This is a genomic window from Pseudomonas sp. P116 (assembly GCF_020149425.1).
Lineage (GTDB): Bacteria > Pseudomonadota > Gammaproteobacteria > Pseudomonadales > Pseudomonadaceae > Aquipseudomonas > Aquipseudomonas anatoliensis.
Map to the genome: position 1 here is coordinate 1 of NZ_JACVHB010000008.1, position 55,811 is coordinate 55,811.

General features: G+C 56.6%; 63 protein-coding genes and 1 tRNA gene (1 of these 64 running past the window's edge). 51 read left to right on the forward strand and 13 right to left on the reverse strand.

The features are described 5' to 3' along the window. The 44 genes from ICA15_RS23570 to bfr all read left to right on the forward strand — a co-directional run. Positions 1-521: EF-Tu/IF-2/RF-3 family GTPase (locus tag ICA15_RS23570; RefSeq protein ID WP_241865735.1), on the forward strand; the 521-nt coding region annotated here is incomplete at its 5' end. 53 nt (positions 522-574) lie between these two features. After that, positions 575-650 (forward strand) — tRNA-Trp (locus ICA15_RS23575). A 45-nt stretch (positions 651-695) separates the two neighbouring features. Next, positions 696-1,064 (forward strand): preprotein translocase subunit SecE, encoded by a 369-nt coding sequence (secE, locus tag ICA15_RS23580; protein WP_064589465.1) that lies wholly within the window; start codon positions 696-698, stop codon positions 1,062-1,064. A gap of 9 nt (positions 1,065-1,073) precedes the next feature. Next, a complete protein-coding gene (gene nusG / locus ICA15_RS23585; RefSeq protein ID WP_007916492.1) occupies positions 1,074-1,607 on the forward strand; it encodes a transcription termination/antitermination protein NusG in 534 nt (177 codons plus the stop codon). Positions 1,608-1,724: 117 nt separating this feature from the next. Beyond that, on the forward strand, positions 1,725-2,156 hold the full coding sequence (gene rplK, locus ICA15_RS23590) for a 50S ribosomal protein L11 (protein WP_042561349.1): 432 nt from the start codon (positions 1,725-1,727) through the stop codon (positions 2,154-2,156). Then, positions 2,156-2,851 (forward strand): 50S ribosomal protein L1, encoded by a 696-nt coding sequence (gene rplA / locus ICA15_RS23595; RefSeq protein WP_042561348.1) that lies wholly within the window; start codon positions 2,156-2,158, stop codon positions 2,849-2,851. The genes rplK and rplA overlap by 1 nt, the downstream gene beginning before the upstream one ends. A gap of 198 nt (positions 2,852-3,049) precedes the next feature. Further along, positions 3,050-3,550, forward strand: a complete 501-nt coding sequence (gene rplJ / locus ICA15_RS23600; RefSeq protein WP_007916479.1) for a 50S ribosomal protein L10 — start codon at positions 3,050-3,052, stop codon at positions 3,548-3,550. Between the two features lie 78 nt (positions 3,551-3,628). Then, positions 3,629-3,994: a 50S ribosomal protein L7/L12 gene (gene rplL, locus ICA15_RS23605; RefSeq protein ID WP_042561347.1), complete on the forward strand. Its 366-nt coding sequence runs from the start codon at positions 3,629-3,631 to the stop codon at positions 3,992-3,994. A 220-nt stretch (positions 3,995-4,214) separates the two neighbouring features. After that, positions 4,215-8,288 (forward strand): DNA-directed RNA polymerase subunit beta, encoded by a 4,074-nt coding sequence (rpoB, locus tag ICA15_RS23610; RefSeq protein WP_042561346.1) that lies wholly within the window; start codon positions 4,215-4,217, stop codon positions 8,286-8,288. 64 nt (positions 8,289-8,352) lie between these two features. Then, positions 8,353-12,552: a DNA-directed RNA polymerase subunit beta' gene (gene rpoC, locus ICA15_RS23615; RefSeq protein ID WP_150602054.1), complete on the forward strand. Its 4,200-nt coding sequence runs from the start codon at positions 8,353-8,355 to the stop codon at positions 12,550-12,552. 216 nt (positions 12,553-12,768) lie between these two features. Further along, positions 12,769-13,140, forward strand: coding sequence for a 30S ribosomal protein S12 (rpsL, locus tag ICA15_RS23620; RefSeq protein ID WP_003186084.1), 372 nt, complete (start codon positions 12,769-12,771; stop codon positions 13,138-13,140). Between the two features lie 107 nt (positions 13,141-13,247). Next, positions 13,248-13,721, forward strand: a complete 474-nt coding sequence (gene rpsG / locus ICA15_RS23625) for a 30S ribosomal protein S7 (protein WP_007916467.1) — start codon at positions 13,248-13,250, stop codon at positions 13,719-13,721. Positions 13,722-13,751: 30 nt separating this feature from the next. Then, the gene (fusA, locus tag ICA15_RS23630; protein ID WP_150602055.1) at positions 13,752-15,857 is read left to right on the forward strand and encodes an elongation factor G; all 2,106 of its coding nucleotides are present in this window, start codon (positions 13,752-13,754) and stop codon (positions 15,855-15,857) included. Between the two features lie 31 nt (positions 15,858-15,888). Beyond that, positions 15,889-17,082, forward strand: a complete 1,194-nt coding sequence (tuf, locus tag ICA15_RS23635) for an elongation factor Tu (protein WP_042561343.1) — start codon at positions 15,889-15,891, stop codon at positions 17,080-17,082. A gap of 154 nt (positions 17,083-17,236) precedes the next feature. Beyond that, complete coding sequence (gene rpsJ, locus ICA15_RS23640) at positions 17,237-17,548, forward strand: 30S ribosomal protein S10 (RefSeq protein ID WP_003186070.1); 312 nt, start codon at positions 17,237-17,239, stop codon at positions 17,546-17,548. A gap of 80 nt (positions 17,549-17,628) precedes the next feature. Continuing rightward, positions 17,629-18,264, forward strand: a complete 636-nt coding sequence (gene rplC / locus ICA15_RS23645) for a 50S ribosomal protein L3 (protein WP_007253310.1) — start codon at positions 17,629-17,631, stop codon at positions 18,262-18,264. Positions 18,265-18,276: 12 nt separating this feature from the next. Beyond that, complete coding sequence (gene rplD / locus ICA15_RS23650; protein WP_150602056.1) at positions 18,277-18,879, forward strand: 50S ribosomal protein L4; 603 nt, start codon at positions 18,277-18,279, stop codon at positions 18,877-18,879. Continuing rightward, positions 18,876-19,175 (forward strand): 50S ribosomal protein L23, encoded by a 300-nt coding sequence (rplW, locus tag ICA15_RS23655; protein ID WP_002555488.1) that lies wholly within the window; start codon positions 18,876-18,878, stop codon positions 19,173-19,175. The genes rplD and rplW overlap by 4 nt, the downstream gene beginning before the upstream one ends. A 14-nt stretch (positions 19,176-19,189) precedes the next feature. Then, positions 19,190-20,014: a 50S ribosomal protein L2 gene (rplB, locus tag ICA15_RS23660; RefSeq protein WP_042561342.1), complete on the forward strand. Its 825-nt coding sequence runs from the start codon at positions 19,190-19,192 to the stop codon at positions 20,012-20,014. 16 nt (positions 20,015-20,030) lie between these two features. Next, entirely contained in the window at positions 20,031-20,306 is a 276-nt protein-coding gene (gene rpsS / locus ICA15_RS23665; protein ID WP_003228731.1) for a 30S ribosomal protein S19, read from the forward strand. Between the two features lie 11 nt (positions 20,307-20,317). After that, complete coding sequence (rplV, locus tag ICA15_RS23670) at positions 20,318-20,650, forward strand: 50S ribosomal protein L22 (RefSeq protein ID WP_003103908.1); 333 nt, start codon at positions 20,318-20,320, stop codon at positions 20,648-20,650. Between the two features lie 13 nt (positions 20,651-20,663). Beyond that, on the forward strand, positions 20,664-21,350 hold the full coding sequence (rpsC, locus tag ICA15_RS23675; RefSeq protein WP_003176422.1) for a 30S ribosomal protein S3: 687 nt from the start codon (positions 20,664-20,666) through the stop codon (positions 21,348-21,350). A 12-nt stretch (positions 21,351-21,362) separates the two neighbouring features. Beyond that, a complete protein-coding gene (gene rplP / locus ICA15_RS23680) occupies positions 21,363-21,776 on the forward strand; it encodes a 50S ribosomal protein L16 (protein ID WP_003232424.1) in 414 nt (137 codons plus the stop codon). Beyond that, positions 21,776-21,967 carry a 50S ribosomal protein L29 gene (gene rpmC / locus ICA15_RS23685; protein ID WP_002555481.1) on the forward strand — a complete coding sequence of 64 codons (192 nt, stop codon included), beginning with the start codon at positions 21,776-21,778 and terminating at the stop codon, positions 21,965-21,967. The genes rplP and rpmC overlap by 1 nt, the downstream gene beginning before the upstream one ends. Before the next feature lie 2 nt (positions 21,968-21,969). Then, complete coding sequence (gene rpsQ / locus ICA15_RS23690) at positions 21,970-22,236, forward strand: 30S ribosomal protein S17 (protein ID WP_003194644.1); 267 nt, start codon at positions 21,970-21,972, stop codon at positions 22,234-22,236. Positions 22,237-22,259: 23 nt separating this feature from the next. Next, positions 22,260-22,628 (forward strand): 50S ribosomal protein L14, encoded by a 369-nt coding sequence (gene rplN / locus ICA15_RS23695; protein WP_002555479.1) that lies wholly within the window; start codon positions 22,260-22,262, stop codon positions 22,626-22,628. 11 nt (positions 22,629-22,639) lie between these two features. Continuing rightward, entirely contained in the window at positions 22,640-22,954 is a 315-nt protein-coding gene (gene rplX, locus ICA15_RS23700; protein ID WP_042561341.1) for a 50S ribosomal protein L24, read from the forward strand. Positions 22,955-22,974: 20 nt separating this feature from the next. Then, positions 22,975-23,514, forward strand: coding sequence for a 50S ribosomal protein L5 (gene rplE, locus ICA15_RS23705; RefSeq protein ID WP_003210069.1), 540 nt, complete (start codon positions 22,975-22,977; stop codon positions 23,512-23,514). Between the two features lie 13 nt (positions 23,515-23,527). Further along, the gene (gene rpsN / locus ICA15_RS23710; RefSeq protein ID WP_003228726.1) at positions 23,528-23,833 is read left to right on the forward strand and encodes a 30S ribosomal protein S14; all 306 of its coding nucleotides are present in this window, start codon (positions 23,528-23,530) and stop codon (positions 23,831-23,833) included. Positions 23,834-24,042: 209 nt separating this feature from the next. Next, on the forward strand, positions 24,043-24,435 hold the full coding sequence (rpsH, locus tag ICA15_RS23715) for a 30S ribosomal protein S8 (RefSeq protein WP_007966178.1): 393 nt from the start codon (positions 24,043-24,045) through the stop codon (positions 24,433-24,435). Between the two features lie 12 nt (positions 24,436-24,447). Further along, positions 24,448-24,981 carry a 50S ribosomal protein L6 gene (rplF, locus tag ICA15_RS23720; RefSeq protein ID WP_003176412.1) on the forward strand — a complete coding sequence of 178 codons (534 nt, stop codon included), beginning with the start codon at positions 24,448-24,450 and terminating at the stop codon, positions 24,979-24,981. Between the two features lie 10 nt (positions 24,982-24,991). Beyond that, positions 24,992-25,342 carry a 50S ribosomal protein L18 gene (rplR, locus tag ICA15_RS23725; protein WP_003186037.1) on the forward strand — a complete coding sequence of 117 codons (351 nt, stop codon included), beginning with the start codon at positions 24,992-24,994 and terminating at the stop codon, positions 25,340-25,342. Positions 25,343-25,345: 3 nt separating this feature from the next. After that, a complete protein-coding gene (gene rpsE, locus ICA15_RS23730) occupies positions 25,346-25,846 on the forward strand; it encodes a 30S ribosomal protein S5 (RefSeq protein WP_003176409.1) in 501 nt (166 codons plus the stop codon). A 2-nt stretch (positions 25,847-25,848) separates the two neighbouring features. Next, positions 25,849-26,025 (forward strand): 50S ribosomal protein L30, encoded by a 177-nt coding sequence (gene rpmD / locus ICA15_RS23735; protein ID WP_003176408.1) that lies wholly within the window; start codon positions 25,849-25,851, stop codon positions 26,023-26,025. A 3-nt stretch (positions 26,026-26,028) separates the two neighbouring features. Next, entirely contained in the window at positions 26,029-26,466 is a 438-nt protein-coding gene (gene rplO, locus ICA15_RS23740) for a 50S ribosomal protein L15 (protein WP_042561340.1), read from the forward strand. Next, positions 26,467-27,795: a preprotein translocase subunit SecY gene (gene secY / locus ICA15_RS23745; protein ID WP_150595170.1), complete on the forward strand. Its 1,329-nt coding sequence runs from the start codon at positions 26,467-26,469 to the stop codon at positions 27,793-27,795. A 27-nt stretch (positions 27,796-27,822) separates the two neighbouring features. Continuing rightward, entirely contained in the window at positions 27,823-27,939 is a 117-nt protein-coding gene (rpmJ, locus tag ICA15_RS23750; RefSeq protein WP_002555468.1) for a 50S ribosomal protein L36, read from the forward strand. A 129-nt stretch (positions 27,940-28,068) separates the two neighbouring features. Next, positions 28,069-28,425 (forward strand): 30S ribosomal protein S13, encoded by a 357-nt coding sequence (gene rpsM, locus ICA15_RS23755; RefSeq protein ID WP_150595171.1) that lies wholly within the window; start codon positions 28,069-28,071, stop codon positions 28,423-28,425. A gap of 30 nt (positions 28,426-28,455) precedes the next feature. Then, positions 28,456-28,845, forward strand: coding sequence for a 30S ribosomal protein S11 (gene rpsK, locus ICA15_RS23760; protein WP_002555466.1), 390 nt, complete (start codon positions 28,456-28,458; stop codon positions 28,843-28,845). An 18-nt stretch (positions 28,846-28,863) separates the two neighbouring features. After that, positions 28,864-29,484, forward strand: coding sequence for a 30S ribosomal protein S4 (gene rpsD / locus ICA15_RS23765; protein WP_003176404.1), 621 nt, complete (start codon positions 28,864-28,866; stop codon positions 29,482-29,484). Positions 29,485-29,506: 22 nt separating this feature from the next. Continuing rightward, positions 29,507-30,508: a DNA-directed RNA polymerase subunit alpha gene (locus ICA15_RS23770; protein ID WP_003186012.1), complete on the forward strand. Its 1,002-nt coding sequence runs from the start codon at positions 29,507-29,509 to the stop codon at positions 30,506-30,508. A gap of 42 nt (positions 30,509-30,550) precedes the next feature. Continuing rightward, on the forward strand, positions 30,551-30,937 hold the full coding sequence (rplQ, locus tag ICA15_RS23775; protein WP_042561338.1) for a 50S ribosomal protein L17: 387 nt from the start codon (positions 30,551-30,553) through the stop codon (positions 30,935-30,937). A gap of 240 nt (positions 30,938-31,177) precedes the next feature. After that, the gene (locus ICA15_RS23780; protein WP_210554811.1) at positions 31,178-32,632 is read left to right on the forward strand and encodes a catalase; all 1,455 of its coding nucleotides are present in this window, start codon (positions 31,178-31,180) and stop codon (positions 32,630-32,632) included. Between the two features lie 149 nt (positions 32,633-32,781). After that, positions 32,782-33,249: a bacterioferritin gene (gene bfr, locus ICA15_RS23785; protein ID WP_047303712.1), complete on the forward strand. Its 468-nt coding sequence runs from the start codon at positions 32,782-32,784 to the stop codon at positions 33,247-33,249. Between the two features lie 64 nt (positions 33,250-33,313). Here the strand turns inward: bfr and uvrA are convergent, their stop codons facing one another. Further along, positions 33,314-36,148 (reverse strand): excinuclease ABC subunit UvrA, encoded by a 2,835-nt coding sequence (gene uvrA, locus ICA15_RS23790; RefSeq protein ID WP_210554812.1) that lies wholly within the window; start codon positions 36,146-36,148, stop codon positions 33,314-33,316. A 191-nt stretch (positions 36,149-36,339) separates the two neighbouring features. Between uvrA and ICA15_RS23795 the strand changes: the two genes are divergently transcribed. From ICA15_RS23795 to ICA15_RS23805, 3 genes are all read left to right on the forward strand, one after another. Then, the gene (locus tag ICA15_RS23795) at positions 36,340-37,737 is read left to right on the forward strand and encodes an MFS transporter (RefSeq protein WP_042561334.1); all 1,398 of its coding nucleotides are present in this window, start codon (positions 36,340-36,342) and stop codon (positions 37,735-37,737) included. 9 nt (positions 37,738-37,746) lie between these two features. Then, a complete protein-coding gene (locus tag ICA15_RS23800) occupies positions 37,747-38,271 on the forward strand; it encodes a single-stranded DNA-binding protein (RefSeq protein ID WP_042561333.1) in 525 nt (174 codons plus the stop codon). A gap of 262 nt (positions 38,272-38,533) precedes the next feature. Beyond that, entirely contained in the window at positions 38,534-39,739 is a 1,206-nt protein-coding gene (locus ICA15_RS23805; RefSeq protein ID WP_210554813.1) for an acyltransferase family protein, read from the forward strand. 77 nt (positions 39,740-39,816) lie between these two features. On the opposite strand, the gene ICA15_RS23810 is transcribed toward ICA15_RS23805, so the two are convergent. The 7 genes from ICA15_RS23810 to ICA15_RS23840 all read right to left on the reverse strand — a co-directional run bounded on the left by ICA15_RS23810 (position 39,817) and on the right by ICA15_RS23840 (position 45,077). Continuing rightward, positions 39,817-40,974, reverse strand: coding sequence for a glutathionylspermidine synthase family protein (locus ICA15_RS23810; protein WP_210554814.1), 1,158 nt, complete (start codon positions 40,972-40,974; stop codon positions 39,817-39,819). A 2-nt stretch (positions 40,975-40,976) separates the two neighbouring features. Further along, positions 40,977-41,672, reverse strand: a complete 696-nt coding sequence (locus tag ICA15_RS23815) for a DUF1190 domain-containing protein (RefSeq protein WP_150602060.1) — start codon at positions 41,670-41,672, stop codon at positions 40,977-40,979. A 17-nt stretch (positions 41,673-41,689) separates the two neighbouring features. After that, complete coding sequence (locus tag ICA15_RS23820) at positions 41,690-42,115, reverse strand: DUF350 domain-containing protein (protein WP_150595176.1); 426 nt, start codon at positions 42,113-42,115, stop codon at positions 41,690-41,692. 15 nt (positions 42,116-42,130) lie between these two features. After that, entirely contained in the window at positions 42,131-42,781 is a 651-nt protein-coding gene (locus ICA15_RS23825; RefSeq protein WP_210554815.1) for a DUF2491 family protein, read from the reverse strand. 201 nt (positions 42,782-42,982) lie between these two features. Further along, complete coding sequence (locus ICA15_RS23830; protein ID WP_042561322.1) at positions 42,983-43,681, reverse strand: PspA/IM30 family protein; 699 nt, start codon at positions 43,679-43,681, stop codon at positions 42,983-42,985. A gap of 17 nt (positions 43,682-43,698) precedes the next feature. After that, complete coding sequence (locus tag ICA15_RS23835) at positions 43,699-44,280, reverse strand: YjfI family protein (protein ID WP_224450914.1); 582 nt, start codon at positions 44,278-44,280, stop codon at positions 43,699-43,701. Positions 44,281-44,522: 242 nt separating this feature from the next. Further along, on the reverse strand, positions 44,523-45,077 hold the full coding sequence (locus ICA15_RS23840) for a cysteine hydrolase family protein (RefSeq protein WP_150602063.1): 555 nt from the start codon (positions 45,075-45,077) through the stop codon (positions 44,523-44,525). Positions 45,078-45,178: 101 nt separating this feature from the next. Here ICA15_RS23840 and ICA15_RS23845 point away from each other — a divergent pair, with 101 nt between their 5' ends. The 3 genes from ICA15_RS23845 to ICA15_RS23855 all read left to right on the forward strand — a co-directional run bounded on the left by ICA15_RS23845 (position 45,179) and on the right by ICA15_RS23855 (position 48,315). Further along, positions 45,179-46,159 carry a GlxA family transcriptional regulator gene (locus ICA15_RS23845; protein ID WP_210554816.1) on the forward strand — a complete coding sequence of 327 codons (981 nt, stop codon included), beginning with the start codon at positions 45,179-45,181 and terminating at the stop codon, positions 46,157-46,159. Positions 46,160-46,460: 301 nt separating this feature from the next. After that, complete coding sequence (locus tag ICA15_RS23850; RefSeq protein WP_210554817.1) at positions 46,461-47,570, forward strand: DUF3182 family protein; 1,110 nt, start codon at positions 46,461-46,463, stop codon at positions 47,568-47,570. Then, positions 47,560-48,315 carry an alpha/beta hydrolase family protein gene (locus ICA15_RS23855; protein WP_150602066.1) on the forward strand — a complete coding sequence of 252 codons (756 nt, stop codon included), beginning with the start codon at positions 47,560-47,562 and terminating at the stop codon, positions 48,313-48,315. Before ICA15_RS23850 ends, ICA15_RS23855 begins: the two co-directional genes overlap by 11 nt. A gap of 93 nt (positions 48,316-48,408) precedes the next feature. Here the strand turns inward: ICA15_RS23855 and ICA15_RS23860 are convergent, their stop codons facing one another. Genes ICA15_RS23860 through ICA15_RS23875 form a run of 4 tightly spaced genes read right to left on the reverse strand, consistent with a single transcriptional unit; the run spans position 48,409 to position 52,386 of the window. Next, the gene (locus ICA15_RS23860) at positions 48,409-49,398 is read right to left on the reverse strand and encodes a lysylphosphatidylglycerol synthase domain-containing protein (RefSeq protein WP_150602067.1); all 990 of its coding nucleotides are present in this window, start codon (positions 49,396-49,398) and stop codon (positions 48,409-48,411) included. Next, positions 49,395-50,669, reverse strand: a complete 1,275-nt coding sequence (gene clsB, locus ICA15_RS23865; RefSeq protein WP_210554818.1) for a cardiolipin synthase ClsB — start codon at positions 50,667-50,669, stop codon at positions 49,395-49,397. The genes ICA15_RS23860 and clsB overlap by 4 nt, the downstream gene beginning before the upstream one ends. Further along, the gene (locus ICA15_RS23870) at positions 50,666-51,463 is read right to left on the reverse strand and encodes an endonuclease/exonuclease/phosphatase family protein (protein WP_150595185.1); all 798 of its coding nucleotides are present in this window, start codon (positions 51,461-51,463) and stop codon (positions 50,666-50,668) included. The genes clsB and ICA15_RS23870 overlap by 4 nt, the downstream gene beginning before the upstream one ends. Next, positions 51,460-52,386 (reverse strand): DUF72 domain-containing protein, encoded by a 927-nt coding sequence (locus ICA15_RS23875; RefSeq protein WP_210554819.1) that lies wholly within the window; start codon positions 52,384-52,386, stop codon positions 51,460-51,462. The genes ICA15_RS23870 and ICA15_RS23875 overlap by 4 nt, the downstream gene beginning before the upstream one ends. Positions 52,387-52,750: 364 nt before the next feature. On the opposite strand from ICA15_RS23875, the gene ICA15_RS23880 reads away from it, so the two are divergent. Continuing rightward, the gene (locus ICA15_RS23880; RefSeq protein ID WP_210554820.1) at positions 52,751-54,862 is read left to right on the forward strand and encodes a mechanosensitive ion channel family protein; all 2,112 of its coding nucleotides are present in this window, start codon (positions 52,751-52,753) and stop codon (positions 54,860-54,862) included. A gap of 140 nt (positions 54,863-55,002) precedes the next feature. Here the strand turns inward: ICA15_RS23880 and ICA15_RS23885 are convergent, their stop codons facing one another. Beyond that, positions 55,003-55,811: the 3' end of a DEAD/DEAH box helicase gene (locus tag ICA15_RS23885; protein ID WP_210554821.1), read on the reverse strand. 3,490 nt of this gene lie beyond the right edge of the window; only the last 809 of its 4,299 coding nucleotides appear in the window; its start codon lies beyond the right edge, outside the window; it ends in the stop codon at positions 55,003-55,005.

The following is a 55,811-nucleotide window of genomic DNA, read 5'->3' on the forward strand; positions in this document are numbered from 1 at the left end:
CGGGTCGCGGTACTGTTGTGACTGGTCGTATCGAGCGCGGTATCGTTCGCGTTCAGGATCCACTGGAAATCGTTGGTCTGCGTGACACTACCGTCACCACCTGCACCGGTGTTGAAATGTTCCGTAAACTGCTCGACGAAGGTCGTGCTGGCGAGAACTGCGGCGTGCTGCTGCGCGGCACCAAGCGTGACGACGTAGAGCGTGGCCAGGTTCTGGTTAAGCCGGGTTCGGTTAAGCCGCACACCAAGTTTGAAGCAGAAGTTTATGTTCTGAGCAAAGAAGAAGGCGGTCGTCACACTCCGTTCTTCAAAGGCTACCGTCCACAGTTCTACTTCCGGACCACTGACGTGACCGGTAACTGCGAGCTGCCGGAAGGGGTTGAAATGGTAATGCCAGGCGACAACATCAAAATGGTTGTCACCCTGATCAAAACCATCGCTATGGAAGACGGTCTGCGTTTCGCTATCCGTGAAGGCGGTCGTACCGTCGGCGCTGGTGTCGTAGCTAAAATCATCGAATAAGCGGTTGTAATGTATTTTTCGGGCCGGCATAATGGTCGGCCTGATTTTGTTTTAGGTCAGTAGCTCAATTGGCAGAGCGACGGTCTCCAAAACCGTAGGTTGGGGGTTCGATTCCCTCCTGACCTGCCAGATTCACTCGGTGTATCTGGCTTTCTTTTCACAGGATCTTCATAGATGACTCCTAAGGCTGAAGCACAAGGCTCTCGCTTCGATCTGCTCAAGTGGCTTGTAGTAGTCGCTTTGGTGGTTGTAGGCGTTGTTGGCAATCAGTATTACGCTGCTTCGCCGATCCTGTACCGTGTACTGGCTTTGCTTGTCATTGCTGCTGTAGCTGCCTTTGTAGGCCTGCAGACTGCGAAGGGCAAGTCTTTCTTTGTACTGGTTAAGGAAGCTCGTACCGAGATTCGTAAAGTCGTGTGGCCAACTCGCCAAGAAACCACGCAGACCACCCTGATTGTGGTGGCTGTTGTTCTGGTTATGGCGTTGCTGTTGTGGGGGCTTGATTCCCTGCTCGGCTGGCTTGTTTCCTTGATTGTCGGCTAAGGGTGTCCCGTGGCTAAGCGTTGGTACGTTGTGCATGCTTACTCGGGTTACGAGAAGCATGTCATGCGCTCGCTCGTTGAGCGAGTAAAGCTGGCTGGCATGGAAGATGGCTTCGGCGAAATTCTGGTTCCCACTGAAGAAGTGGTTGAAATGCGTAATGGCCAGAAGCGCAAAAGCGAACGTAAGTTCTTTCCAGGCTATGTGCTGGTACAGATGGACATGAACGAGGGTACTTGGCACTTGGTCAAGGATACTCCTCGGGTGATGGGCTTTATCGGCGGTACTGCTGATAAGCCTGCACCGATTACTGATAAAGAGGCAGAAGCGATTCTGCGTCGTGTTGCTGATGGTAGCGACAAGCCTAAGCCGAAGACTCTCTTCGAGCCAGGTGAAACCGTACGAGTCAATGATGGTCCATTTGCTGATTTCAATGGTGTCGTTGAAGAAGTTAACTACGAAAAGAGCCGGATCCAAGTGGCGGTGCTCATTTTCGGTCGCTCTACTCCGGTAGAGTTGGAGTTCAGTCAGGTCGAAAAGGTCTAACTGAGCAAGCATCCCAACCCCGCAGCCTTAGGCTGTGGGGTTTTGTCGTCACTGGGATATACGCGCAAGTAACCGGGGAGCCTTTCGAGGCGTTTGAACCCGTAATTGGAGTGCCTCATGGCCAAGAAAATTACCGCTTACATCAAGCTGCAAGTGAAGGCCGCTCAGGCTAACCCAAGCCCACCTGTTGGTCCTGCTCTGGGTCAGCACGGCGTGAACATCATGGAATTCTGCAAGGCTTTCAACGCCCGTACTCAGGGTATTGAAGCAGGTCTGCCGACTCCAGTGATCATCACTGTCTACAGCGACCGTAGCTTCACTTTCGAAACAAAATCCACCCCTGCTTCGGTTTTGCTGAAGAAGGCGGCCGGTCTGACCAGCGGTTCCGCTCGTCCGAACACCGTTAAGGTTGGCACTGTTACCCGTGCTCAGCTGGAAGAAATCGCGAAAACCAAAAACGCGGATCTGACTGCAGCTGATATGGATGCAGCCGTGCGTACTATCGCCGGTTCTGCTCGTAGCATGGGCCTTAACGTGGAGGGTGTGTAATGGCTAAGCTGACCAAGCGTCAAAAGGCTATCGCCGGCAAAATCGAAGCAGGCAAGGCCTACAACATTGTAGACGCCGCTGCTCTGCTGGCTGAGCTGTCGACTGTCAAGTTCAGCGAGTCGTTCGACGTTGCTGTAAACCTGGGTGTAGACCCGCGTAAATCTGACCAGGTTGTTCGTAGCGCTACTGTGCTGCCACACGGCACTGGCAAGACCGTTCGCGTTGCTGTGTTCACCCAAGGTCCTGCTGCTGAGGCCGCTCTGGCTGCCGGCGCTGACCGTGTAGGTATGGACGACCTGGCTGCCGAAATGAAAGGCGGCGACCTGAACTATGACGTAGTGATCGCATCCCCGGATGCCATGCGCGTTGTAGGTCAGTTGGGTCAGATCCTTGGTCCACGTGGTCTGATGCCTAACCCTAAGGTTGGTACTGTAACTCCAGACGTAGCTACTGCGGTTAAGAACGCAAAAGCTGGTCAGGTTCGTTATCGCACTGACAAAAACGGCATCATTCACACTTCCGTTGGCAAGATGGGCTTCGATGCCGTCAAGCTGAAGGAAAACGTTGAAGCCCTGATCGCTGATCTGAAGCGTATCAAGCCAGCTTCTTCGAAAGGTATCTACGTCAAGCGCGTTACCCTGAGCACCACTATGGGCCCAGGTCTGATCATTGATCAGAGCTCGCTGGACGCGTAAGACAAAAATTGGCGCGGTTATTCGCGCCAGTTGAAAGATTGGGGTCCCTGCCTGGCGGGGGCTATCCAAGACCGTAGGCGACGCAAGTCTTAAACCATAAGCCTACGCAGATGGTGCTCCCGGTTCCTTACCGAATCAGACACCAAAACGACATTCGGTTTCGATCGAATGAAACGGTAACAAGCAGGAGTTAAACCCGTGGCAATTAATCTCGAAGACAAGAAGGCCATCGTCGCTGAAGTCAACGAGGCTGCCAAAGTCGCTCTGTCCGCTGTCGTGGTTGATGCACGTGGCGTAACAGTAGGCGCAATGACCGGACTCCGTAAAGAGGCTCGTGAAGCTGGCGTTTACGTACGTGTTGTACGTAACACCCTGCTCAAGCGCGCTGTTGCTGACACTGAATACAGTGTTCTCAACGACGTGTTCACTGGCCCGACCTTGATTGCATTCTCCAACGAACATCCTGGCGCTGCTGCCCGTTTGTTCAAGGAATTTGCCAAAGGTCAGGATAAGTTCGAGATCAAGGCAGCTGCGTTCGAGGGCAAGTTCCTCGCAGCTAATCAGATCGACGTGCTGGCAAGCCTGCCGACCCGTGACGAAGCAATTTCTCAGCTGATGAGCGTGATTCAAGGCGCTACCAGCAAATTGGCTCGTACTCTGGCGGCACTTCGCGACCAGAAAGAAGCAGCTGCAGCTTAAGGCTCAGCGTTTCAACTCTCGCGTATTTTTGTTTATTTCGATGGCCTGCAGGCTGTCCCCCAATTCAGGAAATAAGTCATGTCTCTGACTAACGAACAAATCATCGACGCAATCGGCGAAAAATCGGTTCTGGAAATCGTTGAGCTGATCAAGGCAATGGAAGAGAAGTTCGGCGTATCCGCTGCCGCTGCTTCTGCTGGTCCAGCTGCTGCTGCCGCTGTTGTTGAAGAGCAAACCGAGTTCAACGTTGTTCTGCTGGAAGCTGGCGAGAAGAAAGTAAACGCCATTAAAGCAGTTCGCGAACTGACCGGTCTGGGCCTGAAAGAAGCCAAAGAGAAAGTAGACGGCGCTCCTCAGGTTGTTCTGGAAGGCGTTTCGAAAGAAGCTGCTGAAGACGCCAAGAAGAAGCTGGAAGAAGCAGGCGCTAAAGTCGAGCTGAAGTAAGCATCGACTTTGCTCCTCCAGCCCGAGCGTCAAGCGACAGGCTGATGGCTGGTGGCTCTTGCCACCGGCCTTTTTCCGTTATTGGCAGCCGACTGGGTCGGTGCTGGTAACGAGCTGTAACCACCCGATGCGGTGGAGCAAACCATGGGGTTTGCACGATTTTCTGGCTGCTCCCGTCGGGAGGGGCCAAACAAGCAGGTGACCAAGCTGGGGAACGCTGATGGCTTACTCATATACTGAGAAAAAACGTATCCGCAAGGACTTTAGCAAGTTGCCGGACGTCATGGATGTGCCTTACCTCCTGGCCATCCAGCTGGATTCGTATCGTGAATTCTTGCAAGCGGGAGCGACTAAAGATCAGTTCCGCGACGTGGGCCTGCATGCGGCCTTCAAATCCGTTTTCCCGATCATCAGCTACTCCGGCAATGCTGCGCTGGAGTACGTCGGTTATCGCCTGGGCGAACCGGCATTTGATGTCAAAGAATGCGTATTGCGCGGTGTAACTTTCGCCGTACCTTTGCGGGTAAAAGTGCGCCTGATCATTTTCGACAAAGAATCGTCGAACAAAGCGATCAAGGACATCAAAGAGCAAGAAGTCTACATGGGTGAAATCCCCCTGATGACTGAGAACGGTACCTTCGTAATCAACGGTACCGAGCGTGTAATCGTTTCCCAGCTGCACCGTTCCCCGGGCGTGTTCTTCGACCACGACCGCGGCAAGACGCATAGCTCCGGCAAACTGTTGTACTCCGCGCGTATCATTCCTTACCGCGGTTCGTGGCTGGACTTCGAGTTCGACCCGAAAGACTGCGTATTCGTGCGTATCGACCGTCGTCGCAAGCTGCCGGCATCGGTACTGCTGCGCGCGCTCGGTTATACCACCGAAGAAGTACTGGACGCGTTCTACACCACCAACGTATTCCACCTGAGCGGCGAAACCCTCAGCCTGGAACTGATTGCATCGCGTCTGCGTGGTGAAATTGCCGTTCTGGATATCCAGGATGAAAAAGGCAAGGTCATCGTTGAAGCGGGTCGTCGTATTACTGCTCGCCACATCAACCAGATCGAAAAAGCCGGTATCAAGACGCTGGAAGTGCCTCTGGACTACGTCCTCGGTCGCACCACCGCCAAGGTCATCGTGCATCCAGCCACCGGCGAAATCCTGGCTGAGTGCAATACCGAGCTGAACGTTGAGATCCTCGGCAAAATCGCCAAGGCTCAGGTTGTTCGCATCGAGACCCTGTACACCAACGACATCGACTGCGGTCCGTTCGTTTCTGACACGCTGAAGATCGACTCCACCAGCAACCAATTGGAAGCGCTGGTCGAGATCTATCGCATGATGCGTCCAGGCGAGCCGCCAACCAAAGACGCTGCCGAAACCCTGTTCAACAACCTGTTCTTCAGCCCTGAGCGTTATGACCTGTCTGCGGTCGGCCGGATGAAGTTCAACCGTCGTATCGGTCGTACCGAAATCGAAGGTTCGGGCGTGCTGTGCAAGGAAGACATCGTCGCGGTACTGAAGACTCTGGTCGACATCCGTAACGGTAAAGGCATCGTCGATGACATCGACCACCTGGGTAACCGTCGTGTTCGCTGCGTAGGCGAAATGGCCGAGAACCAGTTCCGCGTTGGCCTGGTGCGTGTTGAGCGTGCGGTCAAAGAGCGTCTGTCGATGGCTGAAAGCGAAGGCCTGATGCCGCAAGACCTGATCAACGCCAAGCCAGTGGCTGCGGCGGTGAAAGAGTTCTTCGGTTCCAGCCAGCTGTCTCAGTTCATGGACCAGAACAACCCGCTGTCCGAGATCACCCACAAGCGTCGTGTGTCTGCACTCGGCCCTGGCGGTCTGACTCGTGAGCGCGCCGGCTTTGAGGTTCGTGACGTACACCCGACGCACTACGGTCGTGTTTGCCCGATCGAAACGCCGGAAGGTCCGAACATTGGTCTGATCAACTCCTTGGCCGCCTATGCGCGCACCAACCAGTACGGCTTTCTGGAAAGCCCGTACCGCGTGGTGAAAGACGCATTGGTTACCGACGAGATCGTGTTCCTGTCCGCCATCGAAGAAGCTGATCACGTGATCGCTCAGGCTTCGGCCGCGATGAACGACAAGAAAATGCTGATCGACGAGCTGGTAGCTGTTCGTCACTTGAACGAATTCACCGTCAAGGCGCCTGAAGAAGTCACCTTGATGGACGTTTCGCCGAAGCAGGTAGTTTCGGTTGCAGCGTCGCTGATCCCGTTCCTCGAGCACGATGACGCCAACCGTGCGTTGATGGGTTCGAACATGCAGCGTCAAGCTGTACCAACTCTGCGCGCTGACAAGCCGCTGGTAGGTACCGGCATGGAGCGTAACGTAGCTCGTGACTCCGGCGTTTGCGTCGTGGCTCGTCGTGGCGGCGTGATCGACTCCGTTGATGCCAGCCGTATTGTGGTTCGTGTTGCTGATGACGAAGTTGAAACCGGCGAAGCTGGTGTCGACATCTACAACCTGACCAAGTACACCCGCTCCAACCAGAACACCTGCATCAACCAGCGTCCGCTGGTGCGTAAAGGTGATCGGGTTCAGCGTAGCGACATCATGGCTGATGGTCCGTCCACCGATATGGGTGAGCTGGCACTGGGTCAGAACATGCGCATCGCGTTCATGGCCTGGAACGGTTACAACTTCGAAGACTCCATCTGCTTGTCGGAACGAGTTGTTCAAGAAGATCGCTTCACCACGATCCACATTCAGGAACTGACCTGTGTGGCGCGTGACACCAAGCTTGGGCCAGAGGAAATCACTGCGGACATCCCTAACGTGGGTGAAGCTGCACTGAACAAGCTGGACGAAGCAGGCATCGTTTACGTAGGTGCTGAAGTTGGCGCAGGCGACATCCTGGTAGGTAAGGTCACTCCGAAAGGCGAGACCCAACTGACTCCGGAAGAAAAACTGCTGCGTGCAATCTTCGGTGAAAAAGCCAGCGACGTTAAAGACACCTCCCTGCGTGTACCTACCGGTACCAAAGGTACTGTCATCGACGTACAGGTCTTCACTCGTGACGGCGTTGAGCGTGATGCTCGTGCCCTGTCGATCGAGAAGACTCAGCTGGACGAGATCCGCAAGGATCTGAACGAAGAGTTCCGTATCGTTGAAGGCGCGACTTTCGAACGTCTGCGTTCCGCTCTGGTAGGCCACAAGGCTGAAGGCGGCGCAGGTCTGAAGAAAGGTCAGGACATCACCGACGAAGTTCTCGACGGTCTTGAGCATGGTCAGTGGTTCAAACTGCGCATGGCTGAAGATGCTCTGAACGAGCAGCTCGAGAAGGCTCAGGCCTACATCGTTGATCGTCGCCGTCTGCTGGACGACAAGTTCGAAGACAAGAAGCGCAAACTGCAGCAGGGCGATGACCTGGCTCCAGGCGTGCTGAAAATCGTCAAGGTTTACCTGGCAATCCGTCGTCGCATCCAGCCGGGCGACAAGATGGCCGGTCGTCACGGTAACAAAGGTGTGGTCTCCGTGATCATGCCGGTTGAAGACATGCCGCACGATGCCAATGGCACCCCGGTCGACGTCGTCCTCAACCCACTGGGCGTACCTTCGCGTATGAACGTTGGTCAGATCCTCGAAACTCACCTGGGCCTCGCGGCCAAAGGTCTGGGCGAGAAGATCAACCGTATGATCGAAGAGCAGCGTAAAGTCGCAGAACTGCGTACTTTCCTGGACGAGATCTACAACCAGATCGGCGGTCGCAACGAAGATCTTGATAGCTTCTCCGATCAGGAAATCCTCGATCTGGCGAAGAACCTGCGTGGCGGTGTTCCAATGGCCACCCCAGTGTTCGACGGTGCCAAGGAAAGCGAAATCAAGGCCATGCTGAAACTGGCAGACCTGCCGGAGAGCGGCCAGATGCAGCTGACTGACGGCCGTACCGGCAACAAGTTCGAGCGTCCAGTTACCGTTGGCTACATGTACATGCTGAAGCTGAACCACTTGGTAGACGACAAGATGCACGCTCGTTCTACCGGTTCGTACAGCCTGGTTACCCAGCAGCCGCTGGGTGGTAAGGCGCAGTTCGGTGGTCAGCGTTTCGGGGAGATGGAGGTCTGGGCACTGGAAGCATACGGTGCTGCTTACACTCTGCAAGAAATGCTCACAGTGAAGTCGGACGATGTGAACGGCCGTACCAAGATGTACAAAAACATCGTGGATGGCGATCACCGTATGGAGCCGGGCATGCCCGAGTCCTTCAACGTGTTGATCAAGGAAATTCGTTCCCTCGGCATCGATATCGATCTGGAAACCGAATAACACGTGACGCGAATCGAGAGCGGGGCAGGATTGCCCGCTCTCTGCTCCGCCAGGAGGAAAGGCCTTGAAAGACCTACTGAATTTGCTGAAAAACCAGGGTCAAGTCGAAGAGTTCGACGCCATCCGTATTGGATTGGCCTCGCCTGAGATGATCCGCTCATGGTCGTTCGGTGAAGTTAAAAAGCCGGAAACCATCAACTACCGTACGTTCAAACCTGAGCGTGACGGTCTGTTCTGCGCCAAGATCTTTGGCCCGGTAAAGGATTACGAGTGCCTGTGCGGTAAGTACAAGCGCTTGAAGCACCGTGGTGTGATCTGCGAGAAGTGCGGCGTTGAAGTTGCGCTGGCCAAGGTTCGTCGTGAGCGCATGGCGCACATCGAACTGGCTTCGCCGGTTGCCCACATCTGGTTCCTGAAATCGCTGCCGTCGCGTATCGGTTTGCTGATGGACATGACCCTGCGTGATATCGAACGCGTTCTCTACTTCGAGAGCTATGTCGTTATCGACCCGGGCATGACTACCCTTGAAAAAGGTCAGTTGCTGAACGACGAGCAGTACTTCGAAGCGCTAGAAGAGTTCGGTGACGATTTCGACGCCCGCATGGGTGCCGAGGCTGTCCGCGAACTGCTGCACGCTATCGACCTGGAACACGAGATTGGCCGTCTGCGTGAAGAAATTCCGCAAACCAACTCCGAAACCAAGATCAAGAAGCTGTCCAAGCGTCTGAAGTTGATGGAAGCCTTCCAGGGTTCCGGCAACCTTCCAGAGTGGATGGTGCTGACCGTTCTGCCGGTTCTGCCGCCAGATCTGCGTCCACTGGTCCCGCTGGATGGCGGTCGTTTCGCGACTTCCGACCTCAACGATCTGTATCGTCGAGTGATCAACCGTAACAACCGCTTGAAGCGTCTGCTCGATCTGTCCGCTCCGGACATCATCGTGCGCAACGAAAAGCGTATGTTGCAGGAAGCTGTCGATGCACTGCTCGACAACGGTCGTCGTGGCCGCGCTATCACCGGTTCGAACAAGCGTCCTCTGAAATCCCTGGCTGACATGATCAAGGGTAAGCAAGGTCGTTTCCGTCAGAACTTGCTCGGTAAGCGTGTTGACTACTCTGGGCGTTCGGTAATTACCGTTGGCCCGACCCTGCGTCTGCACCAGTGCGGTCTGCCGAAGAAGATGGCTCTCGAGCTGTTCAAGCCGTTCATTTTTGGCAAGCTTGAAATGCGCGGTCTCGCGACCACCATCAAAGCGGCCAAGAAAATGGTCGAGCGCGAACTGCCAGAGGTTTGGGACGTTCTCGCTGAAGTGATCCGTGAACACCCAGTTCTCCTCAACCGTGCACCGACCCTTCACCGTCTGGGTATCCAGGCGTTTGAACCGGTACTGATCGAAGGTAAGGCTATTCAGCTGCACCCTCTGGTCTGCGCCGCGTACAACGCCGACTTCGACGGCGACCAAATGGCCGTGCACGTACCGCTGACACTGGAAGCTCAGTTGGAAGCGCGTGCGTTGATGATGTCGACCAACAACATTCTGTCGCCAGCCAACGGTGAGCCAATCATCGTTCCTTCGCAGGACGTTGTATTGGGTCTGTACTACATGACTCGTGAAGCGATCAACGCCAAGGGCGAAGGTCGTGTATTTGCGGATCTGCAGGAAGTTGACCGTGTGTTCCGTGCCGGCGAAGCCGCACTGCACGCCAAGGTCAAAGTACGTATCAACGAAACCGTCAACGACCGTGACGGCAACAGCGTGAGCGGTACTCGTATCGTCGACACTACCGTCGGCCGTGCGCTGCTGTTCCAGGTTGTGCCAAAAGGTCTGTCTTACGACGTCGTCAACTTGCCGATGAAGAAAAAGGCGATCTCCAAGCTGATCAACCAGTGCTACCGCGTGGTTGGTTTGAAAGAGACCGTGATCTTCGCTGACCAGTTGATGTACACCGGTTTCGCTTACTCGACCATCTCCGGCGTTTCCATCGGTGTTAACGACTTCGTTATCCCGGATGAAAAAGCCCGCATCATCGGTGCTGCCACCGACGAAGTGAAAGAGATCGAGAGCCAGTACGCCTCCGGCCTGGTAACCCAGGGCGAGAAGTACAACAAAGTGATCGACCTTTGGTCGAAAGCGAACGACGAAGTCTCCAAGGCGATGATGGCCAACCTCTCGAAAGAGAAAGTCATCGACCGTCATGGCGTCGAAGTCGACCAGGAATCTTTCAACTCGATGTACATGATGGCTGACTCGGGTGCGCGGGGTTCCGCAGCACAGATTCGTCAGCTGGCCGGTATGCGTGGTCTGATGGCCAAGCCGGACGGTTCCATCATTGAAACGCCGATTACTGCGAACTTCCGTGAAGGTTTGAGCGTACTTCAGTACTTCATCTCCACTCACGGTGCTCGTAAAGGTCTGGCGGATACCGCGTTGAAAACTGCGAACTCCGGTTACCTGACTCGTCGTCTGGTAGACGTGGCGCAGGATCTGGTTGTAACCGAGATCGATTGCGGCACCGAACACGGTCTGTTGATGACTCCGCACATTGAAGGCGGTGACGTTGTAGAGCCGTTGGGTGAGCGCGTATTGGGTCGTGTTATTGCCCGTGACGTATTCAAGCCAGGTACCGAGGACGTTATCGTTCCTGCCGGCACTCTGGTAGACGAGAAGTGGGTCGAGTTCATCGAGCTGAACAGCATCGATGAAGTGATCGTGCGTTCGCCGATCAGCTGCGAAACCCGCTATGGCATTTGCGCCAAGTGCTACGGCCGTGATCTGGCTCGTGGTCACCAGGTGAACATCGGTGAAGCGGTCGGCGTAATCGCTGCCCAGTCCATCGGTGAGCCGGGTACCCAGCTGACAATGCGTACGTTCCACATCGGTGGTGCGGCAAGCCGTACTTCCGCAGCTGACAGCGTTCAGGTGAAGAATGGCGGTACCGTCCGTCTGCACAACCTGAAGCACGTTGAGCGAGTGGATGGTCACCTGGTTGCTGTGTCCCGTTCCGGTGAGCTGGCAATCGCTGATGACTTCGGTCGTGAGCGCGAGCGTTACAAGCTGCCATACGGTGCTGTGATTTCGGTTAAAGAGGGTGACAAGGTCGACGCTGGCGCAATCGTGGCCAAGTGGGATCCGCACACTCACCCAATCGTTACCGAAATGAAAGGTACCGTGACCTACGTGGGCATGGAAGAAGGCATCACGATCAAGCGTCAGACTGACGAATTGACCGGTATGACCAACATTGAAGTACTCGACGCGAAAGATCGTCCAGCTGCCGGCAAAGAAATTCGCCCGGCTGTGAAGATGGTCGATGACAACGGCAAGGATCTGTTGCTGCCAGGCACTGACGTTATCGCTCAGTACTTCCTGCCAGCCAACGCCCTGGTCGGTGTTGCGGATGGTGCGAAGATTGCGATCGGTGATGTTATCGCTCGTATCCCGCAAGAAACTTCGAAAACCCGCGACATCACCGGTGGTCTGCCGCGTGTTGCCGACTTGTTCGAAGCCCGTCGTCCGAAAGAAGCGTCGATTCTGGCTGAAGTCAGCGGCACCATCGCGTTCGGTAAAGAGACCAAGGGCAAGCGCCGTCTGGTTATTACCCCGAACGATGGTACTGATCCGTACGAAGAGCTGATTCCGAAGTGGCGTCACCTGAACGTGTTTGAAGGCGAACAGGTAAACCGCGGCGAAGTTATCTCCGACGGTCCAAGCGATCCGCACGACATCCTGCGTCTGCTGGGTGTGAGCGCGCTGGCCAAGTACATTGTTAACGAGATCCAGGACGTTTACCGTCTGCAAGGCGTGAAGATCAACGACAAGCACATCGAGACCATTCTGCGTCAGATGCTGCGTAAGGTTGAAATCGCTGAATCCGGCGATTCCACTTTCATCAAGGGCGACCAGATGGAATTGACTCACGTACTGGTAGAGAACGAGCGTCTGGGCGCGGATGACAAATTTGTCTCCAAGTTCACTCGCGTTCTGCTGGGTATCACCAAGGCGTCGTTGTCGACCGAATCGTTCATCTCGGCGGCTTCCTTCCAGGAAACCACCCGCGTACTGACCGAAGCAGCCGTCACCGGCAAGCGCGATTACCTGCGCGGCCTGAAAGAAAACGTAGTCGTGGGTCGTCTGATCCCGGCCGGTACCGGTCTGGCCTATCACAGCGAGCGCAAGCGTCGTCGTGAAGCAGACAAGCCGTTGCGCGTAAGCGCCAGTGAAGTGGAAGCTGCACTGACCGAAGCGCTGAACTCGAGCGGTAACTGAGTTCTGCGATATATGAGCGTAAGGCCCTGATCGCGCCGTTCATCGAATCGAGACAATTTGTCGAGGTTCGATGAGTGGGGAGGTCGGGGCCTTGCCTTGACTGGGGGCAAGATCCTCTTTAGACTCTTGTACCCCTAAATTTGGCGGGAATTCGTTCCTGCCATTTTGCTTTTCTTGCAAGACAATAGCGTCGCAAGACAACAGTGGAGCTAGTAGATGGCAACTATCAACCAGCTGGTACGTCAGCCGCGTAAGCGTATCGTCGAGAAATCCGACGTGCCTGCGCTGCAGAACTGCCCGCAACGTCGTGGCGTATGCACTCGTGTGTATACCACCACGCCGAAAAAACCTAACTCGGCACTGCGTAAAGTATGCCGTGTGCGTCTGACCAACGGTTTCGAGGTTTCCTCGTACATCGGCGGTGAAGGCCACAACCTGCAAGAGCACAGCGTCGTACTGATCCGTGGCGGTCGTGTAAAAGACTTGCCAGGTGTTCGTTACCACACCGTTCGCGGTTCTTTGGATACTTCCGGCGTTAAAGGTCGTAACCAGGGTCGTTCGAAGTACGGTACCAAGCGTCCGAAGTAATCGGCCGTTTTGCAGATTTTTATTTTATTGAGTCGATAAGAGTAAGGTCGGGCACGCATCCTTTGGATCTGTCCCGAGCTAACCTGAAGACCGCTTGAGGGCTTATCATGCCAAGACGTCGCGTAGCAGCAAAGCGTGAGATTCTGGACGATCCGAAATACGGAAGCCAGATCCTCGCCAAATTCATGAACCACGTTATGGAAAGCGGCAAGAAAGCCGTTGCCGAGCGTATCGTTTATGGTGCCCTGGAAACCGTTGCGACCCGTAAGGCTGGCACCGATCCCCTGGAACTCTTCGAAAAAGCACTCGACGCCATCGCTCCGCTGGTCGAAGTGAAGTCGCGCCGCGTTGGTGGTGCTACTTACCAGGTTCCGGTCGAGGTTCGTCCTTCCCGTCGTAACGCTCTGGCAATGCGCTGGTTGGTAGACTTCGCACGTAAGCGTGGCGAGAAGTCTATGGCTCTGCGTTTGGCTGGCGAGCTGCTGGATGCTGCTGAAGGTAAAGGTGCTGCTGTTAAGAAGCGTGAAGACGTGCACCGTATGGCAGAAGCCAACAAAGCTTTCTCGCACTACCGCTTCTAATTTTAGCTTCACTAATTTTGCGAGGGCTTTATGGCTCGTACTACTCCGATTAGTCGCTACCGTAACATCGGTATCGTCGCTCACGTGGATGCTGGTAAAACCACCACCACCGAGCGCGTCCTTTTTTACACTGGCAAAAGTCACAAAATGGGCGAGGTGCATGACGGCGCCGCGACCACAGACTGGATGGTTCAGGAGCAGGAGCGTGGTATTACCATTACTTCTGCTGCCATTACCGCCTTCTGGAAAGGTTCTGCTAAGCAGTACAAAGACGAGCACCGCTTCAACGTAATCGATACCCCGGGCCACGTAGACTTCACTATTGAAGTTGAACGTTCCCTGCGCGTACTCGACGGCGCTGTCGTTGTGTTCTGCGGTACTTCGGGTGTTGAGCCTCAGTCGGAAACCGTATGGCGTCAAGCCAACAAATACGGTGTTCCACGTCTTGTTTACGTAAACAAGATGGACCGTGCTGGTGCGAACTTCCTGCGCGTGATCGAACAGATCAAAAAGCGTCTGGGCCACACTCCGGTGCCAATCCAGTTGGCTATCGGTTCAGAAGACAACTTCCAGGGTCAGATCGACCTGATCAACATGGAAGCTGTGTACTGGAATGATGCTGATAAAGGTATGGTTCCTGTTCGTAAGCCTATTCCTGAAGATATGCAGGAATTGGCTGCCGAATGGCGCGACAACATGGTTCAGGCTGCTGCCGAAGCCAACGAAGAGCTGATGAACAAGTACCTGGAAGGCGAAGAGCTGACGATCGAAGAGATCAAAGCTGCTTTGCGTCAGCGTACTATCGCCGGCGAAATCGTTCTGGCTGTTTGCGGTTCTTCCTTCAAGAACAAGGGTGTTCCCCTGGTTCTCGACGCCGTTATCGACTTCCTGCCTGCGCCAACCGATATTCCTGCTATCAAGGGCACTGACCCTGATAACGAGGAAATCGAGCTGGAGCGTCACGCAGACGATTCGGAGCCGTTCTCGGCTCTGGCGTTCAAGATCGCTACTGACCCATTCGTGGGTACTTTGACCTTCGTCCGTGTTTACTCGGGCGTGTTGAACTCCGGCGACGGCGTGATCAACTCGGTTAAAGGCAAGAAAGAGCGCGTGGGTCGTATGGTGCAAATGCACGCAAACGCCCGTGAAGAGATCAAGGAAGTACGCGCTGGTGACATCGCGGCCCTGATCGGCATGAAGGACGTCACCACTGGTGAAACCCTCTGCAACGCTGACAAGCCAATCATTCTGGTTCGTATGGACTTCCCGGAGCCGGTTATTTCGGTTGCCGTAGAGCCTAAGACCAAGGATGACCAGGAAAAAATGGGTATCGCTCTGGGCAAGCTTGCTCAGGAAGATCCATCTTTCCGCGTTAAGACTGATGAAGAGACTGGTCAAACGATCATCTCCGGCATGGGCGAGCTGCACCTGGACATCCTGGTTGACCGGATGCGCCGTGAGTTCAACGTCGAAGCCAACATCGGCAAGCCTCAGGTTTCCTATCGTGAGCGCATCACGAAGAACTGCGAAATCGAAGGCAAGTTCGTTCGCCAGTCCGGCGGTCGTGGCCAGTTCGGTCACTGCTGGATTCGTTTTGCTCCTGCTGACGAAGGTCAGGAAGGTCTGCAATTCGTGAACGAAGTAGTAGGTGGTGTGGTTCCTAAGGAATACATCCCGGCTATCCAGAAGGGTATCGAAGAGCAGATGAAGAACGGCGTTGTTGCCGGCTATCCGCTGATCGGCCTGAAGGCTACCGTGTTCGATGGTTCTTACCACGACGTCGACTCCAACGAGATGGCGTTTAAAGTGGCTGCTTCCATGGCGACCAAGCAACTGGCCCAGAAGGGTGGTGGTGAGTTGCTCGAGCCGATCATGGCTGTAGAGGTTGTTACGCCTGAAGACTATATGGGTGATGTCATGGGCGACCTTAACCGTCGTCGCGGCATGATTCAGGGTATGGAAGACACGGTCTCCGGCAAAGTAATTCGTGCTGAAGTTCCGCTGGGTGAAATGTTCGGTTATGCGACCGACGTTCGTTCCATGTCCCAGGGTCGCGCAAGCTACTCTATGGAATTCAAAAAATACGATACAGCCCCGTCGCACATCGTCGAGTCTGTTACCAAAAAACAAGGCTGATTCAGCCCCTTTAGGCTAGGAGTTAATTGTCGTGGCTAAAGAAAAATTTGATCGTTCCCTACCGCACGTCAACGTTGGCACCATCGGTCACGTTGACCACGGTAAAACCACTCTGACTGCTGCTCTGACTCGCGTTTGCTCCGAAGTTTTCGGTTCCGCAATCGTTGACTTCGACAAGATCGACAGCGCACCAGAAGAAAAAGCTCGTGGTATCACCATCAACACCGCGCACGTTGAATACAACTCGCTGATCCGTCACTACGCTCACGTTGACTGCCCAGGTCACGCTGACTATGTGAAGAACATGATCACCGGTGCTGCTCAGATGGACGGCGCAATCCTGGTTTGCTCGGCCGCTGATGGTCCGATGCCGCAAACCCGTGAGCACATCCTGCTGTCCCGTCAGGTTGGCGTTCCGTACATCGTGGTTTTCCTGAACAAGGCTGACCTGGTAGACGACGCTGAGCTGCTGGAACTGGTTGAGATGGAAGTTCGCGACCTGCTGTCCACCTATGACTTCCCAGGCGACGACACTCCGATCATCATCGGTTCGGCTCGTATGGCTCTGGAAGGCAAAGACGACAACGAAATGGGCACCACTGCCGTTCGTAAGCTGGTTGAGACTCTGGATACCTACATTCCGGATCCAGTTCGCGTAATCGACAAGCCGTTCCTGATGCCAATCGAAGACGTATTCTCGATCTCGGGTCGCGGTACTGTTGTGACTGGTCGTATCGAGCGCGGTATCGTTCGCGTTCAGGATCCACTGGAAATCGTTGGTCTGCGTGACACTACCGTCACCACCTGCACCGGTGTTGAAATGTTCCGTAAGCTGCTCGACGAAGGTCGTGCTGGCGAGAACTGCGGCGTGCTGCTGCGCGGCACCAAGCGTGACGACGTTGAGCGTGGCCAGGTTCTGGTTAAGCCGGGTTCGGTTAAGCCGCACACTACCTTCGAAGCTGAAGTGTACGTGTTGAGCAAAGAAGAAGGCGGTCGTCACACTCCGTTCTTCAAAGGCTACCGTCCACAGTTCTACTTCCGGACCACTGACGTGACCGGTAACTGCGAACTGCCGGAAGGCGTTGAAATGGTAATGCCAGGCGACAACATCAAAATGGTTGTCACCCTGATCAAAACCATCGCAATGGAAGATGGTCTGCGTTTTGCTATCCGTGAAGGCGGTCGTACCGTCGGCGCTGGCGTCGTAGCCAAAATCATCGCCTAACTCTTTTGAGTTAAATGATGAGTTGAAAAAAGCCTCCGCTTAGCGGGGGCTTTTTTTATTGGGTTGACACCTATCTGGGGCGTCTATAGAATTGCGCCTCCTTTTAACGGGCGTATTGCGCTCGGTGGGAATAGCAGCCGGAGTCTGAAATCCAATGCAAAATCAGCAAATCCGTATCAGGTTGAAGGCTTTTGACCATCGCCTGATCGACCAATCCACCCAGGAAATCGTGGAAACCGCGAAACGTACTGGTGCTCAAGTGCGTGGTCCAATTCCACTGCCTACCCGTAAAGAGCGGTTCACCGTTCTGGTCTCTCCGCACGTCAACAAAGACGCGCGTGACCAGTACGAGATCCGTACTCATAAGCGCGTTCTGGACATCGTCCAGCCAACGGATAAAACCGTTGATGCGCTTATGAAGCTTGATCTTGCGGCCGGTGTGGAAGTACAGATCAGCCTCGGCTAAGACTCGGTCTTAGTCGTGTAACGCTCTGAAATGGGCGGCCATAGCGGGTGAAAGCCCCGTACACTCATGAGGTTTACAACATGACTATTGGTGTAGTCGGTCGTAAATGCGGTATGACCCGTATTTTCACCGAAGAAGGTGTCTCCATTCCGGTCACGGTCATTGAGATCGAACCGAATCGCGTCACCCAGTTCAAAACTGAAGAGACCGATGGCTATCGTGCAGTGCAAGTCACTGTAGGCGAGCGTCGTGCTTCGCGTGTTACAGCAGCTCAGGCTGGCCACTTCGCTAAGGCGAACGTTGCCGCTGGTCGCACTGTCATGGAGTTCCGTCTTGAAGAAGGCGACTACCAGGCTGGCGATCTGATCAACGCTGAAATCTTCGCCGCTGGTCAACTGGTTGATGTAACCGGTCAGTCCAAGGGTAAAGGCTTCCAGGGTACGATCAAGCGTTGGAATTTCCGCGGGCAAGATAACACCCACGGTAACTCCGTATCCCACCGCGTCCCAGGCTCTATCGGCCAGTGCCAGACTCCTGGTCGTGTATTCAAGGGCAAAAAAATGTCCGGTCATATGGGCGCTGAGCGCGTGACCGTGCAGTCCCTGGAAGTAGTGCGCGTGGACGCTGAACGCAATCTGTTGTTGGTCAAGGGCGCTGTTCCTGGCGCTACTGGCGGCAATCTGGTTGTACGTCCAGCAGCCAAGGCTCGCGGTTAAGGGGAAGCTGACATGCAATTAAATGTAAATGACGCTCAAGCGATCGAAGTTTCCGAACTGACATTTGGCGGCGAATTCAACGAGACGCTGGTTCACCAAGCAGTCGTGGCCTACATGGCCGGCGGCCGTCAAGGTAGCAAGCAGCAAAAGACCCGTTCCGACGTTCGTGGTGGCGGTAAGCGCCCATGGCGTCAGAAAGGTACTGGCCGTGCTCGTGCCGGTACTATCCGTAGCCCAATCTGGCGTGGCGGCGGTACCACTTTCGCAGCTCGTCCACAGGATCACTCCCAGAAGCTGAACAAGAAGATGTATCGCGCAGCAATGCGTTCCATCCTTGCTGAGCTGGTGCGTACTGATCGTCTGATCGTGGTTCAGGATTTCGCTGTTGAAACTCCAAAAACCAAAGATCTGCTGGGCAAGCTGAACAACATGAGCCTGACCGATGTTCTCATCGTGTCGGACGCTGTTGATCAGAACCTGTACCTGGCTGCTCGTAACCTGCCGCACGTAGATGTACGTGACGTTCAAGGTTCCGATCCAGTTAGTCTGATCGCATACGACAAGGTGTTGATCACCGTGTCGGCCGTGAAGAAATTCGAGGAGCTGCTGGGATGAACCAGGAACGCGTATTTAAAGTTCTGCTTGGCCCGCACGTTTCCGAAAAGGCTACGGTTCTGGCTGACAAGAAAGGCCAGTTCGTTTTCAAGGTTGCAACTGACGCAACCAAGCTGGAAATCAAGAAGGCCGTCGAAAGCCTGTTCAGCGTGAAAGTTGAGCGTGTTACTACCCTGAACGTTCTGGGTAAGAGCAAGCGCACGGCTCGCGGTCTGGGCAAGCGCAATGACTGGAAGAAGGCAGTTATCTCCCTTCAGCCAGGCCAAGATCTCGATTTCAGCAGCAGTGCTGAGTAAGGAAGGGGTGCATCATGGCAATCGTTAAATGCAAACCGACTTCCCCTGGCCGCCGTTTTGTGGTCAAGGTGGTCAACCAGGAGCTGCATAAAGGCGCTCCTCACGCACCGCTGCTCGAGAAAAAATCGAAGACTGGTGGTCGTAACAACAATGGCCGTATTACTACCCGTCATATCGGTGGTGGTCATAAGCAGCATTACCGTATGGTCGACTTCCGTCGCAACGACAAAGATGGCATTCCAGCCACTGTTGAGCGTATCGAATACGATCCAAACCGTACTGCTCACATTGCTCTTATGTTGTACGCAGACGGCGAACGCCGTTACATCATCGCCCCTAAAGGCGTGAGCGCTGGCGACCAGCTGATTTCGGGTGCTTTGGCTCCGATCAAGCCGGGCAACCAGTTGCAACTGCGCAGCATTCCAGTTGGTAGCACCGTACACGGCATCGAGTTGAAGCCAGGTAAAGGCGCGCAGATCGCTCGTTCCGCTGGTGCTTCGGCTCAGCTGATCGCTCGTGAAGGCGTGTACGTTACCCTGCGTCTTCGCTCCGGTGAAATGCGTAAAGTCCTGGCTGAATGCCGTGCGACCCTGGGCGAAGTCTCGAACTCCGAGCACAGCCTGCGTTCGCTGGGTAAAGCTGGTGCCAAACGCTGGCGTGGCGTTCGCCCAACCGTTCGTGGTGTTGCCATGAACCCGGTTGACCACCCACATGGTGGTGGTGAAGGTCGTACCTCTGGTGGTCGTCATCCGGTATCGCCATGGGGCTTCCCGACTAAGGGCGCGAAGACTCGTGGTAATAAGCGTACCGACAAAATGATCGTCCGTCGTCGCAAGTAAATAGAGGGATACGACAGTGCCACGTTCTCTGAAAAAAGGTCCTTTTATTGATCTTCACCTACTGAAGAAGATCGAAGTGGCGGCGGAAAAGAACGATCGCAAACCAATTAAGACTTGGTCGCGTCGTTCTATGATCCTGCCACAAATGGTCGGTCTGACCATCGCAGTACACAACGGTCGTCAACACGTCCCAGTTCTCGTTAACGAAGACATGGTCGGCCACAAACTGGGCGAGTTTGCCGGTACCCGCACTTATCGTGGGCACGTGGCAGACAAGAAAGCCAAGCGTTAAGGGGTTAGGAAATGGAAGTAGCCGCTAAGTTGTCGGGCGCTCGAATCTCCGCCCAGAAAGCCCGCTTGGTCGCCGACCAGATTCGCGGGAAGAAGGTGGGCGAAGCGCTCAACTTGTTGGCTTTCAGCAGTAAGAAAGCCGCCGAGATCATGAAGAAAGTGCTGGAGTCGGCCGTAGCCAACGCCGAGCATAACGAAGGCGCAGACGTTGATGACCTGAAGGTCAGCACCGTTTTCGTCAACGAAGGGCGTTCGCTGAAGCGCATCATGCCACGTGCCAAAGGCCGTGCTGATCGCATCGTCAAGCGGTCTTGCCATATCACTGTCAAGGTTGCTGACAAGTAACGGAGTCGAAGAGATGGGTCAGAAAGTACATCCCATTGGCATTCGCCTGGGAATCGTCAAGGAGCACACCTCCGTCTGGTACGCAGACGGTCGGACTTATGCGGACTATTTGTTCGCTGATCTGAAGGTGCGTGAGTATCTCCAAGACAAACTAAAAAGCGCGTCCGTAAGCCGTATCGATATCCATCGTCCGGCGCAAACTGCACGTATCACCATCCACACCGCTCGTCCAGGTATCGTTATCGGGAAGAAAGGTGAAGATGTTGAGAAACTGCGTCAGGACCTGACCAAGCAAATGGGTGTGCCTGTGCACATCAATATCGAAGAGATCCGTAAGCCGGAGCTCGACGGTATGCTGGTTGCGCAGAGCGTAGCTCAGCAGCTGGAGCGTCGCGTTATGTTCCGTCGCGCTATGAAGCGCGCTGTACAAAACGCCATGCGCATTGGTGCCAAAGGCATCAAAATCCAAGTGAGCGGTCGTCTCGGCGGTGCTGAAATCGCACGTACTGAATGGTATCGCGAAGGTCGTGTGCCACTGCACACCCTGCGTGCCGACATCGACTATGCCAACTACGAAGCTCACACCACTTATGGTGTGATCGGTGTAAAGGTTTGGATCTTCAAAGGCGAAGTAATTGGTGGTCGCCAAGAAGAACTGAAACCACAAGCACCAGCGCCTCGTAAAAAAGCTGCTAAGTAAGGGGTACGCCAAATGTTGCAACCTAAGCGTACGAAGTTCCGCAAGCAGATGACAGGTCACAACCGTGGCCTGGCTCAGCGCGGTAGCAAAGTCAGCTTCGGCGAGTTCGCGCTGAAGTCTGTAGCTCGTGGTCGTCTCACCGCTCGTCAGATCGAGTCAGCGCGTCGTGCTCTGACCCGTCACGTTAAACGTGGCGGCAAGATCTGGATCCGTGTATTCCCGGACAAGCCGATCTCCAAAAAGCCTCTCGAGGTTCGTATGGGTAAAGGTAAGGGTAACGTGGAATACTGGGTTGCCCAGATTCAGCCAGGCAAAGTCCTGTATGAAATCGAGGGTGTAACTGAAGAGCTGGCGCGTGAGGCTTTTGCCCTGGCTGCTGCAAAGCTGCCGCTCGCCACCGCCTTTGTTAAACGGACGGTGATGTGATGAAAGCGAATGAACTTCGTGAAAAATCCGCACAGCAGCTGAACGAGCAACTGCTCGGCTTGCTGCGCGACCAGTTCAATCTGCGCATGCAGAAAGCAACTGGCCAGTTGGGGCAGTCTCATCTGCTCTCGCAAGTTAAGCGTGACATCGCTCGCGTGAAGACTGTGCTTAACCAGCAGGCAGGTAAGTGATCATGGCTGAAGCCGAAAAAACTGTCCGTACGCTGACTGGCCGTGTTGTCAGCGACAAGATGGACAAAACCATCACCGTTCTGATCGAGCGTCGCGTAAAGCACCCGATCTACGGTAAATATGTTAAGCGTTCGACTAAGCTGCACGCGCACGACGAAACCAATCAGTGCCACATCGGCGACAAAGTCACTATTCGTGAAACTCGTCCGATGGCCAAGACCAAGTCTTGGGCACTGGTTGATGTTCTCGAACGCGCTGTGGAAGTCTAAGGACTAGGGGTCGGAGAAATTATATGATTCAGACTCAATCCATGCTCGATGTGGCCGATAACAGCGGCGCTCGCCGTGTTATGTGCATCAAGGTGCTGGGTGGCTCCCATCGTCGTTACGCTGGTATCGGTGACATCATCAAAGTTACCGTGAAGGAAGCAATTCCTCGCGGTAAAGTGAAAAAAGGCCAAGTGATGACTGCTGTTGTAGTCCGCACTCGTCACGGCGTACGTCGTGCTGATGGCTCCATTATCCGCTTTGATGGCAACGCTGCTGTTCTTCTGAACAACAAGCAAGAGCCGATCGGCACCCGTATCTTTGGGCCAGTGACCCGTGAACTTCGTACTGAGAAGTTCATGAAGATCGTCTCGCTCGCCCCAGAAGTGCTGTAAGGAGATCCGACATGCAAAAGATTCGTCGTGACGACGAGATCATCGTGATCGCCGGCAAAGACAAAGGTAAGCGCGGTAAGGTGCTGAAGGTTCTTGCTGACAACCGTCTGGTTGTTGGTGGTCTGAACCTGGTCAAGCGTCATACCAAGCCTAACCCGATGTCGGGCGTACAAGGCGGTATCGTCGAGAAAGAAGCGCCACTGCACGCTTCTAACGTAGCCATCTTCAATGGCGAAACCAACAAGGCTGACCGCGTTGGTTTCAAAGTAGAAGAAGGTAAGAAAATTCGTGTCTTCAAGTCGACCCAAAAAGCGGTTGATGCTTGAACACTGCTAGGTAGAAGACCATGGCACGACTAAAAGAGATTTACCGGAAGGAAATCGCTCCGAAACTTAAGGAAGAACTTAAGCTTTCGAACGTGATGGAAGTTCCGCGCGTTACCAAAATCACCCTGAACATGGGTCTGGGCGAAGCGATCGGCGACAAAAAAGTCATCGAGCACGCTGTTGCTGACCTGGAAAAGATCACCGGCCAAAAAGTCGTTGTGACCTACGCTCGTAAATCCATCGCTGGCTTTAAAGTCCGCGAAGGATGGCCGATCGGTGTCAAGGTGACTCTGCGCCGTGAGCGTATGTATGAGTTCCTGGATCGTCTGCTGTCGATCTCCCTGCCTCGGGTTCGCGACTTCCGCGGTCTGAATGCCAAGTCCTTCGATGGTCGTGGTAACTACAGCATGGGCGTAAAAGAGCAGATCATTTTCCCGGAAATCGACTACGACAAGATCGATGCTCTCCGCGGTCTGGACATTACCCTGACCACCACTGCCAAGAACGATGATGAAGGCCGCGCTCTGCTGCGCGCTTTCAAATTCCCGTTCCGCAACTGATTGGAGTAGGAAAATGGCCAAGAAGAGCATGAAAAACCGTGAGCTGAAGCGTCAGCTCACTGTTGCCAAGTACGCCACCAAGCGTGCAGCGCTGAAAGCTATCATCGTTGATCTGAACGCAAGTCCAGAAGCGCGTTGGGAAGCTACCGTAGCTCTGCAGAAGCAACCACGTGACGCAAGCGCTTCGCGCATGCGCAACCGTTGCCGCCTGACTGGTCGTCCGCACGGCGTTTACCGCAAGTTCGGCCTTGGCCGTAACAAGTTGCGTGAAGCTGCAATGCGTGGTGACGTTCCAGGTCTGGTTAAAGCCAGCTGGTAATCGCTGTCAAAGCCTTGATGGTCGGGTTTGTAAGAACCTGACCATCGGTGGCCTTGAATTTGAATCAAGCCCCTTTTGGGGCTTGATTCATTTCTGGGGTGTGTCTAGAATGACCGGCTCGCCTGAGCCCGTGTTTTTCATGCCCGGAAGTTCTCGGCGACAAGTAGTAGCCGCAAGGCTAATTTTTCTGTATTAGGAGCGTCTAGCCCATGAGTATGCAGGACCCGTTAGCGGACATGCTAACTCGAATCCGTAATGCCCAGATGGCTGAAAAGTCTGTCGTAAGCATGCCGTCTTCCACGCTGAAGGTGGCTGTAGCAAAAGTCCTGAAGGACGAAGGTTACATCGCGGATTTTCAGATCACCACCGACGCTAAGCCGTCGTTGTCCATCTCGCTGAAGTACTTCGAAGGCCGTCCGGTTATCGAAGAAGTGAAGCGCGTTAGTCGTCCAGGCCTGCGTCAGTACAAGTCCGTTGAAGATCTGCCGAAAGTTCGTGGCGGTCTTGGCGTGTCTATCGTCTCCACCAACAAAGGTGTGATGACGGATCGTGCTGCGCGCGCTGCCGGTGTCGGCGGCGAAGTTCTTTGCACTGTGTTCTAAGGGGGGATAAGCATGTCTCGCGTCGCTAAGAACCCCGTTAAGCTGCCAGCCGGTGTCGAAGTAAAATTCGCAGGCCAACAGCTTTCGGTGAAGGGTGCCAAGGGCACTCTTGAACTGAACATCCATTCGTCCGTTGAGATTGTTGAAGAAGCTGGTGAGCTGCGTTTCGCTGCTCGCAATGGCGATCAACAAACTCGCGCAATGGCCGGTACCACGCGTGCGTTGGTAAACAACATGGTCCAAGGCGTAAGCCAAGGCTTCGAGCGTAAGCTCCAGCTGGTCGGTGTTGGTTACAAAGCGCAAGCAAAAGGCACGGTTTTGAACCTTGCCCTTGGCTTCTCGCACCCAGTGGATTACGAACTGCCGGAAGGCATCACCGCTGAGACTCCTAGCCAGACCGATATCCTGATCAAGGGCATCGATAAGCAGCTGGTAGGTCAAGTGGCCGCTGAGATCCGCGACTTCCGTCCACCAGAGCCGTACAAAGGCAAAGGTGTGCGCTACGCGGACGAAGTCGTCCGTCGTAAAGAAGCCAAGAAGAAGTAGGGCATAGCAAATGACCGACAAAAAAGTTACTCGACTGCGTCGCGCTCGCAAAGCACGCCTGAAAATGCACGAACTCGAAGTCGTGCGTCTCTGCGTGTTCCGCTCGTCGCAGCACATCTACGCCCAGGTCATCTCGGCCGACGGCAACAAAGTCCTGGCAAGCGCCTCGACTTTGGATAAAGAACTGCGTGATGGTGCCACTGGCAACATCGACGCGGCCACAAAGGTTGGCCAGCTGGTCGCTACGCGTGCTAAGGCCGCTGGCGTCTCGCAAGTGGCTTTCGACCGCTCTGGCTTCAAGTATCACGGCCGCGTTAAAGCGCTGGCTGATGCTGCTCGTGAAGCTGGGCTGGAGTTCTAAGTTATGTCAAATAACGACCAAAAGCGCGACGAAGGCTACATTGAGAAGCTGGTTCAAGTTAACCGCGTAGCCAAAACCGTTAAAGGCGGCCGTATCTTCACTTTCACCGCGTTGACCGTGGTTGGTGATGGTAAAGGGCGTGTTGGCTTCGGCCGTGGCAAGTCACGTGAAGTGCCTGCTGCGATCCAGAAGGCAATGGAAGCTGCTCGCCGCAACATGATCCAAGTTGACCTGAACGGCACCACTCTGCAGTACGCAATGAAGTCCGCTCACGGCGCTTCGAAGGTGTACATGCAGCCTGCTTCTGAAGGTACCGGTATCATCGCTGGCGGCGCTATGCGTGCTGTCCTCGAAGTTGCTGGTGTGCAGAACGTTCTGGCCAAGTGCTACGGCTCGACTAACCCGGTAAACGTGGTTCACGCCACTTTCAAGGGTCTGAAAGCCATGCAATCTCCTGAGTCTATTGCCGCCAAGCGTGGCTTGACCGTCAAGGAGATCTTCTGATCATGGCTACCGTTAAAGTAACGCTGATCAAAAGCATGACCGGCCGCATCCCTAACCACAAATTGTGCGTTAAGGGTCTGGGTCTGCGTCGCATCGGTCACACTGTAGAAGTCCAGGATACTCCCGAGAATCGCGGGATGATCAACAAGGCTTACTACATGCTGCGTGTCGAGGGTTAATCGATGAAACTCAATGATCTGAGTCCAGCGCCGGGTTCCCGTCGTGAAAAGCATCGTCCGGGCCGTGGTATCGGTAGCGGTTTGGGTAAGACTGGTGGCCGTGGCCACAAAGGTCAGACCTCCCGCTCCGGTGGCACCATTGCTCCAGGCTTTGAAGGCGGTCAACAGCCGCTGCATCGTCGTCTGCCGAAGTTCGGTTTCGTTTCCCTGAAAGCTATGGATCGCGCAGAAGTGCGTCTGTCCGAACTGGCTAAAGTGGAAGGCGACATCGTCACTGTGCAGTCCCTGAAAGATGCCAACGTGATTAACGTCAACGTACAGCGTGTGAAAATCATGCTGTCCGGTGAAGTGACTCGCGCTGTCACTATCGGCAAGGGAATCGGCGCCACCAAAGGTGCGCGTTCGGCTATCGAAGCAGCTGGCGGCAAGTTCGAGGAATAAATGGCTAAGCAAGGTGCTCTCTCTGCGCTCGGCAAAGGCGGTATGTCTGAACTCTGGGCTCGTCTGCGTTTTCTGTTCCTGGCGATTATCGTCTACCGAATAGGCGCACACATCCCGGTTCCAGGTATTAACCCGGACCGACTCGCAGAACTGTTTCGACAGAATGAGGGGACCATTCTTAGCTTGTTCAACATGTTCTCCGGCGGCGCGCTGGAACGGATGAGCATCTTTGCACTGGGGATCATGCCGTACATTTCGGCATCGATCATCATGCAACTGATGACAGCCGTCAGCCCGCAGCTGGAACAGTTGAAGAAGGAAGGTGAAGCTGGGCGTCGCAAGATTGCTCAGTACACCCGCTACGGCACTGTCGTTCTCGCTCTCGTTCAGGCTATTGGCATGTCCATTGGTCTGGCAGGGCAGGGCGTATCGTTCACTGGTGACTTTGGCTTCCATTTCGTCGCGGTATCCACTTTTGTGGCTGGTGCGATGTTCATGATGTGGCTGGGTGAGCAGATTACTGAGCGTGGTGTTGGCAACGGTATCTCGATGTTGATTTTCGCAGGTATCGTCGCCGGTCTTCCGAGAGCGATCGGGCAGTCTTTCGAGTCTGCACGTCAGGGTGACATCAACATTTTTGCCCTGGTTGCGATCGGTTTGCTGGCAGTAGCGATTATCGGTTTTGTGGTGTTCATTGAGCGTGGTCAGCGTCGTATTGCTGTTCACTACGCCAAGCGTCAGCAGGGCCGTAAGGTCTTCGCTGCGCAGACTAGCCACTTGCCGCTGAAGGTGAACATGGCCGGTGTTATTCCGGCTATTTTCGCGAGCAGCATTTTGCTGTTCCCGGCTTCGTTGGGTACCTGGTTCGGTCAGTCTGAAGGTATGGGCTGGTTGCAGGACATCTCGCAGTCGATCGCTCCTGGTCAGCCGTTGAATATTCTGCTGTTTAGTGCAGGGATTATTTTCTTCTGCTTCTTCTATACGGCGTTGATGTTCAATCCGAAAGACGTAGCGGAAAACCTGAAGAAGTCCGGTGCCTTTATTCCGGGTATCCGTCCGGGCGAGCAGTCGGCGCGCTACATTGATGGCGTTCTGACCCGTTTGACCCTGTTCGGTGCTCTATATATGACGGCCGTATGTCTGTTGCCCCAGTTCCTGGTGGTTGCGGCAAACGTTCCGTTCTACCTTGGCGGGACCTCGTTGCTGATCGTGGTCGTGGTTGTGATGGACTTCATGTCCCAAGTACAATCGCACCTCGTTTCGCACCAGTACGAATCCCTGATGAAGAAAGCCAACCTGAAGGGTTACGGCAGCGGCATGTTGCGCTGAGTACCCATAAGGTTCGAGGAGTTGGTGATGAAAGTTCGTGCATCGGTGAAAAAGCTGTGCCGTAACTGCAAAATTATTCGCCGCGAAGGTGTTGTTCGAGTAATTTGCAGCGCGGAACCGCGTCACAAACAGCGCCAAGGCTGAGTGTGATCCGCTTGAAGCCCGGCAGCTAGTGCGCTGCCGGGTTGATTATTTGTTATTACAGCGATATTATCTCGCGCCCTATTTCTTGGCTTCCGGGGCGTAGGTAGCTGTCAATTGGAGTCCCACTGAATGGCCCGTATTGCAGGCGTTAACATTCCAGATAACAAGCACACTGTTATCTCGCTGACCTACATCTATGGTGTTGGTCGCACTACTGCGCAGAAAATTTGCGCAGAGACTGGGGTAAACCCAGCCGCAAAGATCAAAGATCTGAGCGACGAGCAGATTGAACAGTTGCGTGGCGAAGTGGCGAAGTTCACCACTGAAGGTGACCTGCGTCGCGAAGTCAACATGAAAATCAAGCGTTTGATGGATCTCGGTTGCTACCGCGGTCTGCGTCATCGTCGTGGTCTTCCAGTGCGCGGTCAGCGTACCAAGACTAACGCGCGTACCCGTAAAGGTCCGCGTAAGCCGATCCGCAAGTAATCGCCCACGCGAATCGACAGGAAATTAATCATGGCAAAACCTGCTGCTCGTCCTCGTAAAAAAGTTAAAAAGACAGTGGTTGATGGCATCGCCCACATCCATGCTTCTTTTAACAACACAATCGTGACCATCACCGACCGTCAAGGTAACGCGCTTTCTTGGGCTACCTCCGGTGGTTCGGGTTTCCGCGGTTCCCGCAAGTCCACCCCGTTTGCTGCTCAAGTAGCTGCTGAACGTGCTGGTCAAGCTGCGCTGGAATATGGCCTGAAAAACCTCGACGTTAACGTCAAAGGTCCAGGTCCAGGTCGTGAGTCTGCTGTCCGTGCATTGAACGGCTGTGGCTATAAGATCGCCAGCATCACCGACGTGACGCCAATCCCGCACAACGGGTGCCGTCCGCCGAAGAAGCGCCGCGTGTAATCCAGGAGATTGTAAAGAATGGCTCGTTACATTGGTCCAAAATGCAAACTCGCTCGTCGCGAAGGCACCGATCTCTTCCTGAAGAGCGGCGTGCGCGCGATCGAATCGAAGTGCAACATTGAAGCAGCACCTGGTATCCACGGCCAACGCCGCGGTCGCCAGTCCGACTACGGCACCCAACTGCGTGAAAAGCAGAAGGTCCGTCGTATCTACGGCGTTCTCGAGCGTCAGTTCAGCGGCTACTACAAAGAAGCTGCTGGCAAGAAAGGTGCAACCGGTGAAAACCTGCTGCAACTGCTCGAATGCCGTCTGGACAACGTTGTATACCGTATGGGCTTTGGTTCGACTCGTGCCGAATCCCGCCAGCTGGTATCGCACAAGTCGATCAGCGTTAACGGTCAGACCGTAAACGTTCCGTCGTATCAGGTTCGTGCTGGTGACGTGGTTGCAGTTCGCGAGAAAGCAAAAAACCAGCTTCGCATTGTCCAAGCTCTCGATCTGTGTGCCCAACGTGGCCGCGTAGAATGGGTAGAAGTAGACACTGAGAAGAAGTCGGGCGTTTTCAAGAACGTTCCTGCTCGCAGTGATCTGTCCGCCGACATCAACGAAAGCCTGATTGTCGAGCTCTACTCCAAGTAAGGGCTAGAAAATAGGTGCATCCATGCAGATTTCGGTAAATGAGTTCCTGACACCCCGCCATATTGATGTGCAGGTTGTCAGTCCAACCCGCGCCAAGATCACTCTCGAGCCTCTCGAGCGTGGTTTTGGCCACACCCTGGGCAACGCGCTGCGACGCATCCTGTTGTCCTCAATGCCCGGCTGCGCAGTAGTCGAGGCCGAGATTGACGGTGTGCTCCACGAGTACAGCGCCATCGAAGGTGTACAGGAAGACGTAATTGAAATCCTGTTGAACCTTAAAGGTCTGGCCATCAAGCTGCACGGTCGTGACGAAGTTACGCTGACCTTGTCGAAGAAGGGTTCGGGGGTGGTTACCGCTGCCGATATTCAGCTGGATCATGATGTCGAGATCGTTAATCCCGATCACGTAATCGCTAACCTGGCGTCTAACGGCGCCCTGAACATGAAGCTCACTGTAGCTCGTGGTCGTGGTTATGAACCAGCCGACTCGCGTCAGAGCGATGAAGACGAAAGCCGCAGCATCGGTCGCTTGCAGCTTGACTCTTCGTTCAGCCCGGTTCGCCGTATCGCATACGTGGTGGAAAACGCCCGTGTCGAGCAGCGTACTAACCTGGACAAGCTGGTTATTGATCTGGAAACCAACGGTACTCTGGATCCTGAAGAGGCTATTCGCCGCGCTGCAACCATTCTGCAACAGCAGTTGGCTGCGTTCGTCGACCTCAAAGGTGACAGTGAGCCAGTGGTTGTCGAGCAGGAAGACGAGATCGATCCGATCCTGCTTCGCCCGGTTGACGATCTGGAACTGACTGTACGTTCGGCTAACTGCCTTAAGGCGGAAAACATCTACTACATCGGTGACCTGATTCAGCGTACCGAAGTAGAGCTGTTGAAGACTCCGAACCTGGGCAAGAAATCCTTGACTGAAATCAAGGACGTTCTGGCCTCCCGCGGTCTGTCCCTCGGCATGCGCCTCGACAACTGGCCGCCTGCAAGTCTTAAGAAGGACGACAAGGCGACTGCCTGATCGTCGTAATCACCGAACGTAGTGTTTGGTAAGGAATGAACCATGCGTCATCGTAAAAGTGGTCGTCACCTGAGCCGCACCAGCTCGCACCGCAAGGCCATGTTCCAAAACATGGCGGTGTCGCTGTTCGAGCACGAGCTGATCAAAACTACACTGCCGAAAGCTAAAGAACTGCGTCGCGTTGCTGAGCCGCTGATCACTTTGGCCAAGACAGACAGCCTGGCTAACCGCCGTTTGGTTTTCGACCGTACTCGTTCGAAAGCTATCGTTGGTAAGCTCTTCAACGACCTGGGCAAGCGTTACGCTACCCGTGAGGGTGGCTACCTGCGCATCCTCAAGTGCGGCTTCCGCACTGGCGACAACGCGCCTATGGCGTACGTCGAGTTGGTTGATCGTGCTACCGGCGGTGAAGCTGTATCCGCTGAGTAAGACGTCAGTCTGAAACGAAGAACCGGGCCTAGTGCCCGGTTTTTTGTGTCTGCAAGAAAATGAGTGATTCGTACAAGCTTCTGACTCTGTTCCTTTGTCATCATGTGTGGGAAATGATCATTAGTAATTTTCTATCGATGCCCGCAAGGTAATGAATTTGTAGGTGTCACGTTGATGATCAATACTTCCCACCAAGCCGATTAGCCGGCAGTTTGAAGACTGAAAGAGGAAGAAGACCGTATGAGCCAGATTAAAACGCTTACGACCGCCAGTGGCGCTCCTGTCGCTGATAACCAGAATTCTCGCTCTGCCGGCCCTCGCGGCCCGCTGCTGCTCGACGATTTTCACTTGCTCGAGAAGCTCGCCCATTTCAACCGTGAAAACATTCCTGAGCGCCGCGTACATGCCAAGGGCTCGGGTGCTTACGGTACGTTCACTGTTACCCGCGATATCACCCAGTACACCAGCGCCAAGCTGTTCGAGTCTGTGGGCAAGCAAACCCCGACCTTTCTGCGATTCTCCACCGTCGGTGGCGAGCGTGGATCGGCTGATACCGAGCGCGATCCTCGTGGTTTCGCTTTGAGGTTTTACACCGAAGAAGGCAACTGGGACATCGTTGGCAACAACACGCCAGTGTTCTTCATTCGCGATCCCCTGAAGTTTCCAGACTTCATCCACACTCAAAAGCGTCTGCCACAAAGCAACCTGAAAAGTGCGCAAATGATGTGGGACTTCTGGTCGCACTCACCCGAAGCCCTGCACCAGGTCACGATCCTGTTCTCTGATCGCGGCATTCCTGACGGCTACCGTCACATGCATGGTTTCGGCAGCCACACTTATAGCCTGATCAGCGCGCAGGGCGAGCGTCACTGGGTGAAGTGGCACTACAAGACCAAGCAAGGGATCAAGAACCTGGCGCCGGCAGACGCTGCACGTCTGGCGGGCACCGATCCGGATTACGCCCAGCGTGACCTGTTCGAAGCGATCGAGCGTGGTGACTTCCCGAAATGGCGCGTGTGCATCCAGATCATGACCGAAGCTCAGGCTGCGGCGCATTTCGAGAACCCGTTCGATGTCACCAAAACCTGGTCGCAGAAAGAATTCCCGCTGATCGAAGTGGGTGAGCTGGAATTGAACCGCAACCCACTGAATTACTTTGCTGAAGTCGAGCAAGCCGCATTCGGCCCCAGCAACATGGTTCCAGGCGTCGGTCTCTCGCCTGACCGTATGCTGCAAGGTCGTGTGTTCGCTTACGCTGATGCCCATCGCTACCGTGTCGGCACCAACCACCAGCAATTGCCGGTGAATGCTCCGCGCAGTCCGGTGAATACTTATCAGCGCGATGGCTCGATGGCTTTTGGCAGCAACGGTGGTGCGGCACCTAATTACGAGCCGAACAGCTACATCGAGTCGCCAAAGCAAGCGCCGCATTATGCTGAGCCTGCGCTGGCCTTGAGCGGTGCGGCTGATCGTTACGATCACCGCGAAGACACCGACTACTACAGCCACGCCGGTGCACTGTTCCGCTTGATGGGTGACGAGCAAAAAGCGTTGTTAGTCAGCAACATCGCCGGGGCAATGAGCGGGGTTTCGCCTGACGTCGTCGACCGTCAGTTGCAGCACTTCTATAAAGCCGATCCGGCGTATGGAGACGCAATCGCAAAGCTGCTCAACGTACAGCTTAACGAAGTCTAAACGAGAAGCAGAACCGCCCTCATTTGGGCGGTTTTTGCGTTATTTAGGCCGCTTTTCTCAGAATATCTTCGCTTTTATTGCGTAGAAAGGGTGACCTTCCAGTCAGGTTGGTTCAAACTACAGCCTTTCAAGCAGGGAGATGTAGGGCGATGCAAGGCCACCCAGATGTTATCGATTACCTCAACACGTTGCTGACCGGCGAACTGGCCGCGCGTGACCAATATTTTGTGCATTCGCGGATGTATGAGGACTGGGGGTTCACCAAGCTCTACGAGCGAATCAACCACGAGATGGAAGAAGAGGCAGGTCACGCCGATGCGTTGATGCGCCGGATTCTGATGCTTGAAGGCACACCGCGTATGCGTCCGGATGATCTGGATGTCGGCACCACGGTACCGGAGATGCTCGAAGCGGATCTGCGTCTTGAGTACAAAGTCCGTGCTGCGCTGTGCAAAGGCATTGAGCTCTGCGAGCAACACAAGGACTACGTCAGTCGTGAGATCCTGCGGATCCAGCTGAACGACACCGAAGAAGATCACACCTACTGGCTGGAAAAGCAGTTGGGCCTGATCAAGCTGATCGGTCTCGAGAACTATCTGCAGTCTCATACTTCCTGATTGCAAAGATACAAAAAAGCCCCTGTCACTGATGAAGTGACAGGGGCTTTTTCATGCCCGGTGTTTAGGCACGATCTCGGATCAGCAACGGCTTGAGGTAGTAACCGGTGTGAGATTGCTTCATCTCGGCCACTTCCTCTGGCGTGCCGGTGGCGATGATCTGTCCACCCTTGGAACCGCCTTCAGGCCCGAGATCAACCAGCCAGTCAGCCGTCTTGATCACGTCCAGGTTGTGTTCGATCACCACCACGGTGTTGCCGTGATCGCGCAGGCGATGCAGCACGTCTAGCAATTGCTGGATATCCGCGAAGTGCAGGCCCGTGGTCGGCTCATCGAGGATGTACAGGGTCTTGCCGGTGTCGCGTTTGGATAGCTCGCGAGAGAGCTTGACCCGCTGCGCTTCACCGCCGGACAGCGTAGTCGCCGACTGCCCCAGCTTGATGTACGACAGCCCCACATCCATCAGCGTTTGCAGCTTGCGCGCCAGCGCCGGCACCGCATCGAAGAACACCCGGGCTTCCTCGATCGTCATCTCGAGGGTTTCGTGGATGTTCTTGCCCTTGTACTTGATCTCAAGGGTTTCGCGGTTGTAGCGCTTGCTCTTGCACACGTCGCACGGCACATAGATGTCCGGCAGGAAGTGCATTTCCACCTTGATCAGACCATCGCCTTGGCACGCTTCGCAGCGACCGCCCTTGACGTTGAACGAGAAACGCCCAGGCCCGTAACCACGCGAACGTGATTCCGGCACGCCGGCGAACAGTTCGCGGATTGGCGTGAACAGCCCGGTGTAAGTCGCCGGGTTGGAGCGCGGCGTACGACCGATCGGGCTCTGGTCGATATCGACGACTTTGTCGAGATTTTCCAGGCCTTTGATGCTGTCGTGTGCTGCGGCTTCCAGCGTGGTCGCGCCGTTGAGTGCCGTAGCGCTCAGTGGGAACAGCGTGTTGTTGATCAGCGTCGATTTGCCCGAACCGGATACGCCGGTCACGCAGGTCAGCAGGCCGATCGGGATTTCCAGATCGACATTGCGCAAGTTGTTACCGCGCGCGCCCTTGAGTGACAGGGTCAGCTTCTTGTTGCGTGGCGTGCGCTTGGCTGGCACTGCGATCTTCACCCTGCCAGACAAGTATTTGCCAGTCAGCGAGTCCGGGTGCGCCATGACTTCGGCGGGCGTACCTTCGGCGACGATATGGCCGCCATGCACGCCAGCGCCCGGGCCGATATCCACAACGTAGTCGGCCAAACGGATGGCGTCCTCGTCGTGCTCGACCACTATTACCGTGTTGCCGATATCGCGCAGATGTTTGAGTGTGCCGAGCAGTCGGTCGTTATCCCGCTGGTGCAAGCCAATCGACGGTTCGTCGAGGATGTACAACACGCCCACCAGACCAGCACCGATCTGACTGGCCAGACGAATCCGCTGGGCTTCACCGCCGGAAAGGGTGTCCGCGCTGCGGTCCAGCGACAGGTAGTCCAGCCCGACGTTAACCAGAAACTGCAGACGCTCGCGGATTTCCTTGAGGATCTTGTCGGCAATTTCGCCACGACGACCGGTCAGCTTCAGCGTGCCGAAATACTCGCAGGCATCGCCGATTGGCAGGTTGGTCACCGCCGGCAGAGTCTTCTCGCCGACCCAGACGTGCCGCGCCTCGCGACGCAGACGGGTGCCTCGGCAATCCGGGCAGGACTGGGTACTGAGGAACTTGGCCAGCTCTTCACGCACGCTCGCCGATTCGGTTTCGCGGTAACGTCGCTCCAGGTTCGGCACGATGCCTTCGAACGGGTGCGAACGTTTGACGATATCGCCACGGTCATTGAGGTATTTGAAGTCGACGTTCTGCGAGCCGCTGCCGTGCAGGATGAACTTCTGCTGATCGGCCGGCAGTTCGTTGAATGGCTTCTCCAGACTGAAACCATAGTGCGAGGCCAGCGAGCCGAGCATCTGGAAGTAATAGACGTTACGCCGGTCCCAGCCGCGGATCGCGCCTTCGGCCAGCGTCAGTTCGCCGTTGACCAGTCGCTTGATGTCAAAGAATTGCTTAACGCCCAGGCCGTCGCAGGTCGGGCAGGCGCCGGCCGGGTTGTTGAAGGAAAACAGCTTGGGTTCGAGTTCGCTGATTGCATGGCCGCAGATCGGGCAGGCAAAGCGTGCGGAGAAGATCATCTCTTCGCCTGGCTCGTCGTCCATCGGCGCCACGAGGGCGATACCGTCCGCGAGCTTTAGCGCGGTCTCGAAAGACTCGGCCAGACGCTGCTGCAGATCGGCGCGAACCTTGAAGCGGTCGACGATCACATCGATCGAGTGCTTCTTCTGTTTATCCAGTTTCGGCAGTTCGTCGAGTTCGCAGATTCGGCCATTGACCCGGGCGCGGACGAAACCTTGCGCACGCAGTTCTTCAAAAACCGACAGATGCTCGCCTTTACGCTCGCGAATCACCGGTGCCAGCAGCATCAGTTTGCTGCCCTCCGGCTGCGCCAGCACCAGATCGACCATCTGGCTGACGGTCTGCGCTTCAAGCGGAATATCGTGATCCGGGCAACGCGGCGTACCGACGCGCGCATAGAGCAGGCGCAGGTAGTCGTAGATTTCGGTGATGGTGCCGACCGTGGAGCGCGGGTTGTGCGAGGTCGACTTTTGTTCGATGGAGATTGCCGGCGACAGGCCTTCAATGGTGTCGACGTCAGGTTTTTCCATCATCGACAGGAACTGCCGGGCGTAGGCCGACAGGGATTCGACATAGCGGCGCTGACCTTCGGCGTACAGGGTGTCGAAGGCCAGGGACGACTTGCCGGATCCGGACAGGCCGGTGATGACGATCAGTTTGTCCCGTGGCAGGGTCAGGTCGATGTTCTTCAGGTTGTGGGTACGGGCCCCACGTATCAGGATCTTGTCCAAAGTGGCCTCGCTCGGCGGGCGTCGAAAACGTAGGAGTATACGGGCAAATACTGGATGGATGCACACTATCAAGCCAAGCGTTTTTTGCCTTGCATGAAGAGAGTTTCATCTATGCGTGGCAAAGCGTCGCGATATACCCCGTCTTTCGATGGGACTGGTAGAATCGCCGCCGGTTCACACGAGGTTTTTCCATGCACGATCCCCACAGCGAACGCATGAGTGGCAGCGAGACCCGCGCAGCGAGCGGTCTGGCCCTGGTGTTCGCCTTCCGTATGCTTGGCATGTTCATGGTGTTGCCGGTACTGGCGACCTACGGCATGGATCTGGCAGGAGCGACCCCGGCCCTGATTGGGTTGGCTATCGGCGCTTACGGCCTGACACAGGCGATTTTCCAGATTCCGTTCGGTTTCATTTCCGACCGCATCGGCCGTCGGCCAGTGATTTACCTGGGGCTGATCGTCTTCGCTCTCGGCAGTGTGCTGGCCTCTCAGGCTGACTCGATCTGGGGCGTGATCGCCGGGCGGATCCTGCAAGGCGCCGGGGCGATTTCCGCTGCGGTCATGGCGTTACTGTCTGACCTGACCCGTGAACAACACCGCACCAAAGCGATGGCAATGATCGGCATGACCATCGGCCTGTCGTTCGCCGTGGCCATGGTGGTCGGGCCGCTGCTGACCAGTGCCTTTGGCTTGTCCGGATTGTTTCTCGCCACTGGCGCGATGGCGCTGGTCGGAATCGTGATCGTCATGTTCATGGTGCCGAAATCCACCGGGCCGCTGCAGCACCGCGAATCGGGCGTAGCGCGGCAGGCGTTGCTGCCGACCCTCAAGCATCCGGATCTGTTGCGCCTGGATCTGGGCATCTTTGTGTTACATGCCATGTTGATGTCGAGCTTCGTCGCGCTGCCCTTGGCGCTGGTAGAAAAAGCCGGTTTGCCCAAGGAGCAGCACTGGTGGGTCTACCTGACGGCACTGCTGATTTCGTTCTTCGCCATGATCCCGTTCATCATCTATGGCGAGAAGAAACGCAAAATGAAACGAGTTTTGCTCGGCGCCGTCATGACGCTGATGCTGACTGAGCTATTCTTCTGGCAGTTCGGTGACAGCTTGCGGGCTCTGGTGATTGGCACGGTGGTGTTTTTCACCGCGTTCAATCTGCTGGAGGCTTCATTGCCGTCGCTGATCAGCAAGGTTTCACCGGCGGGCGGGAAGGGCACGGCCATGGGCGTGTATTCCACCAGCCAGTTCCTCGGTTCGGCACTCGGCGGGATACTCGGCGGCTGGTTGTTTCAGCATGGCGGTCTGTCGGTTGTGTTCCTTGGATGTGCCGGGCTGGCTGCCATATGGCTGGCCTTTGCTGTTACCATGCGCGAACCTCCCTACGTGACGAGCCTGCGCTTGCCGTTGTCGCCCGAGGCGATCCGCGAAGCGGGTCTGGTCGAGCGCCTCAAGGCCCTCGTAGGGGTAACCGATGCAGTGATAGTTGCTGATGAAGCGGCTGTTTACATCAAACTGGACAAAGAATTAGTGGATCGCGACACCCTCGAACGCCTGGTGAACAACCCGGCCGGGGCTGCTTGCGAAGCCTAGGAGAACGTTATGGCCCGTGGGGTTAACAAAGTCATATTGGTCGGCACTTGCGGCCAGGATCCCGAAGTTCGCTACCTGCCTAACGGTAACGCCGTGACCAACCTGAGTCTGGCAACCAGCGAACAGTGGACCGACAAGCAAACCGGTCAGAAGGTCGAGAAGACCGAATGGCACCGTGTTTCGATGTTCGGCAAGGTTGCAGAAATCGCTGGCGAATATCTGCGTAAAGGCTCGCAGGTTTACATCGAAGGCAAGCTGCAGACCCGTGAGTGGGAAAAAGACGGTATCAAGCGTTACACCACCGAAATCGTGGTCGACATGCAAGGCACCATGCAACTGCTTGGCGGCCGTCCACAACAGGGCGAGCAACAAGGCGGCGGCAACAACTATCAGCAGTCCGCTCCAGCGCCACGTCAGCAGGCTCCGCGCCCGCAGCAGTCGGCTCCGCAACAGCGTTCGGCCCCGGCTCCACAGCAAGCCGCGCCGCAACCGGCTCCGGATTTCGACAGCTTTGATGACGATATTCCGTTCTGATTCGTTTCCTGAATCGCTCCGGATTTAGTATCAGAACCCCCGCATTGCGGGGGTTTTGTCGTTTTGGCAGGGCTGAAAGTGGCGGACGCTCCATGAGGTGACCGAGCGGTCCCGGCGATCGCTGCGGTAAAGTTTTGTACTGAGTCTTGAAGGCAGGGCCAAGCCGATCCATGATCCGTCCCGGCGACTGGCGATCCAGTCGATTTTCTGCAAGAACAGGTCCCCCGGTGTAGGGGCTGTTCCATAACAACAAGAGAAACCCATGAGCAGTAGCAAGAACAAGGAAATCGAGTACCTGCGCGGCGTGGCGATCCTGATGACGGTGTTTGCCCATAGCTCCATGTTGCTGCCGTTTCATGCTGAGTTCATGCAGAAACTGTTCAACATTTATTCCCCTTGGTCGGGGGTGGATTTGTTTTTCTGTATTTCCGGTTACGTGGTCAGCAAGGCGTACCTGGACTATTTCGATAAAAACCGTGAGCAGAACCGGTTCGGCGTTGCCGCCACGTCGTTCTGGATCCGTCGCGCTTATCGTCTGCTGCCCACCGCGTGGCTGTGGGTGCTGATTCCGTTGGCGTTCTCGATCTTCTTCAACCAGTCCAATGCGTTTCAGTCGTGGTTCGAAAATCTGCGCAGCTTCACTGCAATCGCCACGTTCACGGGGAATCTGGCGAATCAGTACGGCGTGCTATTGGGGCCGAACTCGGTGTACTGGAGCTTGGCGCTGGAGGAGCAGTTTTATTTCATCTTCCCGCTGTTCCTGCTGCTTATCACCTCAACCCGTTGGCGGGTGATCGCACTGCTCGCGCTGATTGCCGTGCAGTTCCCGTTCAATCGCTATGCGTTTGGCGGGCCGCTGGCCGGCATGCTTTTCTCGTTCCGCGTGGACGCGATGATGTGGGGCATTCTGTTGTGCCTGTTTACGCGCACCTCGCTATACAAGGATATCGAGCCTGTGGCGCTGGGCGGCAGCCTGGCCAAACGGCTGGCGCTGACGCTGTTCCTGCTTTACATGCTCGGTGCCATTGCCGGTCAACTGATCGCCATGCCAATTGCGGTCGGCCTGATCGCATTAAATGCGTTGATTCTGGTCTGGCTCTCCAGTTACCAGAAGGGCTATATCTATTGCCCGGCGTTCTTGAGCGGGCTAGGACAATGGCTGGGGTCGCGCTCCTACGCCTTGTATGTCGTGCATATGTTTGCCTATCACTTGAGCACCGAAATCTGGAGTCGAGTGGCCAGCGAAAGGGGCGTTGAACTGGGGCCTGAGTTCACCGTAGAAATGTTGCTCACCTCGTTTGCGATCATGGTGGTCTGCAGCGAGCTGAACTACCGCTTTGTCGAAACGCCCCTACGCCGCCGCGGTGCGGAAATTGCGCAGCGCAGAATGGCCCGCGCCAGCACCACCGAAGTGACCAAGGAAACGCCTGCAGTACCGAATCCGGTACGCTCGACCGAATTTTCATAAGCCAGGCCATTAACAAAAAACCCGTAGCGCTTCCACGCTACGGGTTTTTTGTTGCTGACAATTTGCGCTTTAACGGCTCAGTCCAGAATCAGGTGCGGCAAGAACCGGCTCGAATCCTTGGTAATCAGACTGTTGTCCTCACGCACACCAATCCCGGCCGCTTGATCACCAATTACCCAGGAACCGATCAGCGTGTAGCTGTCGTCGAACTTCGGCAATGGCGCGAACTCCTGCAGGATGAACGGCGCATCGGTGTAAGGCCCGTCTTCTTTGACGATCAGACCGTCCGCGGTTTGCAGCTCGATGTTGGCGCCTTCCCGGGAAAAGTACGGCTTGCGCACCCAGCCCTTGGGCACGGCGCTGGCCGGATTCGGATCGAGATGTGCCGCGAGCAGATTCGGATGGCCCTCGTGCAACTCCCACAGCAACGGCAACGCGCCTTTGTTCGAGAGGATCGCTTTCCACGCCGGCTCGAAAAATTGCGTATCGCACGCGGCAATCGCCGCGCCGAACGGCTCGTGGAAGATGAACTCCCAGGCGTGCAACTTGAATAGGTGCGGGATCCAGCGATCCTGCAGGTCGACGAATCGGCCGTCGGCACTGAGGCCAATGTCCTCGATGTCGATGTGCCGTGATTCGATGCCGACTTTTTCCGCGATCAGGCGCAGGTAGTCCGTGGTGCCCTTGTCTTCAACCGAGTCTTTCATCGAGGCGAAGTAGAACGGCCGCTTGAGCTGCAATTCGGCGAAGGCTTGATGCAGTTTGGTGTCGATGCTGTTGAACTGGTCGGCATGGCTCGGCAGCGTGCCGCGCTCGATGCATTGCTCCAGCCAGCCCCACTGGAACGCCGCCGCTTCGTAGAGGCTGGTCGGCGTGTCGTAGTTGAGCTCCAGCAGTTTTGCCGGGCCGTTGCCGCTGTAGGAAAAGTCCATGCGTCCGTACAGATGCGGATGACCTTCCAGCCAGGACGTGCGGATCATGTCGTAGTACGCAGGCGGGATGCTCAACCGATCAAGCAACGCTTCGCTGCGCACCACGCGGTCGACCAGATCCATGCACATCTCGTGCAGTTCGGTGGTCGGGTCTTCCAGATCATTTTCGATCTGCGCGAGCGTGAACTGGTAGTACGCGCTTTCGTCCCAGTAGGGTTCGTCGTCGATGGTGTGGAACATGAAGCCGAGGCTCTCGGCTGTCTGTTTCCAGTCGGGGCGCTCGGCGCAGTGGATCTTTTTCATGGTCAGCTGCTCGAACGACCGGAGCTGCTACCCCAGCCACCCCAACCGCTGCGCGCGCTGGACTGGCTGCCGAAGCCGCCACGGGAAGTCGAGGAGGCGACGTTCACCGGTTTGCTTCTGGTGCTCTCGTAGTCCGGTTGGCTGCGCGGTGCCGATTCGATTTTGCGGTACTGCGTCGAAGTGTTGTAGGTCTGGCGTGTATCGCGGTCGCGGTAAACCGTGCGGTTGGAGTTGTTGCTCATCGCATTGCCGATCAGCCATCCGGTCAACATGCCATTGCCGCCGCCCCCGCCACCGGAGTAGTGCGAAGTGCTCTGGGTCGCGTTGCTGGATGTCGTGTCACCGGCCGGCATCTGCGCGTCGGCGATGGCATCGAGATTTTGCGCGGCTTCACCGGGCTGCGGCACTTTGAAGCCGCCGAGTTTCGGCACGAAGCGGCCGTCGGAATTTTTCTGACACCAGTCGGCGGCAAAATCCGCGTCGCACTTCGCTTTGTCGTCGTACGCCGGAGCGATGCGTCGGTGCTCGGTCAGAGCCGCAACGTAGGCATTGGAGCAAACATCAGCAGCGACTTCTGCATCGACGCACTGTTCCACGCTCTGGAAGTTGCGTGGCTGATCGACCGCCGCCGCTTCGCCGGAGATGGCGATGGCCACCGACGCCGCGAGGGACAGCTGAACGTATTTACTTCGTTTCATCTAGGGCTTCCTGCCGATCAGTTGGACGGTGTCATGCACGCAGCGTTGAGCATGCCGACGCTGATCGCGACGGCGGCGACATAGATGCCAGCGGCCACTTCACCGTTGGCGATGCGCTGGGAAGTACCTTTGAGCACCAGGGTCGTGCCAAGGAACGCCAGCAGTTGCACCACTGCGGCGATCACCGCCCAAACCACGAAGTCGACAACGTTGACCGAAAAGGCAATCACGTTACTGGCAGGAATGGCGAAACCGATGATTGCACCGGCCAGCGCGACGGCAGCGGCCGTGTTGCCGGAACGAATCAGCTCGAACTCTTTGTGCGGAGTGACGCGGGTGTAGACGAATTGAAACAGCATGAACAGCAGCACGGCGCCAATCAGGTAGACGATGAAACCGGTCAACGCGGTCTTGTTAAGGGATACGGCCAGCACTTCCAGCATGGAAAACTTCCTTATTTAAATGGTGCTCAGGTCAGTCGTGTACAACGAAATGCCCAGCGAGGTGCTCAGGCTGACGGTGCCTTCTTCATCCTGTTCGACGGAGAACAGCAAGAGTTCGCGGCGATCGGTCAGGCCGGTCTCGCGCGCGTAGAGCATCGAGTGGTGGTTGATGGTGTAGCTTTCGTCCGCATTGACCACGTGCTCGGTCATCGGCACCAGTTCGGTCTGGCCTTGTTCGGTGCCCCACTCGCGGGTGTATTCGACACCCTCGTGGGTGTAGGCCGGCAGGCCGATCAAGCTGTTGGGACCGGCCAGGCGCTGCAGTTCGGCATCGCTGTTGACCGTCACGTAACTGAGATAGTTGAAGAGCGTGACCGATTCGATCTGGTCATCGCCAGTGACGTGGATCTGCACCCAGAAATCCTCGTCATTCATGTAATAGCGGTGCAGTTTGTTGGACTGGCCGAGATCGACCCAGCCTGCGCTCCAGACTGCCTGATCGAAGGGCACGCGCACCGAGGTCGAACCGTCGAGCAACAACGACAGGGTCGAATCGAACCTGACACCCTTGCCTTGCGCCATGCCGAGTGGGCCACTGGCAACGGTTGGCGTTGGCGCAGCGGTCTGCCAGTTGCTGGTGCCCAGCAAATCTTTAAACCATCCCATGGGTACGTTCCTTGAAGCGGGTGGAGGTGTTCGTTGGCAAAAAAACGTCGCTAGTGTACCGGGCTGCGTGGTGAACGAGCAGGCAAAATGCAAATGTTGCGGATGCATAAAAACGTGTAGGAGCTGCCGCAGGCTGCGATCTTTTGATTTTGACAACAGATCAAAAGATCGCAGCCTTCGGCAGCTCCTACACGGTGCGTGTTACTGAGCGGATTTTTGCTTCAGGCGTTCGAGGATCGCATTGGCGCTGCCTTCGTTCGGCGTGATGCCGGCGTCGCGCAGTTTGCGATCCAGATCGTTGCCGGTCGCGGCATCAGCCAGTTCGTCCGCAGCGCTCAGTTCGGCAGCACGTTGCTGCTGTTTGGCTTGCAGGCGGTTCAAGGTGCCGACTGCGGTTTCCAGTTTGCCGTTGGCGCCGCCACTGGCGATGGACGCGCTGACCTGGGCTTTCTGCACGCTGTCACGGGCCTTGGCCATGTCCACTTGCTGGCGCAGGCTCTTGATCCGCGATTCGGCCTTGTTGATGTCTTTGCGCATGTTGGCGGCGTAGGTGCCGAACTCGTCGCTTTGTTTCTTCTCGACATCCAGGTCGTTGGTCAGGGTCGAAATCGCTTCGGCCACTTCCAGTGCCAGGTCTTCACGGCCGGCGTTCAGGGCCGAAACAGCTTTGGCTTCCAGATCCTTGATCTTGGCGTCGTACTCGCTCACGCGGTCGGCGGCCAGTTTGTGCTTGGCCATGATGGTGACCAGTTCACGACGGGCGTTCGACAGCGCGGTATCGGCGTCGCGGATTTCCTGGTCGAGGATACGCAGGGCCTGTTGGTCGACGATGCTTTCGCCGACTTCACTGGCGCCGCCGCGCAGTGCGGTGAACAACTTGCTCCAGATGGACTGAGTCATTGGATATTCCCTGTTGATTACTTGAAGAAGTGTTCGAAGGCTTCGCTCGCGCGCTGCACGTTGTCGACCAGGGTTTTCACCTCGGTAACGACGTTGGTCAGGCTCGAGTCGGCGCTCAGGGCGCCAAACATGTTGTAAACGGTCTGGCCGTTAGGCATCGACTCGATACCGATCGACGACAGCGGGAACATTTCCCGGCTGCGCAGCACGGCGTCGTTGAAGGCTTGGACGTCAGTGATCGAATCGATGTCCACCAGCACGGTGTCGACGATGATCTGCTGACCGGCCAGGGCGATGTGAATCGGCAGGCCGCCGAAATCGTTCATTTCCAGCTTGATGCTGGGTTCGGAGCTCTGGATCAGAGACAGCGTGATCTCTTGCGAAGCCACCTCGTCCAGTGCCTTGAGGGCGTTGAAGAGGCTATCGATGTTCCAGTTGTTGCCTGCGCTCATGTAATTCTCCGACATGATTGAGCCAGCCAGAATCGGTTGGCGTAGCTGTTGCTCCATCTGCTTGAGCAAGCTTCGGTTTTCGGGAAGCACCCAAGTTTCGTGTTTCACATAACCGGCGGCAGCCAGGCCCGCGCGCATCTGTTTCATATAGAAACTCGACGGTTTTTTCGCGGACGGTTTCGAGCGCTCTCCCTTGGGGCTTTCTGATGCAACGGCGGGGGAGCGGCTTTTCATGGCATTGACTCGGTTATGAATGTCTCACGCGTGAGCCACACTACAACCAATTCAAAGTGCCATCAATGACTCACGCGTGAGATTTTCATGACAGACGAAAAAAAGCCCGCTGCGAGGCGGGCCCTTGTGTTTACAAAATGTCGCGCTGCAGGGTTTTAGCGGTTGGCGTTGAGGAATTCGTCAGTGGACACCACGTTGGCGTACGCAAAACCCAGCGCCGACATAAACGCGGCGTGGACGTGCGCTGCCGGCACGGTGAGACCGTTGAACTCCAGATCACGGCTGGCGCAGGCGTCGTGGATTACCGTGACGCTGTAACCCATATCGGCTGCAGCCCGGGTGATGCCGTCGACGCACATGTGGCTCATGCTACCGACCACCACCAACTCCTTGATGCCTTGTTCATCCAGAATCGATTGCAGTTCGGTTTCGCGGAACGAGTTGACGAAATGCTTGAGCACCACGGGTTCGTCGGCGCGGTTGAGTACTTTTGGATGCAGCTTCGCGCCGTCGGAACCTGGCGTGAAAAACGGTGCCTCGGGTGAGGTGAATTCGTGGCGGATATGGATCACCGAATCCCCCGCATCGCGGAACGCTGCGATCAGTTGGACGGCGTTGTCGGCAGCGGCGTCGGCACCGACCAGCGGCCACTTGCCTTGGGGGAAGTAGTCGTTCTGGATATCGACTACGATGAGCGCTTGCTTGGCCATGGATGTGTCCTTGAGGTATTGGCTGGAAGTGGCTTCAGTATTGGCGCTGGCCGATGATTCGAGGATTGGCCGCACCGACAATAGACAGGGGAAAACTGACAATGGGCGCAGAAAGGGCCGCCGTGGCTGAATTGGGCGTGCTGATTTATCCCGGCGCGCAGATGGCGGCGGTGCATGGTTTGACTGATCTGTTCGCGGTGGCCAACCGGATCGCTGGCGAGCATCAGGCTGCGCAATTGCCGCTGTTGCGCGTCAGTCATTGGCAGGCCGAAAGCGATCGGCCACCGGCACGGGTTTACGACAGTCTTCCCGGCACAGAAAGCCATTTGCTGGCGGTGTTGATACCGCCCTCGATCGCTGGATTCTCTGCGGCGCACATGCCGGCCGGTCTGGCACCATGGCTGCGCGAGCAACACGCCCGTGGCGCGACGCTTGGCGGGGTTTGTGTGGGCTCGTTGATGCTCGCCGAAAGCGGTCTGCTCGACGGCCGCAGCGCCACGACCCACTGGACCTCGGCCAAGGCATTCGCCGAGCGTTATCCGAAGATCAAGCTCAAGGCTGACACACCGATTGTCGATGACGGCGACTTGATCACCACGGCCGGTTTGATGGCGTGGTCGGAGCTGGGGTTGCGTCTTGTCGATCGTCTGCTCGGGCCGAGTATCGCCACTGCCACGGCGCGGTTTCTGGTGATGGAGCACAGCGACAGCGCCAGCGAGTGCGGGAGTAATTTCGCGCCGATTCTCAGTCATGGCGATGCAGCGATTCTCAAGGTGCAGCACTGGTTGCAAGGCACCGGCGCGACAGATGTTTCGCTGACCACGATGGCCGAGCGGGCAGGGCTGGAGGAACGCACGTTTCTGCGTCGGTTTCGAGCGGCGACCGGGTTGAAGCCGACCGAGTATTGCCAGCACCTGCGGGTGGGCAAGGCGCGGGAGATGCTCGAGTTCACCAATGGCACGATCGACCATATTGCGTGGACGGTGGGGTATCAGGACCCGGGGGCATTCCGCGCGATTTTCAAGAAGATCACCGGGCTGGCGCCGAGTGAGTATCGGGGGCGGTTTGGTTTAGCCCGTTAATCAGAGACTGTCTCAATCCCTGTGGGAGCGGGCTTGCCCGCGATTCGGTCTTACAGTTGGACAAGTCGCTGGGTGAGCCACCGCTATCGCTGGCAAGCGAGCTCCCACAGGGTTATCTGCGAAGCTTTGGGATCGTGCAATTTGCCGGGAATTTGCGGGCCGTCGTGCAGATTGAAACGATCGCAGTGCCATCACGGTTTTAGCAGATCGTTGATTCTTCGAGGATTTCCATGCTTTTGCCGTTGGCCTGATCTCTGCACCTGTCCTGTCTACATTCATCGGACCGCCTGAAGGGGGATGCATGACACCGAAACCCCGCAAAAAAACCGTGGTTGCCCACTCAGTCCGCGCCGATGCGCCGCAGCACGAGGTGGAAACCAACAAGGCCCTGGCGCGCTGGCTGGCGCAGATTCTCGGGTTCAAATTCGGCGGCACTTATGACCCCGCGAAACATCGCGGCGGTGACCTGTATCTGTTGCCGACGCAAACCCTCGTCGGCGCCGCCAACGCCCAGGAACTAGGGGTAAAAGGCCCCGATGATTTGTGGGGCGGCTATGTCGAATACGACTTCATCTGCACCAAAGCCATCAGCCATGGCCTGCGCAGTCATCTGGCCCACGCGCCGCAAGGCTGGTCGCCACTGTTTTCTGAACGCGTGCGCAGCGTGGTGCTCGACGGTCTCAGCGTGTTCGCCTTCGAAGATGCGCGGCCTGCTGCCGAGCATCTGTTGTACAGCGGGCCGATCCGTCTGAAGCCGATTCACGCTTGCGCCGGTCGCGGCCAGGAAGTCATCAAAAGCCTCGACGCCTTCGACGAAATTCTCGCCCGACCTGAAGCGCACGAGCTGTTCAGCGAAGGCGTAGTGCTGGAGCAGGACCTGAGCGAGGTCATCACCCACAGCGTCGGCCAGTCTTTCATCGGTGACAGAGTGCTGAGTTACTGCGGTGATCAATACTTGACCAAAGATGCTCATGGCGAAGACGTCTACGGCGGCTCGAATCTACTGGTGGTGCAGGGCGGTTATGACGATTTGCTGGCGCTGGAGTTGCCCGATGACGTGCGTTTGGCCATCGAGCAGGCGCAAGTATTCGACAGCGCCGCCGATGAGGCCTATCCGCGCTTTTACGCCTCGCGCCGCAACTACGACATCGCCCAAGGGCTGGACAGCAACGGCAAAACCCGCAGCGGTGTACTCGAACAGTCCTGGCGCATGGGCGGCGCCAGCAGCGCTGAACTGGCGGCACTGCAAAGTTTCGTCAACGACCCCGCAATGCGCGCAATCCGCGTATCTTCAGTGGAAACCTATATCGATCAGTCGCTGCCGGCGGACGCCATCGAGGTGTATCGCGGCCCGGCTGAGAACAGCGAATTTCTCCTCAAATACGTAACGGTCAAATCTTATGACGGCTAGAAGCGAAAGCATTCAAATCGACATTGATGATGAACAGATGAGCGGGACGTTTCTCAGTCCCAAATCGAAGGTGCCGGGGGTGTTGTTTGTCCACGGTTGGGGCGGCAGCCAGGAGCGTGATCTTGAAAGGGCGAAAGGGATCGCCGGCCTCGGCTGCGTCTGTCTGACCTTCGACTTGCGCGGCCACACTGGCGGCAGCGGAATTTCGCTGAGTCGGGTTACCCGCGAAGACAATCTGCGCGATCTGCTGGCGGCCTACGACCGCTTGCTCTCCCACCCGGCGCTCGACACATCGGCCATCGCCGTGGTTGGCACCAGTTACGGCGGCTACCTTGCGTCGATCCTTACCTCATTGCGCCCGGTGCGCTGGTTGGCGCTACGGGTGCCGGCGCTGTACCGCGATGAGCAGTGGCACACGCCAAAACGTGATCTGGACAAGGCTGACCTGCGCGATTATCGCGGCGCACTGGTACGCGCTGACAACAACCGTGCGCTGCATGCGTGTTCGCAATTCACCGGTGATGTGTTGCTGGTTGAATCGGAAACCGACGATTTCGTGCCGCACGCAACGATCATGAGTTATCGCGCCGCTTGTCAGCAGACGCATTCGCTGACGCACCGCATCATTGACGGGGCGGATCATGCACTGAGTGAGCCGGTGTCCCAGCAGGCGTACACGTCGATTCTGGTGGACTGGATTACCGAGATGGTTGTGGGCGAGCGGTTGAGCATTATCCAGTCTTGAAGATCAAAAGATCGCAGCCTCCGGCAGCTCCTACAGTGGAAACGTATTCCTGATGTAGGAGCTGCCGAAGGCTGCGATCTTTTGATTTGGCTTTCAATGCCTGGGTGCTTTCTCGATTCGCAATGACTTGGCCTTCGCCTCCACAACCAGGTACATCACCAGGGTAATCAGCAGCGGCAACAGGAAGTAAATCGCTCGATACGCCAGCAACCCCGCCACCAGACTGCCTCGCGAGGCCTCGTGTTGCAGCAGCGCCACGAACACGGCTTCCAGTACTCCAAGCCCCGCCGGAATGTGCGTGATGACCCCGGCAATCGCACTGATCAACAGCACGCCAAGCACTAACGGATAATCCAGTTTGCTCGGCAGCAGTGTGAAGATCACGGCGGCCATCAGCGACCAGTTCAACGCGCCGAGCAGCAGTTGCAGCACGGCCATGCGCAGCGAAGGCAAGTTGATTTCCACACCGCGAATCGACCACTCGCGGCGCTTGGAAAACTGGCACGCCGCGAGGTATCCGGCGCTGATCAACAGCAACAGCACTCCAATGCCCTGCAACGCCGTGCTGCTGATTTTCCAGCCCGGCGGCATGCTCACCAACCCGCTGCTGAACACCACGCCGGCGATGGTCATGTAGCCGAACCAATTGGTCGCCAGGCTCAGGCCGAGAATCTTGGCGATATTGCTTTTGCTCACGCCGAGCCGTGAATACAGGCGATAACGCATGGCGATCCCGCCAACCCAGGCGCTCAGGTTGAGGTTGAACGCGTAGCTGATGATGCCCACCGGCAGAATCTGTTTCCAGGTCAGGTCCTGGCGTATGTAAGTGCGGCCGATCAGGTCGAAACTGGCGTACGTAAGGAAGCTCACCAGCGTGATGCTGGCGGCGATGATCAGCGTGCGCACCTTGAAGTCGGCGAGGGTTTGCAGCACCTCGGCCCATTCGATGCGTGTGGCGAACATCGTCAAAAGCACGATCAGCGCGAGAAAGAACAATATAGTCAGCGGACGTTTCCACTTGCTCCAGCGCGAGTGGGTTGCCGGCGCCGAATGGCTGGCGGATGGCGCGTCGGAATGGCTCATGAGCGATCACCTCGAAATGGCTTGAGCCGGGGTTTGTGCGCGGGTAACCAGCCGGCCATGGCCGGAAAGTGCCGCAGGAAGTGGAATACCAGAAAGCCCACGGTCATGTGCCAGATGCGTCCGCGCGGCGACTTGGCAGCATCCATGGCTTTGCAGTGGTTTTGGCTGAGGTCTTCGAGACGCTCGAACAGCATTTGATTGAACGCGCGGTCGCGTATCAACACGTTCGCTTCCAGGTTCAGCGACAGGCTCAGCGGGTCGAGATTGCTCGAACCGACGGTGCTCCATTCTTCGTCTACCAGCGCGACTTTGCCGTGCAGCGGGCGCTCGCAATATTCGTGAATTTGCACGCCGGCCTTGAGCAGATAGTCATAGGTCATTCGCGCCGCAAGTTTGGCCACCAGCATGTCTGGCTGGCCTTGAAGAATCAGCCGGACATCAACCCCGCGCCGCGCCGCATTACGCATCTCGCGCAGCAAGCGATAGCCGGGGAAAAAGTAGGCGTTGGCGATGACCACGCGATGTTTGGCGCGGCGCAGCACCTGCATATACACATCTTCGATATCGGTGCTGTGCTGGTCGTTATCGCGAAACACCAGGCGCACCTGGCCGTCGTGTTCGGTGAAGGCCATTTCAGCACGGCGCTGGCGGCGGCGTTGCCACCAGAACCTCGCCCGGCCGGGGCGACCGCTTTGCAGCAGGGCGAAATGATGGATGTCGGCCACCGCCGGGCCCTGAACTTCCACCGAGTAATCCTGCTTGGCTTCAGGGCCGAAATCGGCCAGGTGATCGCCGGAAAAATTGATCCCGCCGATGAACGCGACCAAGCCGTCGACCACCACGATCTTGCGGTGCATACGGCGGAACCAATTGGTGCGAACGCCCAAGTGTTTGGGGGCCGGGTCGAAGATCTGCAGATGCACGCCGGCATCGCTGAGCGCCGTGAGATAGGCGGTGGTTAATTCGCCGCAACCGAAGCCGTCGAGGCTGACGGTGGTGCGCACACCGCGCTTGGCAGCGTCGATCAGAATCTCCTGAAGTTCGGCGCCGACCTTGTCTTCAAAGACGATGAACGTCTCCAGCAGGATTTCACTCTTCGCCGCCCGCATCGCGGCGAACACTCGAGGAAAATACTCCTCGCCGTTTTCCAGCAGTTCCACGCGGTTGCCGCCCTGCCAGTGGTACTCGACATCGACTTGCCCCGGTTGGCGCACAGGCGGGTTGATGCTTATCGGTTCCACAGCGGATTTCTCCATCGGTGCGCTGCTCATAGTTCGATCTCCACCGATAACGGTGCGTGGTCTGAAAGGTGTGACCAAGGCCGGTTCGCCAGCACTTTTGGCTGGCTGGCCTTGAGGTTGCGCACATAGATGCGGTCTAGACGCAGTGTCGGCAAACGCGCCGGAAAACTGCGCGCCGGTTTGCCGTGATGCTCGGCGAACACTTCACGCAGGCCGCAGGGTTTGAGCAATGCATCAGCACGCTGGCGCCAGTCATTGAAGTCGCCGGCAACGATCACCGGAGCGTCGTCCGGCAGTTCGGCGAGGCGTTGCATCAGTAAACCCAGTTGCTCATTGCGATGGCTCTCGCGCAGGCCCAGATGCACGCAGATTGCATGCACCTCTTTGCCGTCGCCGGGCATGCGCAGCACGCAATGCAGCAAGCCACGGTTTTCGTGACCGCTTATTGAAACGTCGAGATTGTCGTGGCGGATGATCTGGAATTTCGACAGCACGGCATTACCGTGATCGCCATCCGGGTACACCGCGTTGCGTCCGTAGGCGAACTGCGGCCAGAGGCTGTCGGCGAGGAATTCGTATTGCGGCATCGTCGGCCAATTGGAATAGCGTTTGGGGTGGTGCTCGTGAGTGCCGTGCACTTCTTGCAGGAACACCACGTCGGCAGCGACGCTGCGCACTGCTTCACGCAACTCCGGCAGGATGAAACGCCGGTTGAGTGCGGTGAAGCCCTTGTGGGTGTTGACCGTCAGCACGGTGAAGCTGCGCACGGATGACTCGACCTCGGCACCTTCGTCGGTGAACCCGACCGGTTCTGAAATGCTCATGCCAGCACTCCTTCGCCAGCCGGTTCGCCGGGCGTGGTGGCCAAATCGTGGTCGAGGTCGAAACGCTGCAGCAAGTCGCGCGCATCGTAGGGCGCGCGGACTTTGATGTCGTTGTCGAAATAGCAGAACACTTCGCGTGATTTGCGTACTCGGGGTTTCAGGCGCGGGGCGATCAGATGGGCGTCTGCCGGTTGTTTTCCGTGATGCCAGGCGTCGATCCGATCCGCCCAACGCTTGCGTGCCGGCGCGGTGTAACCGCTGGCGTAGAGTTCTTCGGCACCGTGCAGACGCAGGTAGACGAAGTCACTGGTCACGTCTTCGCGATATGGCCATTTACCGCCGGTGTCGGCAATCACCAGTGCGATGTTGTGGCGCTTCAACAGGCGCACGAAGTCGACATCGACGAAGCTTTCATGACGAATTTCCACGGCATGGCGCAACGGCTTTTTGCGCCAGGCTTTCATGCTGGCGTGGCCATGCAGGTGCGAGTCGTGCTGACGGGCGAGGGCGGCAGCGGCTTCGGTGTCGTGGGGTAATAGTGCGAGAAAATGCTCGAAACGTTCGGCGTCGAATTTGAAGTTCGGTGGGAACTGCCAAAGAATCGGCCCCAGTTTTTCCTTGAGCTCCAGCACACCTGACGCGAAGAAATTCGCCAAAGGCTTTTCTATTTCGTGCAAGCGACGGATGTGGGTGATGAACCGCGGCGCCTTGACACTGAAGACGAAGTCGTCGGGCGTTTCGGCGTACCACTGGGCATAGCGTTCGGGCCGTTGCAGGGCGTAGAACGATCCATTGATCTCGATGCTGTTGACCGCTCGCGAGGCGAACTGCAATTCGCGTTTCTGCGCCAGTCCATCGGGGTAGAAATCCCCGCGCCACGGGGCGTAGCGCCAGCCTGAAATACCAATGTGAATCGTTGCCATGCCGCCCTCCCGTCGAAAGTCCTCGTGTTGCCTCTGTCTGTTGATGACTGCGGGCAGTTCGGGAAAGTTTCGGCGGTGTTACGGACGGTAGAGCGCTTTTGTGGCGAGGGGATTTATCCCCGATCGGCTGGGCAGCAGTCGTAAACCGTGCAACTCGGTCTGACAGGGGGCTTGGCGATCCAGGTTTGGGGTCGCTTCGCAGCCCATCGGGGATAAATCCCCTCGCCACGGGGGAAAGGTGGATTTCAAAAGAAGCATTGATGGGGATTGCACTGGGCTCAGTGAGTTATTCAGGCCAAAACCGAACTTGTCCTCCTTTCACCGATCAGTTCCTTACAGGTTCAGCCAACGGGAGATCGGAGTTTTGATCAAGTTCAGGATCGCCATTCTGCTGGGAGCATTGTTGTTTCTCGGTGCCAGCGAGCTCGAAGCCGCGACACTGCCGGGGTTGCCGGCCGCCACTGAAGAGCCGGCCAAGCCCGAACCGATTGTGCAGGGCGGGTTGCTCGGTGCCATCAGTACGAGCATCGACGACGTACAAGACAAACTCGACCTCAACGAAAATCTGGTGGATGCCTGGCGCCTGCGCGCCGACCGCGCCGCGAATGAGGTCGACAAGCTGGTCAATCACCCCTCGAACCGCTCTGGCTGGAGTGTCGCCGGGGACTTCCTGATGTTGTCCGGGGTGTGGCTCGGCACATTCGCCCTGTTGACCGTACTCGGCAGCCTGTTGGCCAAGCGTCTGCGCGAAGGGCGCTGGTTTCGCACCCGCCAGCGCTGCCAGGATTTGCTCGGCTATTTGTTGCCGTACACACTGCCGGCGCTGATCTGCCTGCCGCTGACGCTGTACGTCAGCCATTTCCTGCAAGCATCTGTCGGCCGAGCATTGGCGCTGTGTTTTGCGTATGCGACCAGCAGCGGCATCTTTTCCACATCAATGCTGTTGTGCGTGGTGGTGATGTTCAATGTCGGGCACAAACGCCCGGCGGCAAAAATCATCCGCGATTACTGCCCGCGACCGCTGTTCCTGATCGGCTTTCTTGCCGCGCTGAGTGATGCGTTGACCAGTCCGCAAATCGCCCGGCAGCTGGGCGGCAACATCACCAGCAGTGTTGCGGTGTTCACCGGGTTGATGGCTTCGATCATCTTCGGTTTATTGGTGATTCGCCTGCGCCGCCCGGTGGCGCATCTGATCCGCAATCGGTCACTGAGCCAGCGTCTGAAACAGCCGTCATTGCAGGAGTCGCTGAGGATTTTTTCCGGGTTGTGGTATTGGCCGATTGTGCTGATGGTGTTGGTGTCGGCGGTCAATCTGATCGGCATCGGCGAGGACAATCAAAAGGCCCTGCGCTGCGCGTTGTTCACCACGGTGCTGCTGATCGGCACGGTGTTTTTGAGCACCGTCCTGCAGCACCTGTTCAAGTCGCGGAAGGCCGAGACGATCAAGCGTAGCAGTGCTTACAAAGAGCGTTTCCTCAGCCTTTTGCATGCCTTGCTGCGGATCGTCATCGCCATTGCCTTCATCGATATCCTCGGGCGGATCTGGGGCGTGTCGCTACTCGATTTCGCGCAGAGCAGCACGGTCGGCCGGGCGATCAGCAATGCCTTGAGCAGCATTGGCCTGATCTTCCTGGTGACGTGGCTGCTGTGGGTGGTGCTCGACACGGCGATTCAAGAAGCGCTGAAACCGCCGGTCAGCAAGCGCGGGGCGCGCCAGCCCAGTACTCGGGTAAAAACCATCCTGCCGCTGCTGCGTAATGCGATCAAAATCATCCTCGTGGTGATTTGCGCGATCACCACCATGGCCAATCTGGGGATTAACGTTGCACCGTTGCTGGCCGGTGCCGGGGTAGTCGGTCTGGCTATCGGTTTCGGCTCGCAGCAGTTGGTGCAGGACGTGATTACCGGGTTGTTCATCATCATCGAAGACACGCTGTCGATCGGCGACTGGGTGGTGCTCGACTCTGGGCATGCCGGTACGGTTGAAGGGCTGACCATCCGCACGTTGCGCCTGCGCGACGGCAAGGGTTTTGTGCACTCGGTGCCGTTCGGGCAAATCAAGGCTGTGACCAATCAATCACGGCAGTTCGCCTTCGCGTTCTTCTCGGTGCAGTTCACCTATGACACGGATGTCGAAAAAGCCATCGAGTTGATTCGCGAGACCGGCGATTCGATTCGCGAAGACCCGTTCCTCAAATACAACCTGCAAGGGCCGCTGGATGTGTTTGGCGTGGACAAGATGGATCTCAACGGCGTGGTGCTCACGGCGCAATTCCGCACCGTGTCGGGTGGGCAATATGCGGTGAGCAGGGCGTTCAATCAGCGTTTGAAGAAGCTTGTGGATAACACCCCGTCGGTGCATTTTGCACAGACTTATCCACAGCAGGTTTTGTTGCCGCAGCGGCAAGGGGAGGTCGTGCAGGAGGCGCCGCCTGAGAATTCGCCAGTGGTGTTGCCGCAGCCTTCTCGGACCTGACAGCAGTTTCGCCTTGGGATTGCTCGCCTCATCGCGGGCAAGCCCGCTCCCACAGTGGTTTATGGTGTGACGGCTATCAAGGCATCACCCGCAAACCTGGGGGAGCGGGCTTGCCCGCGATGAGGCCAGACTCGGCGACATCAATGCCGGATCAGCTCGCGCTGGAGCTCAATCATGTGTTCCTGATCAAGCTCAATCCAGACCTGCTGCTTGCCGGCGATCACGGCCCCCGCTGGCAAACCATCCCGATACACCAGCCGATTACTCGCCAGCGCCGGCACTTTCGCCCCTGGCAACAAAGTCCCGGCCAGATTCAGCGGGTCAACTCCGCACACCGTAATCAAGCTGCCGTCATGCGGCCGCCGTCGCACTTCGCGTAACAGCGGAATCGCCTCTGGCAAAGCAAATTGCTCCCCCGCCAGGCCACTGACAAAGCGGCCCCCACGAATCTCGCCGCGCGCCTCCAGTCGATGAAACGTGCGCAGCAATTCGCGCCAGCTCGGCAACCAGTCGGCCTCACGTTCAAGCAAACGCCAGAACACCACGCCGTAGCGCCGTAGCAAGGTCATGGCGACGTGTTCGAGTGTTTCGGCGGGGACGCTCGGGTTATCCACAACCGGCCCGCGCCGCAACAATGCCCAACGCCCGGCGTCGTCCATGCCGCCGATAAACGCTCCGCGCCCGCGCCGACTGCTGCGTTGCTGGCGCTTGCTCGCCGGGGTGATCAACGCACGCAGGCCGGCGAAGCTGTCGGCGTTCACCAGACCGGCGCCGACCAGTTCCTGCAAGGCGATTTCCAGCTCGGTGCGCAGCAGATGCGCTTCGTGAATCAACTCGTCGAAAAACAACGCGCCGTGCTGACTCAAGGCTTCGAACACTTTCTGCGTTTTTGCCGACAGTTCACTAACCGGCGTCTGCTCGGCGAGCCCGCTCCACAAACCGACCTGAC

Coding starts and splice junctions, on each gene's coding strand:
- secE (WP_064589465.1), top strand. CDS start 696: ATGACTCCTAAGGCTGAAGCACAAGGCTCTCGCTTCGATCTGCTCAAG.
- rplK (WP_042561349.1), top strand. CDS start 1,725: ATGGCCAAGAAAATTACCGCTTACATCAAGCTGCAAGTGAAGGCCGCT.
- rplA (WP_042561348.1), top strand. CDS start 2,156: ATGGCTAAGCTGACCAAGCGTCAAAAGGCTATCGCCGGCAAAATCGAA.
- rplL (WP_042561347.1), top strand. CDS start 3,629: ATGTCTCTGACTAACGAACAAATCATCGACGCAATCGGCGAAAAATCG.
- rpoB (WP_042561346.1), top strand. CDS start 4,215: ATGGCTTACTCATATACTGAGAAAAAACGTATCCGCAAGGACTTTAGC.
- rpsL (WP_003186084.1), top strand. CDS start 12,769: ATGGCAACTATCAACCAGCTGGTACGTCAGCCGCGTAAGCGTATCGTC.
- rpsG (WP_007916467.1), top strand. CDS start 13,248: ATGCCAAGACGTCGCGTAGCAGCAAAGCGTGAGATTCTGGACGATCCG.
- fusA (WP_150602055.1), top strand. CDS start 13,752: ATGGCTCGTACTACTCCGATTAGTCGCTACCGTAACATCGGTATCGTC.
- rpsJ (WP_003186070.1), top strand. CDS start 17,237: ATGCAAAATCAGCAAATCCGTATCAGGTTGAAGGCTTTTGACCATCGC.
- rplC (WP_007253310.1), top strand. CDS start 17,629: ATGACTATTGGTGTAGTCGGTCGTAAATGCGGTATGACCCGTATTTTC.
- rplD (WP_150602056.1), top strand. CDS start 18,277: ATGCAATTAAATGTAAATGACGCTCAAGCGATCGAAGTTTCCGAACTG.
- rplW (WP_002555488.1), top strand. CDS start 18,876: ATGAACCAGGAACGCGTATTTAAAGTTCTGCTTGGCCCGCACGTTTCC.
- rplB (WP_042561342.1), top strand. CDS start 19,190: ATGGCAATCGTTAAATGCAAACCGACTTCCCCTGGCCGCCGTTTTGTG.
- rplV (WP_003103908.1), top strand. CDS start 20,318: ATGGAAGTAGCCGCTAAGTTGTCGGGCGCTCGAATCTCCGCCCAGAAA.
- rpsC (WP_003176422.1), top strand. CDS start 20,664: ATGGGTCAGAAAGTACATCCCATTGGCATTCGCCTGGGAATCGTCAAG.
- rplP (WP_003232424.1), top strand. CDS start 21,363: ATGTTGCAACCTAAGCGTACGAAGTTCCGCAAGCAGATGACAGGTCAC.
- rpmC (WP_002555481.1), top strand. CDS start 21,776: ATGAAAGCGAATGAACTTCGTGAAAAATCCGCACAGCAGCTGAACGAG.
- rpsQ (WP_003194644.1), top strand. CDS start 21,970: ATGGCTGAAGCCGAAAAAACTGTCCGTACGCTGACTGGCCGTGTTGTC.
- rplN (WP_002555479.1), top strand. CDS start 22,260: ATGATTCAGACTCAATCCATGCTCGATGTGGCCGATAACAGCGGCGCT.
- rplX (WP_042561341.1), top strand. CDS start 22,640: ATGCAAAAGATTCGTCGTGACGACGAGATCATCGTGATCGCCGGCAAA.
- rplE (WP_003210069.1), top strand. CDS start 22,975: ATGGCACGACTAAAAGAGATTTACCGGAAGGAAATCGCTCCGAAACTT.
- rpsN (WP_003228726.1), top strand. CDS start 23,528: ATGGCCAAGAAGAGCATGAAAAACCGTGAGCTGAAGCGTCAGCTCACT.
- rpsH (WP_007966178.1), top strand. CDS start 24,043: ATGAGTATGCAGGACCCGTTAGCGGACATGCTAACTCGAATCCGTAAT.
- rplF (WP_003176412.1), top strand. CDS start 24,448: ATGTCTCGCGTCGCTAAGAACCCCGTTAAGCTGCCAGCCGGTGTCGAA.
- rplR (WP_003186037.1), top strand. CDS start 24,992: ATGACCGACAAAAAAGTTACTCGACTGCGTCGCGCTCGCAAAGCACGC.
- rpsE (WP_003176409.1), top strand. CDS start 25,346: ATGTCAAATAACGACCAAAAGCGCGACGAAGGCTACATTGAGAAGCTG.
- rpmD (WP_003176408.1), top strand. CDS start 25,849: ATGGCTACCGTTAAAGTAACGCTGATCAAAAGCATGACCGGCCGCATC.
- rplO (WP_042561340.1), top strand. CDS start 26,029: ATGAAACTCAATGATCTGAGTCCAGCGCCGGGTTCCCGTCGTGAAAAG.
- secY (WP_150595170.1), top strand. CDS start 26,467: ATGGCTAAGCAAGGTGCTCTCTCTGCGCTCGGCAAAGGCGGTATGTCT.
- rpmJ (WP_002555468.1), top strand. CDS start 27,823: ATGAAAGTTCGTGCATCGGTGAAAAAGCTGTGCCGTAACTGCAAAATT.
- rpsM (WP_150595171.1), top strand. CDS start 28,069: ATGGCCCGTATTGCAGGCGTTAACATTCCAGATAACAAGCACACTGTT.
- rpsK (WP_002555466.1), top strand. CDS start 28,456: ATGGCAAAACCTGCTGCTCGTCCTCGTAAAAAAGTTAAAAAGACAGTG.
- rpsD (WP_003176404.1), top strand. CDS start 28,864: ATGGCTCGTTACATTGGTCCAAAATGCAAACTCGCTCGTCGCGAAGGC.
- ICA15_RS23770 (WP_003186012.1), top strand. CDS start 29,507: ATGCAGATTTCGGTAAATGAGTTCCTGACACCCCGCCATATTGATGTG.
- rplQ (WP_042561338.1), top strand. CDS start 30,551: ATGCGTCATCGTAAAAGTGGTCGTCACCTGAGCCGCACCAGCTCGCAC.
- ICA15_RS23780 (WP_210554811.1), top strand. CDS start 31,178: ATGAGCCAGATTAAAACGCTTACGACCGCCAGTGGCGCTCCTGTCGCT.
- bfr (WP_047303712.1), top strand. CDS start 32,782: ATGCAAGGCCACCCAGATGTTATCGATTACCTCAACACGTTGCTGACC.
- ICA15_RS23795 (WP_042561334.1), top strand. CDS start 36,340: ATGCACGATCCCCACAGCGAACGCATGAGTGGCAGCGAGACCCGCGCA.
- ICA15_RS23800 (WP_042561333.1), top strand. CDS start 37,747: ATGGCCCGTGGGGTTAACAAAGTCATATTGGTCGGCACTTGCGGCCAG.
- ICA15_RS23805 (WP_210554813.1), top strand. CDS start 38,534: ATGAGCAGTAGCAAGAACAAGGAAATCGAGTACCTGCGCGGCGTGGCG.
- ICA15_RS23810 (WP_210554814.1), bottom strand. CDS start 40,974: ATGAAAAAGATCCACTGCGCCGAGCGCCCCGACTGGAAACAGACAGCC.
- ICA15_RS23815 (WP_150602060.1), bottom strand. CDS start 41,672: ATGAAACGAAGTAAATACGTTCAGCTGTCCCTCGCGGCGTCGGTGGCC.
- ICA15_RS23820 (WP_150595176.1), bottom strand. CDS start 42,115: ATGCTGGAAGTGCTGGCCGTATCCCTTAACAAGACCGCGTTGACCGGT.
- ICA15_RS23825 (WP_210554815.1), bottom strand. CDS start 42,781: ATGGGATGGTTTAAAGATTTGCTGGGCACCAGCAACTGGCAGACCGCT.
- ICA15_RS23830 (WP_042561322.1), bottom strand. CDS start 43,681: ATGACTCAGTCCATCTGGAGCAAGTTGTTCACCGCACTGCGCGGCGGC.
- ICA15_RS23835 (WP_224450914.1), bottom strand. CDS start 44,280: ATGAAACAGATGCGCGCGGGCCTGGCTGCCGCCGGTTATGTGAAACAC.
- ICA15_RS23840 (WP_150602063.1), bottom strand. CDS start 45,077: ATGGCCAAGCAAGCGCTCATCGTAGTCGATATCCAGAACGACTACTTC.
- ICA15_RS23845 (WP_210554816.1), top strand. CDS start 45,179: ATGGGCGCAGAAAGGGCCGCCGTGGCTGAATTGGGCGTGCTGATTTAT.
- ICA15_RS23850 (WP_210554817.1), top strand. CDS start 46,461: ATGACACCGAAACCCCGCAAAAAAACCGTGGTTGCCCACTCAGTCCGC.
- ICA15_RS23855 (WP_150602066.1), top strand. CDS start 47,560: ATGACGGCTAGAAGCGAAAGCATTCAAATCGACATTGATGATGAACAG.
- ICA15_RS23860 (WP_150602067.1), bottom strand. CDS start 49,398: ATGAGCCATTCCGACGCGCCATCCGCCAGCCATTCGGCGCCGGCAACC.
- clsB (WP_210554818.1), bottom strand. CDS start 50,669: ATGAGCAGCGCACCGATGGAGAAATCCGCTGTGGAACCGATAAGCATC.
- ICA15_RS23870 (WP_150595185.1), bottom strand. CDS start 51,463: ATGAGCATTTCAGAACCGGTCGGGTTCACCGACGAAGGTGCCGAGGTC.
- ICA15_RS23875 (WP_210554819.1), bottom strand. CDS start 52,386: ATGGCAACGATTCACATTGGTATTTCAGGCTGGCGCTACGCCCCGTGG.